At 72.0% G+C, this 54,951-nt stretch carries 54 protein-coding genes (2 of these 54 only partly in view); 27 read left to right on the forward strand and 27 right to left on the reverse strand.

Annotated elements, in window-relative coordinates; translation table 11 throughout:
* The 3 genes from ACIQ7Q_RS16550 to ACIQ7Q_RS16560 form a co-directional block, all read right to left on the reverse strand.
* Positions 1-1,255 carry the 5' portion of an acyclic terpene utilization AtuA family protein gene (locus ACIQ7Q_RS16550; protein ID WP_403862169.1) on the reverse strand. Its footprint begins 416 nt before the window's first position, so 1,255 of the gene's 1,671 nt are visible here — the first part of the coding sequence; its start codon is at positions 1,253-1,255; its stop codon lies off the left edge, out of view.
* A 92-nt stretch (positions 1,256-1,347) separates the two neighbouring features.
* Positions 1,348-2,166: a TIGR03084 family metal-binding protein gene (locus ACIQ7Q_RS16555; RefSeq protein WP_403861547.1), complete on the reverse strand. Its 819-nt coding sequence runs from the start codon at positions 2,164-2,166 to the stop codon at positions 1,348-1,350.
* A gap of 160 nt (positions 2,167-2,326) precedes the next feature.
* Positions 2,327-3,316, reverse strand: a complete 990-nt coding sequence (locus tag ACIQ7Q_RS16560; RefSeq protein ID WP_403861550.1) for an EamA family transporter — start codon at positions 3,314-3,316, stop codon at positions 2,327-2,329.
* 101 nt (positions 3,317-3,417) lie between these two features.
* Between ACIQ7Q_RS16560 and ACIQ7Q_RS16565 the strand changes: the two genes are divergently transcribed.
* A complete protein-coding gene (locus tag ACIQ7Q_RS16565) occupies positions 3,418-4,275 on the forward strand; it encodes a LysR family transcriptional regulator (RefSeq protein ID WP_403861552.1) in 858 nt (285 codons plus the stop codon).
* Positions 4,276-4,355: 80 nt separating this feature from the next.
* Entirely contained in the window at positions 4,356-4,784 is a 429-nt protein-coding gene (locus ACIQ7Q_RS16570; protein WP_403861555.1) for a pyridoxamine 5'-phosphate oxidase family protein, read from the forward strand.
* A 48-nt stretch (positions 4,785-4,832) separates the two neighbouring features.
* Here the strand turns inward: ACIQ7Q_RS16570 and ACIQ7Q_RS16575 are convergent, their stop codons facing one another.
* Entirely contained in the window at positions 4,833-5,126 is a 294-nt protein-coding gene (locus tag ACIQ7Q_RS16575) for a hypothetical protein (RefSeq protein ID WP_403861558.1), read from the reverse strand.
* 54 nt (positions 5,127-5,180) lie between these two features.
* Positions 5,181-8,003 carry an FAD-binding and (Fe-S)-binding domain-containing protein gene (locus tag ACIQ7Q_RS16580; protein ID WP_403861561.1) on the reverse strand — a complete coding sequence of 941 codons (2,823 nt, stop codon included), beginning with the start codon at positions 8,001-8,003 and terminating at the stop codon, positions 5,181-5,183.
* A 218-nt stretch (positions 8,004-8,221) separates the two neighbouring features.
* Between ACIQ7Q_RS16580 and ACIQ7Q_RS16585 the strand changes: the two genes are divergently transcribed.
* On the forward strand, positions 8,222-8,854 hold the full coding sequence (locus tag ACIQ7Q_RS16585; protein ID WP_403861564.1) for a GTP-binding protein: 633 nt from the start codon (positions 8,222-8,224) through the stop codon (positions 8,852-8,854).
* Positions 8,855-8,937: 83 nt separating this feature from the next.
* A complete protein-coding gene (gene serC / locus ACIQ7Q_RS16590; RefSeq protein ID WP_403861567.1) occupies positions 8,938-10,056 on the forward strand; it encodes a phosphoserine transaminase in 1,119 nt (372 codons plus the stop codon).
* 91 nt (positions 10,057-10,147) lie between these two features.
* Here serC and ACIQ7Q_RS16595 read toward each other — a convergent pair whose 3' ends face one another.
* Together ACIQ7Q_RS16595 and ACIQ7Q_RS16600 are read right to left on the reverse strand one after the other, a co-directional pair.
* The gene (locus ACIQ7Q_RS16595; protein WP_403861570.1) at positions 10,148-10,984 is read right to left on the reverse strand and encodes an ABC transporter permease; all 837 of its coding nucleotides are present in this window, start codon (positions 10,982-10,984) and stop codon (positions 10,148-10,150) included.
* The gene (locus ACIQ7Q_RS16600; protein WP_403861573.1) at positions 10,981-11,985 is read right to left on the reverse strand and encodes an ATP-binding cassette domain-containing protein; all 1,005 of its coding nucleotides are present in this window, start codon (positions 11,983-11,985) and stop codon (positions 10,981-10,983) included. The genes ACIQ7Q_RS16595 and ACIQ7Q_RS16600 overlap by 4 nt, the downstream gene beginning before the upstream one ends.
* Positions 11,986-12,032: 47 nt before the next feature.
* Here ACIQ7Q_RS16600 and ACIQ7Q_RS16605 point away from each other — a divergent pair, with 47 nt between their 5' ends.
* Complete coding sequence (locus ACIQ7Q_RS16605) at positions 12,033-12,800, forward strand: TetR/AcrR family transcriptional regulator (protein WP_403861576.1); 768 nt, start codon at positions 12,033-12,035, stop codon at positions 12,798-12,800.
* Here the strand turns inward: ACIQ7Q_RS16605 and ACIQ7Q_RS16610 are convergent.
* A complete protein-coding gene (locus ACIQ7Q_RS16610; protein ID WP_403861579.1) occupies positions 12,797-13,774 on the reverse strand; it encodes a WD40 repeat domain-containing protein in 978 nt (325 codons plus the stop codon). The genes ACIQ7Q_RS16605 and ACIQ7Q_RS16610 overlap by 4 nt on opposite strands.
* Positions 13,775-14,095: 321 nt before the next feature.
* Here ACIQ7Q_RS16610 and ACIQ7Q_RS16615 point away from each other — a divergent pair, with 321 nt between their 5' ends.
* From ACIQ7Q_RS16615 to ACIQ7Q_RS16625, 3 genes are all read left to right on the forward strand, one after another.
* Complete coding sequence (locus ACIQ7Q_RS16615) at positions 14,096-14,356, forward strand: hypothetical protein (protein ID WP_403861581.1); 261 nt, start codon at positions 14,096-14,098, stop codon at positions 14,354-14,356.
* A 34-nt stretch (positions 14,357-14,390) separates the two neighbouring features.
* Positions 14,391-15,074, forward strand: coding sequence for a GDSL-type esterase/lipase family protein (locus ACIQ7Q_RS16620; RefSeq protein WP_403861584.1), 684 nt, complete (start codon positions 14,391-14,393; stop codon positions 15,072-15,074).
* Positions 15,075-15,262: 188 nt separating this feature from the next.
* Positions 15,263-15,556, forward strand: coding sequence for a hypothetical protein (locus ACIQ7Q_RS16625; RefSeq protein WP_403861587.1), 294 nt, complete (start codon positions 15,263-15,265; stop codon positions 15,554-15,556).
* A 15-nt stretch (positions 15,557-15,571) separates the two neighbouring features.
* Here ACIQ7Q_RS16625 and ACIQ7Q_RS16630 read toward each other — a convergent pair whose 3' ends face one another.
* The gene (locus tag ACIQ7Q_RS16630) at positions 15,572-15,988 is read right to left on the reverse strand and encodes an acyl-CoA thioesterase (protein ID WP_403861590.1); all 417 of its coding nucleotides are present in this window, start codon (positions 15,986-15,988) and stop codon (positions 15,572-15,574) included.
* 173 nt (positions 15,989-16,161) lie between these two features.
* On the opposite strand from ACIQ7Q_RS16630, the gene ACIQ7Q_RS16635 reads away from it, so the two are divergent.
* On the forward strand, positions 16,162-16,596 hold the full coding sequence (locus tag ACIQ7Q_RS16635) for a CBS domain-containing protein (protein WP_403861593.1): 435 nt from the start codon (positions 16,162-16,164) through the stop codon (positions 16,594-16,596).
* Between the two features lie 92 nt (positions 16,597-16,688).
* Here the strand turns inward: ACIQ7Q_RS16635 and ACIQ7Q_RS16640 are convergent, their stop codons facing one another.
* A complete protein-coding gene (locus ACIQ7Q_RS16640; RefSeq protein WP_403861596.1) occupies positions 16,689-17,141 on the reverse strand; it encodes a hypothetical protein in 453 nt (150 codons plus the stop codon).
* 119 nt (positions 17,142-17,260) lie between these two features.
* Positions 17,261-17,770, reverse strand: coding sequence for a carboxymuconolactone decarboxylase family protein (locus ACIQ7Q_RS16645; RefSeq protein WP_403861599.1), 510 nt, complete (start codon positions 17,768-17,770; stop codon positions 17,261-17,263).
* Positions 17,771-17,784: 14 nt separating this feature from the next.
* Between ACIQ7Q_RS16645 and ACIQ7Q_RS16650 the strand changes: the two genes are divergently transcribed.
* Positions 17,785-18,321 (forward strand): MarR family winged helix-turn-helix transcriptional regulator, encoded by a 537-nt coding sequence (locus tag ACIQ7Q_RS16650; RefSeq protein ID WP_403861602.1) that lies wholly within the window; start codon positions 17,785-17,787, stop codon positions 18,319-18,321.
* Between the two features lie 152 nt (positions 18,322-18,473).
* Here ACIQ7Q_RS16650 and ACIQ7Q_RS16655 read toward each other — a convergent pair whose 3' ends face one another.
* From ACIQ7Q_RS16655 to ACIQ7Q_RS16665, 3 genes are all read right to left on the reverse strand, one after another.
* Positions 18,474-19,463 carry an aldo/keto reductase gene (locus ACIQ7Q_RS16655; protein WP_403861605.1) on the reverse strand — a complete coding sequence of 330 codons (990 nt, stop codon included), beginning with the start codon at positions 19,461-19,463 and terminating at the stop codon, positions 18,474-18,476.
* A gap of 253 nt (positions 19,464-19,716) precedes the next feature.
* Complete coding sequence (gene thpR, locus ACIQ7Q_RS16660; RefSeq protein WP_403861608.1) at positions 19,717-20,286, reverse strand: RNA 2',3'-cyclic phosphodiesterase; 570 nt, start codon at positions 20,284-20,286, stop codon at positions 19,717-19,719.
* Positions 20,287-20,597: 311 nt separating this feature from the next.
* Positions 20,598-21,065: a MarR family winged helix-turn-helix transcriptional regulator gene (locus ACIQ7Q_RS16665; RefSeq protein ID WP_403861611.1), complete on the reverse strand. Its 468-nt coding sequence runs from the start codon at positions 21,063-21,065 to the stop codon at positions 20,598-20,600.
* An 89-nt stretch (positions 21,066-21,154) separates the two neighbouring features.
* Here ACIQ7Q_RS16665 and ACIQ7Q_RS16670 point away from each other — a divergent pair, with 89 nt between their 5' ends.
* Positions 21,155-21,616 carry an ester cyclase gene (locus ACIQ7Q_RS16670; RefSeq protein ID WP_403861614.1) on the forward strand — a complete coding sequence of 154 codons (462 nt, stop codon included), beginning with the start codon at positions 21,155-21,157 and terminating at the stop codon, positions 21,614-21,616.
* A gap of 26 nt (positions 21,617-21,642) precedes the next feature.
* On the opposite strand, the gene ACIQ7Q_RS16675 is transcribed toward ACIQ7Q_RS16670, so the two are convergent.
* From ACIQ7Q_RS16675 to ACIQ7Q_RS16685, 3 genes are read right to left on the reverse strand one after another with little or no spacing between them, the layout of a single operon-like run.
* Positions 21,643-21,861 carry a hypothetical protein gene (locus tag ACIQ7Q_RS16675; RefSeq protein ID WP_403861617.1) on the reverse strand — a complete coding sequence of 73 codons (219 nt, stop codon included), beginning with the start codon at positions 21,859-21,861 and terminating at the stop codon, positions 21,643-21,645.
* A gap of 32 nt (positions 21,862-21,893) precedes the next feature.
* Entirely contained in the window at positions 21,894-23,234 is a 1,341-nt protein-coding gene (locus tag ACIQ7Q_RS16680; protein WP_403861620.1) for an MFS transporter, read from the reverse strand.
* A 46-nt stretch (positions 23,235-23,280) separates the two neighbouring features.
* Entirely contained in the window at positions 23,281-23,727 is a 447-nt protein-coding gene (locus ACIQ7Q_RS16685) for a MarR family transcriptional regulator (RefSeq protein WP_356635970.1), read from the reverse strand.
* Between the two features lie 131 nt (positions 23,728-23,858).
* Between ACIQ7Q_RS16685 and ACIQ7Q_RS16690 the strand changes: the two genes are divergently transcribed.
* Positions 23,859-24,041, forward strand: a complete 183-nt coding sequence (locus ACIQ7Q_RS16690) for a ribbon-helix-helix protein, CopG family (RefSeq protein WP_403861623.1) — start codon at positions 23,859-23,861, stop codon at positions 24,039-24,041.
* A 78-nt stretch (positions 24,042-24,119) separates the two neighbouring features.
* Here the strand turns inward: ACIQ7Q_RS16690 and ACIQ7Q_RS16695 are convergent, their stop codons facing one another.
* Positions 24,120-25,574, reverse strand: a complete 1,455-nt coding sequence (locus ACIQ7Q_RS16695) for an NCS2 family permease (RefSeq protein ID WP_403861626.1) — start codon at positions 25,572-25,574, stop codon at positions 24,120-24,122.
* A 226-nt stretch (positions 25,575-25,800) separates the two neighbouring features.
* Here ACIQ7Q_RS16695 and ACIQ7Q_RS16700 point away from each other — a divergent pair, with 226 nt between their 5' ends.
* From ACIQ7Q_RS16700 to ACIQ7Q_RS16710, 3 genes are all read left to right on the forward strand, one after another.
* Positions 25,801-26,094, forward strand: coding sequence for a DUF2530 domain-containing protein (locus ACIQ7Q_RS16700; protein WP_403861628.1), 294 nt, complete (start codon positions 25,801-25,803; stop codon positions 26,092-26,094).
* Positions 26,095-26,215: 121 nt separating this feature from the next.
* Positions 26,216-28,669, forward strand: coding sequence for an HAD-IC family P-type ATPase (locus ACIQ7Q_RS16705; protein WP_403861630.1), 2,454 nt, complete (start codon positions 26,216-26,218; stop codon positions 28,667-28,669).
* A 182-nt stretch (positions 28,670-28,851) separates the two neighbouring features.
* Positions 28,852-30,162: a phytase gene (locus ACIQ7Q_RS16710; protein ID WP_403861632.1), complete on the forward strand. Its 1,311-nt coding sequence runs from the start codon at positions 28,852-28,854 to the stop codon at positions 30,160-30,162.
* Positions 30,163-30,209: 47 nt separating this feature from the next.
* Here ACIQ7Q_RS16710 and ACIQ7Q_RS16715 read toward each other — a convergent pair whose 3' ends face one another.
* The 4 genes from ACIQ7Q_RS16715 to ACIQ7Q_RS16730 form a co-directional block, all read right to left on the reverse strand.
* A complete protein-coding gene (locus tag ACIQ7Q_RS16715) occupies positions 30,210-30,644 on the reverse strand; it encodes a VOC family protein (protein ID WP_403861634.1) in 435 nt (144 codons plus the stop codon).
* Between the two features lie 781 nt (positions 30,645-31,425).
* Positions 31,426-31,653: a hypothetical protein gene (locus tag ACIQ7Q_RS16720; protein ID WP_403861636.1), complete on the reverse strand. Its 228-nt coding sequence runs from the start codon at positions 31,651-31,653 to the stop codon at positions 31,426-31,428.
* A gap of 397 nt (positions 31,654-32,050) precedes the next feature.
* Positions 32,051-35,194, reverse strand: a complete 3,144-nt coding sequence (locus ACIQ7Q_RS16725; protein WP_403861638.1) for a sacsin N-terminal ATP-binding-like domain-containing protein — start codon at positions 35,192-35,194, stop codon at positions 32,051-32,053.
* A 399-nt stretch (positions 35,195-35,593) separates the two neighbouring features.
* Complete coding sequence (locus tag ACIQ7Q_RS16730) at positions 35,594-36,538, reverse strand: DUF3027 domain-containing protein (protein ID WP_403861641.1); 945 nt, start codon at positions 36,536-36,538, stop codon at positions 35,594-35,596.
* 388 nt (positions 36,539-36,926) lie between these two features.
* On the opposite strand from ACIQ7Q_RS16730, the gene ACIQ7Q_RS16735 reads away from it, so the two are divergent.
* The 4 genes from ACIQ7Q_RS16735 (at position 36,927) to ACIQ7Q_RS16750 (ending at position 40,406) form a co-directional block, all read left to right on the forward strand.
* Entirely contained in the window at positions 36,927-38,276 is a 1,350-nt protein-coding gene (locus tag ACIQ7Q_RS16735) for an MFS transporter (protein ID WP_403861644.1), read from the forward strand.
* A 117-nt stretch (positions 38,277-38,393) separates the two neighbouring features.
* Complete coding sequence (locus ACIQ7Q_RS16740) at positions 38,394-38,873, forward strand: DUF2771 domain-containing protein (RefSeq protein ID WP_403861647.1); 480 nt, start codon at positions 38,394-38,396, stop codon at positions 38,871-38,873.
* A 16-nt stretch (positions 38,874-38,889) separates the two neighbouring features.
* A complete protein-coding gene (locus tag ACIQ7Q_RS16745; RefSeq protein WP_403861650.1) occupies positions 38,890-39,570 on the forward strand; it encodes a futalosine hydrolase in 681 nt (226 codons plus the stop codon).
* Positions 39,567-40,406, forward strand: coding sequence for a 1,4-dihydroxy-6-naphthoate synthase (locus ACIQ7Q_RS16750; RefSeq protein WP_403861653.1), 840 nt, complete (start codon positions 39,567-39,569; stop codon positions 40,404-40,406). The genes ACIQ7Q_RS16745 and ACIQ7Q_RS16750 overlap by 4 nt, the downstream gene beginning before the upstream one ends.
* 24 nt (positions 40,407-40,430) lie before the next feature.
* On the opposite strand, the gene ACIQ7Q_RS16755 is transcribed toward ACIQ7Q_RS16750, so the two are convergent.
* The gene (locus ACIQ7Q_RS16755; protein WP_356630895.1) at positions 40,431-40,814 is read right to left on the reverse strand and encodes a cold-shock protein; all 384 of its coding nucleotides are present in this window, start codon (positions 40,812-40,814) and stop codon (positions 40,431-40,433) included.
* Positions 40,815-40,996: 182 nt separating this feature from the next.
* Here ACIQ7Q_RS16755 and ACIQ7Q_RS16760 point away from each other — a divergent pair, with 182 nt between their 5' ends.
* Positions 40,997-41,266 (forward strand): hypothetical protein, encoded by a 270-nt coding sequence (locus ACIQ7Q_RS16760; protein ID WP_403861656.1) that lies wholly within the window; start codon positions 40,997-40,999, stop codon positions 41,264-41,266.
* On the opposite strand, the gene ACIQ7Q_RS16765 is transcribed toward ACIQ7Q_RS16760, so the two are convergent.
* Positions 41,224-41,880, reverse strand: a complete 657-nt coding sequence (locus ACIQ7Q_RS16765) for an HAD family hydrolase (protein ID WP_403861658.1) — start codon at positions 41,878-41,880, stop codon at positions 41,224-41,226. The two genes, ACIQ7Q_RS16760 and ACIQ7Q_RS16765, sit on opposite strands and share 43 nt — an antisense overlap.
* A gap of 114 nt (positions 41,881-41,994) precedes the next feature.
* Between ACIQ7Q_RS16765 and ACIQ7Q_RS16770 the strand changes: the two genes are divergently transcribed.
* From ACIQ7Q_RS16770 to ACIQ7Q_RS16785, 4 genes are all read left to right on the forward strand, one after another.
* Positions 41,995-43,005 carry a FecCD family ABC transporter permease gene (locus tag ACIQ7Q_RS16770; protein ID WP_403861661.1) on the forward strand — a complete coding sequence of 337 codons (1,011 nt, stop codon included), beginning with the start codon at positions 41,995-41,997 and terminating at the stop codon, positions 43,003-43,005.
* Positions 43,006-43,078: 73 nt separating this feature from the next.
* Complete coding sequence (locus ACIQ7Q_RS16775) at positions 43,079-44,143, forward strand: FecCD family ABC transporter permease (RefSeq protein WP_403861664.1); 1,065 nt, start codon at positions 43,079-43,081, stop codon at positions 44,141-44,143.
* A complete protein-coding gene (locus ACIQ7Q_RS16780) occupies positions 44,140-44,961 on the forward strand; it encodes an ABC transporter ATP-binding protein (RefSeq protein WP_403861667.1) in 822 nt (273 codons plus the stop codon). Before ACIQ7Q_RS16775 ends, ACIQ7Q_RS16780 begins: the two co-directional genes overlap by 4 nt.
* A 16-nt stretch (positions 44,962-44,977) precedes the next feature.
* Entirely contained in the window at positions 44,978-45,955 is a 978-nt protein-coding gene (locus tag ACIQ7Q_RS16785; protein WP_403861670.1) for an ABC transporter substrate-binding protein, read from the forward strand.
* 459 nt (positions 45,956-46,414) lie between these two features.
* Here ACIQ7Q_RS16785 and ACIQ7Q_RS16790 read toward each other — a convergent pair whose 3' ends face one another.
* Positions 46,415-47,485, reverse strand: a complete 1,071-nt coding sequence (locus tag ACIQ7Q_RS16790) for a hypothetical protein (RefSeq protein ID WP_403861673.1) — start codon at positions 47,483-47,485, stop codon at positions 46,415-46,417.
* 108 nt (positions 47,486-47,593) lie between these two features.
* On the opposite strand from ACIQ7Q_RS16790, the gene ACIQ7Q_RS16795 reads away from it, so the two are divergent.
* Positions 47,594-50,152, forward strand: a complete 2,559-nt coding sequence (locus ACIQ7Q_RS16795) for a helicase C-terminal domain-containing protein (protein ID WP_403861676.1) — start codon at positions 47,594-47,596, stop codon at positions 50,150-50,152.
* Here the strand turns inward: ACIQ7Q_RS16795 and ACIQ7Q_RS16800 are convergent.
* On the reverse strand, positions 50,115-50,786 hold the full coding sequence (locus ACIQ7Q_RS16800; RefSeq protein WP_403861679.1) for a VanZ family protein: 672 nt from the start codon (positions 50,784-50,786) through the stop codon (positions 50,115-50,117). The two genes, ACIQ7Q_RS16795 and ACIQ7Q_RS16800, sit on opposite strands and share 38 nt — an antisense overlap.
* A 105-nt stretch (positions 50,787-50,891) precedes the next feature.
* Between ACIQ7Q_RS16800 and ACIQ7Q_RS16805 the strand changes: the two genes are divergently transcribed.
* Complete coding sequence (locus ACIQ7Q_RS16805) at positions 50,892-52,547, forward strand: DNA repair helicase XPB (RefSeq protein ID WP_403861682.1); 1,656 nt, start codon at positions 50,892-50,894, stop codon at positions 52,545-52,547.
* A gap of 28 nt (positions 52,548-52,575) precedes the next feature.
* Here the strand turns inward: ACIQ7Q_RS16805 and ACIQ7Q_RS16810 are convergent, their stop codons facing one another.
* A complete protein-coding gene (locus ACIQ7Q_RS16810; protein WP_356630911.1) occupies positions 52,576-52,758 on the reverse strand; it encodes a hypothetical protein in 183 nt (60 codons plus the stop codon).
* Between the two features lie 298 nt (positions 52,759-53,056).
* Here ACIQ7Q_RS16810 and ACIQ7Q_RS16815 point away from each other — a divergent pair, with 298 nt between their 5' ends.
* Positions 53,057-54,951, forward strand: the 5' portion of a protein-coding gene (locus ACIQ7Q_RS16815) for a HelD family protein (protein ID WP_403861685.1). Its footprint extends 256 nt past the window's final position; only the first 1,895 of its 2,151 coding nucleotides appear in the window; the start codon lies at positions 53,057-53,059; its stop codon lies off the right edge, out of view.

Consider the following 54,951-nt stretch of genomic DNA (forward strand, 5'->3'; position numbering starts at 1 on the left):
GTTCGCCGCCGGGCAGGACGGCCGTGTGCGGGACCTCGGCCGCGTCCGCGTATGCGGCCTCGAAGACCCCGTACGGCGCGCCCTTGCCGGGCGGGGCGGTCACATGGAAGCCGGGGTAGCTGCCGAGCGCCAGCTCGATGGCGGCGCTGCTGACGGTACGGCCGACGCGTTCGGCGTCCGGGTCGCGGACGACAAGCCGCAGATACGCGGCGGCCCGCTCCTCGGTGTCGGCGTCAGGGGTGTCCGTGCGGGACAGGTCCCAGCGCACCTCGGCGGGGCGCTGCTCGCCGAGCGCGTCCTCCAACTGCGCCTGCACCAGAGCGGCCTTGGCTTCGATCTCGAGTCCGGTCAGCACGAAGACGACCTCGTTGCGCCAGCCGCCGAGCCGATTGAGGCCGACCTTGACGGTGGGGGGCGGAGCCTCGCCGCGCACCCCGGAGATCCGCACGCGGTCGGGCCCGTCCTGTTCGAGCCGGACGGTGTCGAGGCGGGCGGTCACGTCCGGGCCCGGGTATCGGGCGCCGCCCGTCTCGTACAGCAGTTGCGCGGTGACGGTGCCGACGTCGACGACGCCGCCGGTTCCGTCGTGCTTGGTGATGACCGAGCTGCCGTCGGCGTGGATCTCGGCGACGGGGAAACCGGGGCGGCGGAGGTCGTGGCCGGTGAAGAACGCGTAGTTGCCGCCGGTGGCCTGGGTGCCGCACTCGAGCACGTGCCCGGCGACGACGGCGCCCGCGAGCTTGTCGTACTCCTCCTCGCCCCAGCCGAAGCGGGCGACGGCGGGGCCGGTGACGAGGGCGGCGTCGGTGACCCGGCCGGTGACGACGACGTGGGCGCCGGCGTGCAGGCAGGCGGCGATACCGGCGCCGCCGAGGTAGGCGTTGGCGGTCAGCGCACCCGGGTGTCGGGCGGTGAGGTCGTCGCCCTCGACGTGTGCGACGTTCACCGGGACACCGAGGCGGCCGGCCAGCGTCCGGACCGCGTCGGCGAGACCCGCGGGGTTGAGCCCGCCGGCGTTGGCGACGATGCGGACGTCCTTCTCGCGGGCGAGGCCGAGGGTCTCCTCGAGCTGCCGCAGGAATGTCTTGGCGTAGCCGAGTCGCTGGTCCCTCATCCGGTCGCGGCCGAGGATGAGCATGGTGAGCTCGGCGAGGTAATCCCCGGTGAGCACGTCCAGCGGCCCGTCGGTGAGCATCTCGCGCAGGGCGTCGAACCGGTCGCCGTAGAACCCCGAGGCGTTCCCGACCCGCAACACGCCCGACGCGGAACCGGCCCCTCCCGCAGTCGGCGCCGTGCCGGTGCCCGGAGCGCCGCCTGCGGTGGCGTCCGCGCGGCCGGACCGGCCGCTCACGGGCGGCCGCCTTCGGGCGTCCCCGCCGTGGTGGTGCCCGGCGCGCGCCCCTTGCCGGGCGGGCCCGCGAAGGCCTGCGCGATGTCCAGCCAGCGGTCGGCGTCCTCACCCTCGGCCCGCAGGGCCAGGTCGTCGCGGTGGGCCCGCTGGGTCACGAGCAGACAGAAGTCGAGGGCGGGGCCGGTCACACGCTGTTCCGCACCCTCGGGGCCGTAGGCCCACAACTCACCGTGGGGGCCGTCGAGTTCCACACGGAACGGCTCGGCCGGCGGGGTCAGTCCGTGCACCCCGAACGCGAAGTCGCGCGTCCGCACCCCGATCCGGGTGACCTGCGCGAGGCGGGCCGTCTGCGGCCGGACGACTGCGAGCGCGTCGGCGACGTCCTGGCCGTGCGCCCACGTTTCCATCAGCCGCGCGGTCGCCATCGACGCGGCGCTCATCGGCGGCCCGTACCAGGGGAAGCGGGCCCCGGCGGGCGCGGAGCGCAGAGCCTGCTGGAGGGCCTCACGGCCGGCGCGCCAGCGGGTGAGCAGTTCGGCGGGCGGCAGCGCGGCGCCGGCCGCCGCGCCGTCGTCGACGAAGGAGTCGGGCGCCGCGAGTGCCTTCTCCACCTCCGCGGTGAAGCCTGCCGCGTCCGTGACGGCGACGAGGGCGGCGGAGTCGGTCCAGGCGAGGTGGGCGATCTGATGGGCGACGGTCCAGCCCGCGGCGGGGGTCTTCGCCGCCCATTGGCCGGGGCTCAGTTCCCCCACCAGCAGGTCGAGTTCATCGCTTTCGCTGCGCAAGTCGTCGAGTACGACGGCCGGATCGGACACGGAACGCTCCCCTGTGGGCACGACGGTCTGTGGCTCGGAGCATGGCAGCAGGGCTAGAAACAAGCAAGCATGCTTGCTTTGATTTTTTCCGACCCCCGGCACTGACCGGGCCCGACCCTCGTCCGCGACCAGCCCACCGCCCGCCCCGGCGGGCTGGTCCCTACGTCCGATTCGCGGACTTCCCCGGCTTCCCCGCCGCCTGCGTCCGCACCGCACCCATGCTCGCCACGACGACCAGCACGATCGCGAGCCCCTCCGTCGGCGCCAGGGCCTGGGACAGCACGAGGAACCCGGCCATGGCCGCGATCGCCGGCTCCAGGCTCATCAGGACCGCGAACGTCGCCGCCGGCAGTCTGCGCAGCGCCAGCAGTTCCAGGGTGTACGGCAGGACCGACGACATCAGGGCCACCGCGAGACCCAGCGCGAGCGTCGACGGCACGAGCAGCCGTGAGCCCGCTTCGACGAGTCCGAACGGCAGGCTCAGCAGCGCGCCGAAGCCCATCGCCAGCGCCAGCCCGTCCGCCTGCGGGAAGCGCCGGCCGGTGCGGGCGCTGAAGACGATGTACGCCGCCCACATGCCGCCCGCGGCCAAGGCGAACGCGGCGCCCACCGGGTCGAGCCGGTCGAAGCCGCCTCCGCCGAGCAGGACCACGCCGCCCAGGGCCAGTGCCGCCCACAGCAGGTTCACCAGTCTCCGTGAGGCGATCACCGAAAGGGCGAGCGGGCCCAGCACCTCCAGCGTGACCGCCGCGCCGAGCGGGATGCGGTCCGCGGCCTGGTAGAAGAGCATGTTCATTCCACTCATGGCGGCGCCGAAGGTGATGACGGTCGCCCAGTCGGCGCGGGAGTGCCCGCGCAGCCGCGGCCGGCAGACCACGAGCAGTACGACGGCGGCGAGCACCAGCCGCAGTGTGACGACCCCGAGCGCGCCGGCCCGCGGCATCAGCAGCACGGCGACGGCCGCCCCGAACTGCACCGACAGGCCGCCCGCGACGACGAGCGCGACCAGGCCGAGTGAACGGCGTGCGCCCGACGTCTGCGTTGCCGCGCCCCCGGCCGCCTGCGTCGCCGCACCCGCCGCCTCCGGCAGCACGACCGTCGCACCGGCCTGCGCGCGGGCGCCCGTGTTCGCGGACTGCGGGTCCTTCACTCGTGCCTCCCGTAAGCCTGCACCTCGTCCAGTCCCCCCACGCTACGGACCGGGGCGCCGCGCGTGAAATGCGATTCTCGCTGCGGTTATGCTCCACACGTATGAGCATCGAGCTGCGCCATCTCCGCTGCTTCCTCGCCGTAGCGGACGAGTCGAGCGTGACCAGGGCCGCGGCCCGGCTCGGCCTCACCCAGCCCAGCGTCTCCCGCACGCTCGCCGCGCTCGAAGGACACGTGGGTGTCCGGCTGGTGGACCGCTCCACGCACCACCTTGTCCTCACGGCGGAGGGCCGGGCCTTCCGCGACAAGGCCGCCGTCGCCGTCGCCGCCTTCGACGAGGCGCTGGACGTCGGGGGCCTGCCGCACCGGCCGCTGCGGCTCGGGCACGCCTGGTCGGCGCTCGGCCCGTACACCACCCCGCTGCTGCGCCGCTGGGAACGCGAGCACCCCGACACCCCGCTCGAGCTGCTGAGGATCGACGACCGTACGGCGGGCCTCTCGCGCGGCGAGGTCGACGCCGCCGTCCTGCGCGGCCCGGTCGGCACACCGGGACTCGCGACCGAGCTGCTCTTCACGGAGCCCCGCGTCGCGGCCGTGCCGTCGGACAGCCCGCTCGCGGCACAGGTCTCGCTGACCCTGGCGGACCTGGCCGCCTGGCCGGTCGTCCTCAACACCGTCTCCGGGCTGACGACGCTCGACCTGTGGCCCGCGGACGCCCGGCCCACGGCGACGATCACGGTCGCCAACACGGACGACTGGCTCACCGCCATCGCCGCGGGCCGCGGCGTCGGCTCGTCGGTGGCCTCCACCGCCCAGATGCACGCGCACCGGGGTGTGGCCTACCGGCCGTTGTCCGACGCCCCGAGCGCGCCCGTGTTCCTGGCCTGGCGCAGCACGCGACCGCATCCGGCCGTCCGTCAACTGGTGGCCCTGGCCCGCACGGTGGCCCGCAAGCGCTGACACGCCGCCTGCGGCAGGGGGCCACGTGCGCGGTGGCGCGACGCCGGGCCGCCCGGGCGGACCCGTGATAGGCAGGGCGTATGAAGCGTGACGAACTGGTGTGGTTCCTCCGCAGGTACAGACTCGCCGTCCAGGCGTCGGTGGCGCCGGACGGATCGCCGCAGGCGGCTGTCGTCGGGTACGCCGTCAGCGACGACCTGGAGATCGTGTTCGACACCGTCGCGACGACACGCAAGAGCCTCAACCTGCGGGCGGACTCGCGCATCGCGCTCGTCGTCGGCTGGGACGACGCCATCACCGCCCAGCTCGAGGGCACCGCCGACTTCCCCGCCGGGGACGACCTCGAACGCCTGCGGGAGTGCTACTTCCGCGTGTATCCGGACGGGCGTGACCGGCAGAGCTGGCCTGGAATCACCTATGTACGGGTGCGGCCGTCATGGGTGCGGTACAGCGACTTCACCCAGGACCCGCCGCATGTCGTCGAGGTCCGGGCAGCGCAGCTCGACTGAGCCGCCGCGCCGCTCGGCCGGCCCGCGTCGGACAGGGGCCCTGAGCTCTCACAGCGCCTGCCGGCGGCCCGCCAGGAGTTTCCAGCCGAGGCGGACGCCCCGGACCGCCAGGATCAGCAGCAGGACCGCCGTCACGCAGCCCGCCGCGCTGAGCGCACCGAGCGAGCCGCCCCGCAGCAGCGAGACGGCGAAGGAACCGATGCCCCTGGACGTGGCCTCGTCCCCCGGGTCCACCGCGATCGCGGCCACCAGCAGCTGCCCCACCAGGGCCGATACGAGCAGGACGGCAGCGGCCCGCGCCAGCAGACCCACGATGTCGGCCCGTCCGACGCTCCACCGCATGACGACCGCCCTTTCATTGCGTGGCCGGCGGCCCATCCTGCCCGATCCCTCACTTCACCTTGCGACCAGGCCCTCCGCCAGCACCTCCGCCAGGTGCCTGGCCCGACGGCCGGCGAGCTGGTCGAGCTGGGTGCGGCAGGAGAAGCCGTCCGCCAGCAGCTCGGCGCCCGTGGCGGCGGACCGTACGGCGGGCAGCAGTTGGTCCTCCGCGCACGCCACCGACACCTCGTAGTGGCCCCGCTCGAAACCGAAGTTGCCCGCGAGGCCGCAGCACCCGCCGCTCAACTCACCGTTCAGGCCCGCCTTCTCCCGCAGTCGACGTTCGGCCGCGTCGCCGAGGACCGCGTGCTGGTGGCAGTGGGTCTGGCCCGCCACCGGGCGGCCGATGTGCGGCGGTGTCCAGTCGGGGGCGCACTCCTCCAGCGCCTGGGCGAAGGTCCGTACCGTCGCCGCGAGCCGGGCCGAGCGCGGGTCGTCACCCAGCAGCTCGGGCAGGTCGGTCTTCAGGGCCGCCGCGCAGCTCGGTTCCAGTACGACGACCGGCACATCCAGCTCCAGCAGCGGCTCCATGACGTCGAGCGTGTGCCGCATGACCTTCCGCGCCCGGTCGAGCTGGCCCGTCGACACATAGGTGATCCCGCAGCACACCCGCCCGGGCGGCAGCACGATCCCGATGTCCGCCGCCTCCATGACGCGTACCGCCGCCCTGCCGACGGACGGCGAGAGGTGATCGGTGAAGGTGTCCGGCCACAGCACGGCCGTACGGCCTTCCCGCAGCACCTCCGCACGCTCGCCCATGGGCCCGCGCAGCCAGCCGCGGAACGTCTGCGGCGCCAGGCGCGGCAGGTCCCGCTCCGGCGCGATGCCGCCGATCCGCTTGGCGAGAGCCGCCAGCGGCCGTACCCGGCCCAGCGCGTTGACCGCGGGCGCGAGCGGCGCGGCGAAACGCAGCCACTGCGGCAGACGGCCCATGGCGTAGTGGGCGGCCGGCCGGCGACGGCCCGCGTAGTGGTGGTGCAGGAACTCGGCCTTGTAGGTGGCCATGTCGACACCGACCGGGCAGTCGCTTCGGCAGCCCTTGCAGGAAAGGCACAGGTCGAGCGCGTCCCGCACCTCGGTGGAGCGCCAGCCGCCGGTGACGACCTCGCCCGCGAGCATCTCGTGCAGCAGCCGCGCCCTGCCGCGCGTGGAGTGCTGCTCCTCGCCGGTCGCCCGGTACGAGGGGCACATCACGCCGCCGCCCGCTGCGGCCTGCGTCGTGCGGCACTTGGCGACGCCCACACAGCGGCGCACCGCGCCGGCGAAGTCGCCGCCGTCGTGCGGGTAGCCGAAGACGACGTCGACGGGCCGGTCGGGCAGCACGGCGAAGCGCAGACCCGCGTCCAGCGGGTGGGGACGCACCAGCATGCCCGGGTTCATGCCGCCCGCCGGATCCCACACGTCCTTGAACCGGCCGAAGAGTGCGACCAGTTCGTCGCCGTACATCTTCGGCAGCAGCTCGGCGCGCGCCTGGCCGTCGCCGTGTTCGCCGGACAGCGAGCCGCCGTGCGCGACGACGAGGTCGGCGATCTGCTCGGAGAACGCGCGGAAGCGCCGGACGCCGTCGTCGGTCAGCAGGTCGAAGTCGATGCGGACGTGGATGCATCCGTCACCGAAGTGGCCGTAGGGGGTGCCGCGCAGCCCGTGTTCGGCGAGCAGGGCGCGGAACTCGCGCAGATAGGCGCCGAGGCGGGCGGGCGGCACGGCACAGTCCTCCCAGCCGGGCCAGGCCTCGCCACCGTCGGGCATCCGGGTCGCGGTGCCGGACGCGTCCTCCCGCACCCGCCACAGGACGCGCATGGCGGCCGGGTCGTCGACGACCGTGCCGTCGAGCGCGTCGGCCGCCCGTACGATCCGCTCCGCGCGGCCCTTCGCTTCCGCGGGCGTGGCGCCACCCGTCTCCACGAACAGCCACGCCCCGCCGCGCGGCAGGCCGTGGCCCGTGGGCACGAGGTCCTCGGCCATGCCTTCGACGGTCAGCGGGCCGTGGGGCAGCAGGCCGGCGGCGGCCTCGGCGGCAGCGCTCTCGTCGGGGTAGCCGAGGACGGCCAGTGCCCGGGCGGCCGGGGCGTCCACGAGGCGCACGGTCGCTTCGGTGAGCACGGCGAGGGTGCCTTCGCTGCCGCAGAACGCGCGGGCGAGGTCGACGCCGTTCTCGGGCAGCAGGGCGTCGAGGGCGTAGCCGGAGATGCGGCGGGGCAGGCCGGCGGGAAAGCCGGTGCGCAGGAGGGCGAGGCTGCCGTCGACGAGTTCGGCCAGGCCGGGCGGGGTACTGCCGGGCTGCCGTCCCCGGGCGAGGTGGTGACGTGTACCGGAATACGTGACGACCGACAGGTCGCGGACGTTGTCGGCCGTCGTCCCCCAGGCCACCGAGTGCGCGCCGCACGAGTTGTTGCCGATCATTCCGCCGAGCGTGCAGCGGCTGTGCGTCGACGGGTCGGGCCCGAAGACCAGGCCGTGCGGCCGTACGGCGTGCTGCAGCCGGTCCAGGACGACGCCCGGCTGCACCAGCGCGGTCCCGGCCTCCGGGTCGACGTGGAGGATCGTGTTCATGTGGCGGGTGAAGTCAAGGACGACGCCGGTGCCGGTGGCCTGTCCGGCGATGGAGGTGCCGCCACCGCGCGGCACGACGGGTACGCCGTGCCGTCGGCAGACCTCGAGGGCGGCGGCGACGTCGTCGGCGTCGCGGGGCGCGACGACACCCACCGGGACCCGCCGGTAGTTGGAGGCGTCCATGGTCGTCAGGGCCCTGGCGGCTGCGGAGAAGTCGACTTCGCCGCCGACTGCCGCATTGAGCGCGCGGGCCAGTTCGCTCGTATCCCTGGTGTGTTCAACCATGTGATCCAGAATGACCCCTGGAGCCGCTGCCGCACCCGCAGGAAACCTGCCAGTTGCACACGTTGTGCGCACCCGAACATGAGGAGTGCCACAGGACTGGCCCAAGTGATCGTCAACTCTCCTATAGTGACGACCACTTCGCCAGGAAGCAGCGGCTCCAGTTGCGCCCCCCGCCATCCCGGAAGGCACCACTCGATGACCGGCACCTCCGAGAAACGATGACCGGCACGACCACCCGGGCGATCCCCGGAGACGTCGGCGCGGCCACCGACGCCCATCGCGACGCCGGTCCCGGCGCGCTTCCCGACGACCGTCCCGGCGCGCTGAAGATCGCGGTCGTCGGCGGTTTCGGCGCCGGCCGGTCGACGATGGTGCGTTCCGTCAGCGAGATCCGTTCGCTGCACACGGAGGAGGCGATGACCGGGGCCGAAGGCTCGGGACGGGTCCCCGCCAAGACGGCGACGACCGTCGCCCTCGACTTCGGCCGCATCACGATCGACGAGGAGCGGGTGCTGTATCTGTTCGGCACACCCGGACAGGAACGTTTCCGCTTTCTCTGGGACCGCCTCCTCGCGGGCACCTCCGGTGCGGTCGTCCTCGTCGACACCCGCGCCGTGGCCGACGCCCGGTTCGCGATCGAGCGCCTCGGTGAGCAGGGCACGCCGTTCATCGTCGCCGTCAACGACTTCGGCGGCCCGTTCCGTTCCGAGGAGGAGATCCGCAAGGACCTCGCCCTCGCGTCCTTGGTGCCGATGGTCGAGTTCGATGCCCGGGACCATTCGTCAAGCAAGTTCGTCCTGATCGCCCTGGTGGAGCATCTGCACTCGCTGGGCCTGGCAGACGGCACCTGACCTCCAGGTCAGCGGCAGTGGAGCCGTCTCAGCCGCCGGACCGCGGGCCCGCCCGGCGGCCGGCCCGGTATACGCTCCCGGACGTGGCTGATATCCAGATTCCCGCTGACATCAAGCCCGCCGACGGCCGTTTCGGCGCGGGCCCCTCCAAGGTGCGTACGGAGGCGCTGGACGCCCTGGCCGCCACCGGCACCTCTCTCCTCGGTACGTCCCACCGCCAGGCCCCGGTCAAGAACCTGGTCGGCGCGGTGCGCGACGGCGTGCGCGAGCTGTTCTCGCTCCCCGACGGCTACGAGGTGATCCTTGGCAACGGCGGATCCACCGCCTTCTGGGACATCGCGACGCACGGACTGATCGACAACAAGTCCCAGCACCTGTCGTTCGGCGAGTTCTCCTCCAAGTTCGCCAAGGCCGCCAAGCTGGCGCCGTGGCTGGCAGAGCCCACCGTGATCTCCTCCGACCCCGGCACCCACCCGGACCCCGAGGCGGAGGAAGGCGTCGACGTGTACGCCTTCACCCACAACGAGACCTCCACCGGTGTCGCCGCCCCGATCCAGCGGGTCGCCGGCGCGGACGAGGGTGCGCTGGTCCTGGTGGACGCCACCTCCGGCGCGGGCGGCCTGCCCGTCGACATCGCGCAGAGCGACGTCTACTACTTCGCCCCGCAGAAGTCCTTCGCCTCCGACGGCGGCCTGTGGATCGGCGTCTTCTCCCCGGCCGCGCTCGAGCGCGCCGCCCGCGTCCACGGTTCGGGCCGGCACGTCCCCGAGTTCTTCTCGCTGCCGACGGCGATCGACAACTCGCTGAAGAACCAGACGTACAACACCCCGGCGCTGTCCACGCTCTTCCTGCTGAACGAGCAGTTGAAGTGGATCAACGGCCAGGGCGGCCTGGACTGGTCGGTCCGCCGCACCGCCACCTCCTCGCGCACGCTGTACGGCTGGGCGGAGGCGTCCAAGTACGCGACGCCGTTCGTCGTCGACCCGGCGAAGCGTTCGCAGGTCATCGGCACGATCGACTTCGCCGACGAGATCGACGCGTCCGCGGTCGCCAAGGCGCTGCGCGCGAACGGCATCGTCGACACGGAGCCGTACCGCAAGCTGGGTCGCAACCAGCTGCGGGTGGCGATGTTCCCGGCGATCGACCCGGCGGACGTCGAGGCGCTGACGGCCTGCGTCGACTACGTGATCGAGAAGCTGTAACAGCGGCTTGTTCGAAGGCAGCGGGGCACCGACCGGCCGGTCGGTGCCCCGCTGCCGTTCGCGGGCGGGCAGGCCCGGCGCCCGACGGCCGTCAGCGGCTGAGTCGTTGGAAGCGCCGCACGGCCAGCGGCAGGAACACCGCGGTGACGACCACCGGCCACACCACCGCCATCAGCAGCGCGTGCTCCTGGATCCAGCTGCCGTCGCTCGCCACCGGGTTGCCGAACAGTTCACGGGCGGCCGATGCCGTGGACGAGATCGGGTTCCAGGCGGCGAGCGTGCCGAGCCAGTCCGGCATCGTCGACGGCGGCACGAAGACGCTGGAGATCATGGTGAGCGGGAACGCCACCGCGTACAGGCTGCCGGCCGCTTCCGGTGTGGGGACCAGCAGGCCGAGCAGGATGCCCACCCAGATCAGGCAGAACCGCAGGAGCAGCAGCAGTCCGAACGCCCCGAGCGTCGCCGCGGCACCCGCGTCGGTGCGCCAGCCCATCGCGAAGGCCGTCGCCGCCAGGATCGTCAGCTCGGCGCCGGCCACGATCAGGTCGTTGACCCCCCGCCCGGTCACGACCGCCGACGGTGCCATCGGCATGGAGCGGAAGCGGTCGATCACGCCCTTGGAGGCGTCGGTGACGACCGCGACGGCCGTGTTCATGAAGCCGAAGGCCATGGTCATCGCGAACATGCCCGGCATCAGGAAGTCGCGGACGCTGCCGCCGTCCGGTGACTTCATCGCACCGCCGAAGACATACCCGTACAGCAGCACGGAGATGATCGGGAAGCCGAGCTGCCAGGCGATGAGGACGGGCTGGCGCCGGTAGTACGTCAGTCCGCGCCGGACCACGTTCCAGCAGTCGGAGACCGCCCAGTAGGCGCGGCCGTGCCGGTCGTCCAGGGTCGTCGGGTCCGCCATGTCGAGCGTGCTCATGCCGCTTTCTCCTCGTCACTCGCGCCGTGTCCGGTCAGCCGCAGGAACACGTCGTCCAGGCTGGGCCTGCGCAGCCCGATGTCCTCCACCGGAATGCGTTCGTCCTGCAAGGTCCGCGCCACCTCGGTGAGGGCGGCGACCCGGTCGGTCACCGCCGCGTGGACCCGCCGTTCGAGCGCGTCCGTCGTCGGGTCCGTGTCGGCGACGCGGGCCACGGTCTTGGCGATCGCCCGGAGATCGGCCGCGTCCCGGGCCACGACCTCGATCCGGTCGCCGCCGACGCGGTTCTTCAGACCGTCGGGGGTGTCGTCCGCGATGGCGCGGCCCTGGTCGATGACGGTGATACGGGAGGCGAGCTTGTCGGCCTCGTCCAGGTACTGCGTGGTGAGCAGCACGGTCGTGCCGCCGGCGACGAGCCTGCGCACCGCCTCCCACACCTCGCCGCGCGAGCGCGGGTCGAGGCCGGTCGTCGGCTCGTCCAGGAAGAGCACGTCGGGCGCGAGGATCATCGACGCGGCGAGGTCGAGACGGCGGCGCATTCCGCCGCTGTACTTGCCGACGCCCTTGTCGCCGGCGTCCACCAGGTCGAACTGCTCGAGCAGTTCGGTGGCCCGGCGGACCGCGCGCCTGCCGCCGAGGTGGAAGAGGCGACCGAACATCTCCAGGTTCTGCCGGCCCGTCAGCACCTCGTCGACCGCTGCGTACTGACCGGTGAGCCCGATCCGGCGGCGGACCTGCCGCGGGTCGCGCGCCACGTCGACGCCCGCCACGCGCGCCCGTCCGCCGTCGAACCGCAGCAGGGTGGCGAGTACGCGCACGGCGGTGGTCTTGCCCGCGCCGTTCGGCCCGAGCAGGCCGTGCACGGTGCCCTTCCTTACGGCGAGGTCGAAGCCGTCGAGGGCGCGCTTGTCCCCGTATCGCTTCTCCAGACCTTCGGCCGCTACGGCGTATTCGTCCACGGTGCCTCCACAACGGATTAACTGAGTACGGCGTACCCACATGAGAGTACACCGTACTCAGTTTCTGTCCAGGCGATTACGCTGACCTCATGACGACGACAGAGACGACCGGCAGCGGCGACGTCTCGCGCAGCCTCGAACTCCTCTGGGGCACCGGCGAGCGCCCCTCGCGCGGCCCCAAGCCGGGCCTGACCCTCGACCGGATCGTCACCGTCGCCGTCGAGATCGCGGACGCGGAGGGCCTGGCCGCCGTCTCGATGCGCCGCCTCTCCACCGAGCTGGGCACGGGCACGATGTCCCTCTACCGGTACGTCCCCGGCAAGGGCGAGCTGCTCGACCTGATGCTCGACCGCGTCCAGGGCGAGCCGCTGGACAACGACGAGCACGCACCCGAGAGCGACGACTGGCGCGACGCCGTGCGCGCCATGGCCCGCACCTACCTCGCGCTGCACCGCGCGCATCCCTGGCTGCTGAAGGTCAACCAGTCCCGCACCGTCCTCGGCCCCAGCGCGGTGCGGGGCCTGGAGATGTCACTGGCCGCGCTGCAGGGCATGGGGCTGCGCGACCCCGAGCTGATCTCAGTGATCATCACCGTGCAGAGCTGGGTGTCGGGCATCGCCCGCATCGAGCAGGAGGCCCTGGAGGCGGTGAAGCAGACCGGGCAGAGCGAGGAGGAGTTCTGGAAGAGCCAGGAGCCCTTCCTGGAACGGGCGATGGCGACCGGGCAGTACCCGCGGCTGATGGCCCTCTCCGAGGACGCGTTCTCGGGCGCCTTCGACCACTTCGAGTTCGGCCTCTCCCGCCTGGTCGACGGCTTCGCGACCCTGGTGGACGAACGGGCCGGTCAGGACCGCTAGTTGCGGCGCAGCAGTCGCCTCAGCCACAGCACCAGCGCGCCGCCGCCGACGAGCGCGACCAGCCCGTACGTGGTCACGTCGGTCTTCCCGCCGCCCCCGGGGGCCGCGTCACCGCCCGGGCCTTTCGGCTTCGCGCCCCCGCCGGAGTCCGGGTCGGCGCCGCCGGTCTCGACCTCGACCCGCTGGACGTCGCTCTGCTCGCCCTCCGTGCCGAACATCAACGCCGTGCCGTCGGTCGTGTACGTCACCGACTCCGACTGGGCCTGGATCGGCGCGCGCACCCGGTGGTCGGCGCCGAGGCGACCGTCCTTCCACTCGTAGCCGCGGGCGCTGAAGTACGAGCGGAGGACCAGTTCCTTGCCGTCGGGCGAGAAGGCGCCGTCGGTCACCCACGGCACCTCGCCGATCCGCCGGAAGACGTTGGTCGAACGGGAGTCGAGGGCGGCCGGGCCTTCATAGAGGCCGCCGCCCTCCTCGTTCTTGGAGGCGATGTAGACGCGCCCGGTCTTCGGATGCACCATCAGCGCCTCGGCGTTGCGGGCGCCGTCGGCGTATTTCACGTCGAACTGCGTGGCGTTCACGGTCTGGTCGCGCAGCTGCTTCGGCTCGGGGAAGCGGTAGATCCAGACGTGGTCCCAGCTTCCGTCGAGGTTGTCGCCGATGTCACCGACGTAGATGTTGCCGTCGGGACCGACGGAGATCGCCTCCATGTCCCTCGGCTCCCCGACCCCCCGCAGGGTGATCGTCGCCACCGTCTCGCCCGTCGTCGCGTCGACGCCGAAGATCCGCGGCTGGTCCTGGTCGTTGTGCGTCCAGTAGATCCCCGGGTGTGCCCGGCTCGCGGCGAGCCCGCTCGACTCGGTGATCCGCGGGTCCTCGACGGTGAACCCGGAGCCGTCGTCGGCGGTGGCGGGCACGGCGGCTGCGACGACAAGAGCGGCGGCGAGGCCGGTGACGTACGGAAGCGAACGCATGCCCCAAGCCTGCCACCTCCGCCTGCCGCCCCTGCTCGGCAGCCCCGGCCGCCTGGGCCGCCACCGACGAGGCCGGCTGCTCCAAGGGCCTGCTGCACGCGCACTTCGCGGGCGGGCTCGACGAATTCGTCGCGGAGCTGGTCCTGGACCGGTTCGCCCGCACCGCGGCACTGGCCGGCGAACTCCCCGCCCGGGCAGGCCGGGACAGCGTCGCCGACAACCTCACCGAGGTCGCCGCCGCCCTGCTCACCGCCCCCGGGCCCCACCGTCTCCTGCCTGGCCCTCACCCGCCCCGGCGCGGCGCTCCGGTTCCGCGAGGCGATGGCGGCCGGAGCGTCCGGCTTCGCCACAGTGTTCGCCACAGTGGAGGAATCCGTCGCCGCACATCTGACCGCCGAACAGCACCTCGGCCGGGTGGCCGACGACGCGGACACGGGGGCGCTCGCCCTCGCACGCGTCGGCACGGTCCACCACCTGCTGATGGCAACCTGGCCGGTCGCCCCCGACCCGCGCGAGCGGATCGAGCGGCTGGTCACCGCGCTCACCGGCGTTCGTGGCCGGTCTCACATCGCAGACCGGTGACGGGTTACCGACGAGTTCGGTCATGATTGCGCCCATGCGATTTCTGTTCGTCGGCGACTCCATGACCATCGGACGCGCGGGCGACTACAGCTGGCGCTACCGGATGTGGCAGCACCTCGAGGCATCCCCCGCCCCGTACGAGATCGTCGGTCCGCGCCACGAGCTGTACGACACGGAGGCGAACGCCCCGGCGTCCCACGCCTACGCCGACCCCGCGTTCCCCGCCGCCGCCCGCCGTCACCTGGCCGGCTGGGGCGAGGGCTGGCTGCACATGGCTCCCGTGATCCGCGAGACGGTGGCCCGCGAGCGCGCGGACGTCCTCCTCGTGTCGCTGGGCCTGATAGACCTCGGCTTCTACACGGACAGCGACCAGACGGCGGCGAACGCCCGCGCGTTCATCTCCGAGGCACGCCTCGCCAACCCGCACGTCCGCATGGTCCTGCTCCCGGTCATCCCGAACATCCGCGCCGAGTCCGACGCCCCCTTCGCCGCCGAGTGCGACCGCTTCAACACGCTGCTCGCCAAGGCCGTCGCGGACCTGGACACGTCCGGGTCCCCGATCCTGCTGGCCTCCCACCCGGCGTCGTACGACATCCACACCGACACCTACGACGGCACCCACCCCGGCCCGACCGGCGAGATCAAACTGGCGGGCGCGTTCGCGGACGCCATGCACCAGGCGTGGGGGTTCGGCGGGGCGTACGGCATCGCCGCGTGACGGGGCTCCGCTCTGCTTCGCCGGTCCGGGCAAGCGCCTGACCGGCCCGGGAATGCGAATGCGGCCAGGACCCCGAGCTGCGATCCTGGCCCGATGTCCACGTTCGAAGAGCTCGTCGCCGAGGGCGAGGCCGTCCCGACCGAGGGCTGGGACTGTCGACGGACACCGCCCCGCTGGAGACGTGCCTCTTGGGCGAGACCAAGGCCCGCGCGGAGGAGTTGTTCCACCTGAGCGCCTCCTTCGGCCCCTTCGCCCAGGCCCGGTACCCGGATTCCGGGACCGGCCGTGGCGCGGGCGGCTCCAAGGACCACTTCTGGGCCACCGCCACGTGCTCAGGCTCCGGCGCGTACTTCACGATCCACGCCACGGAGTACGTCCACGTCGACGACCGGGTCGAGGACTTCGTACGCTCGGCTCTCACCGCGTTCGCCAAGCGCTCGGCCGAGCAACACGGCTGCACGGACCTCAAGCTCCCGCGCTGACGCCCTGACGGCCGGTCAGCCGCTGAGGAGGTCCGGGTTGTCGGCCAGCCCGGCCAGGTGTCCCCGCGGGTCGGCGATGAGCCTGCGCGTGGACAGGTCGAGCACGCCCGCCACGCCGGTGATCTCCGCCGCGAGCGTGCCGTCGTCCTTGAGGATCCGCTGCACGACCTTGAAGGTCTTGCCTTGCCCGTAGACGAACTGGCACGTCACCCGCACCTGATCCCCGCCGCGCAGCTCCCGCGCGTACTTCACCGTCACCTCGAGCGCGACCGGGCCCACGCCGTCGGCCAGCAGCTTCTCCTGGGGCAGCCCGGCGGCCCGCAGCAGCTCCCACCGCGCGTGCTCTGCGTACTGCAGATAGACGGCCTGATTGAGGTGCCCTTGCGTGTCCAGTTCGTAGCCGCGCACGGTCACGTCGACAGAGAAGGTCATGCCCTCGGCAACGGCACCGCCCGTGCCCTCATTCCCGGCTCCCGGCCTGGTCCGGCCCCGCTGTCGAAAATTCCGGCCCTGTCCGGTTCACGGACTTTTCGGATGGCCACAGCTGGGCACCCGGTGTGGCGTCGGATGCATGCCACATTCCCGATTCCCGCAAGGGAGGACTCATGGCCGGCGAGCTGCGAGCCAAGGACATCATGACCAGCGGTGCCCAGTGCGTGGGTGCGCATCAGTCGCTTCACGAAGCGGCCAAGATGATGCGGGACCTGGACGTCGGCGCCCTGCCCATCTGCGGTGACAACAACAGGCTCACGGGCCTTGTCACCGACCGAGACATCGTCGTCACCTGCTGCGCCGACGGCGTGGACCCGGCGACGGTGCAGGCGGGCACCCTGGCTGGTGACCTGCACTGGATCGACGCGGAGGCGGACGCCTCCGAAGTCCTGGAAATGATGGAGAGCAATCACATCAAGCGCCTTCCGGTGATCGACGTGGCGGGCGGGCACCGCCTGGTCGGCATGATCACGGAGGCGAATGTCGCCAAGAACCTGAGCGATCAGCAGATCGCCGAGTTCGCGACCCGCATCTACGCGGAGGCCTGACCGGCCGGCGTCGGGCGGCACGGGAAGGGACGTGCCGCCCGACGGTCACGCCCCCGAGGGATACACGGGCCGGGCCGCTGTGCGACCGGACGTCAGAAGACGAACGGCCCCGGGTCCTGCGGGGAAGTAGCCGTGCACTGTGCCGTGATGCCGAAGACGACAACGGTCAGGGACGTCGCCTCGAGGCTGTCGCCCGTCGCGACGGTGCCGTTCAGCGGGCCGGTGGAGACCGCGCCGCCCGCCGGAATCGCCGGGTTCGAGTTGCCGGTGAACGTCGCCGTGCCGGAGCCGTTCTTGGACAGGGTGAGGGTGGACTCCACGGAGTTCGCGCCGATCGGGACGGGGGCGGTGATGGCGTCCGTGGAGACCTCGATGGTCGCGGCCGTACCGTCCTGGGCCGCCTTGAGCGTGGCTGTGCCGGCGCCGTAGGAACCGCAGTCGAATGACAACGTTGCCGTCTCGGGCGTCACGGCTTGCTCCGCGGGCGCCATGGCGAGCGTTGCCGCGGCGCACGCGCCGAGAACGAGCAGAGTGGTGTGCTTCATGGGGGGATCCGCCCTTCGTGGGGTGTCACGGGCTGGTGCGGGCATTGGGGCACACGGGTCTCGAGAAGGGAAGAGAGGCCCGCCACGGCCCGCTCACAACGGCCGGATCCCGTCCCCGCTCAGAGCGCGGCCCGGGTCAGCCGGTTGGCGAACGTCGACATCGTGTACGCACCGATGCCCATGACGACCTCCAGCGCGTTCTGCGAGGTGAAGCCGTGGGCGAAGAAGGCGCGCAGCTCGTCGTCCCCGACGGCGCCTGCCGTACGGAACACCTCCACGGTGAAAGTCCTGACGGCCTCGAGCCGTTCGTCCTGAAGTGGCTGCTGCTCGCACAGGGCGGCGATCAGCTCCTCCTGTGCGCCGAGCGCGCGGAGCTTGCCGGTGTGCATGACCACGCACACATGGCACTCGTTGCGCGCGGCGACCGTCATCACGACGACCTCGCGCGCCACCGGGTCGAGCGTCGTCGCCTCGAAGGCGGCGCTCAGCTTCAGGAAGCCGTCCAGCAGGTGCGGCGAGGAGGCAAGCCTCGCCACCGCGGGCGGCAGATGACCGAGGCGCTTGACGGTGGACTCCATGGCGCGGCGCGACGCGGGCGGCGCCGTTTCGAGGGTGTGCTCGGCGAACACGGGCAGCTCCTACAATGGACAACATGGTTGACGACCCCGAAAACGTAAACCAGGTTGTCGAACGACGCAAGGCGAATAAGGAAGCTACCGACACGCCCGGCTACGAGCTGCCCCTGCTCCTCTTCGCCGGTTTCCGCGCGCTCATCGACAAACTGCACGCCGAACTGGCCCGACAGGGCCACCCCGAGGTGCGCCCCGCGTACGGCTTCGCCATGCAGGCGATCGGCCCGGCAGGAGCAACGGCCAGCGACATCGGCCGACGCCTCGGCGTCTCCAAGCAGGCCGCCGGCAAGACCGTCGACCGCCTCCTGACCCTCGGCTACGCGGAACGCGCGAACGACCCGACCGACGCCCGCCGCAAACTGATCCGCCTCACCCCCCACGGCCTCGACGCACTCGCCCGCTCGGCGGCGATCTTCGACCAACTCCGCGCGGAATGGGCGCAGGCGATCGGTGCCGAGCGCCTGCACGACCTCGAATCCGACCTGCGCACTGTCACCCCACCGGACAGCTTCCGCCTGGACGCGGCGGGCTGGCTGGGCGGCGCGTGACGCCGCTCCGGGGTCGTAACCAGACCACCGTCAGCTTCGGCACGGACCTCGACCTCAACAGGACCTCCGTCGGCCTCACCCTCACCACCAGCGACTTCCCCCACGAGTGACGCTGCGCCGGGGGCGGATGACACCCCCGGGACAGCAGCGGCTCACCAGGCGAAGGCCTCCGGGGAGGGTCCCGGGCCCGGGAAGATCTCGTCGAGGGAGGCGAGGAGCTCCTCGTTCAGTTCCAACTCGACAGCCCGCAGAGCCGATTGCAGCTGTTCCGCCGTGCGCGGGCCGACGATCGGGCCCGTCACACCGGGACGGGTGAGCAGCCAGGCCAGTGCCGCCTCCCCCGGCTCCAGGCCGTGCTTGTCGAGCAGGTCCTCGTATGCCTGGACCTTCTCCCGTACGGACGAGTTGGCGAGCGCGTCCGCGCTGCGACCGTCCCGGCGGCGCTTGCCCTCGGCCTCCTTCTTCAGCACGCCGCCGAGCAGGCCGCCGTGCAGCGGGGACCACGGGATGACACCGAGGCCGTACTCCTGCGCGGCGGGGATGACCTCCATCTCGGCGCGGCGCTCGGCCAGGTTGTACAGGCACTGCTCGCTGACCAGGCCGTAGGAGCCGAGGCGGCGGGCGGTCTCATTGGTCTGGGCGATCTTCCAGCCGGGGAAGTTGGAGGAGCCCGCGTAAAGGATCTTGCCTTGCTGGATCAGGACGTCGATCGCCTGCCAGATCTCCTCGACCGGTGTGTCCCGGTCGATGTGGTGGAACTGGTACAGGTCGATGTAGTCGGTCTGCAGCCGCTTGAGCGAAGCGTCCACCGCGCGGCGGATGTTCAGGGCGGAGAGCTTGTCGTGGTTGGGCCAGACCTCGCCGTCGGTGCCCATGTTCGCGTACACCTTGGTGGCGAGCACGACCTTGTCGCGGCGCCCGCCGCCCTGGGCGAACCAGGTGCCGATGATCTCCTCCGTACGGCCCTTCTCCTCGCCCCAGCCGTAGACGTTGGCCGTGTCGAAGAAGTTGATGCCCGCGCCGAGCGCGGAGTCCATGATGCCGTGACTTGCGGCCTCATCGGTCTGGGGCCCGAAGTTCATTGTGCCGAGGACGAGTCGGCTGACCTTGAGTCCGGTGCGTCCGAGCTGCGTGTACTTCATGACGACCAAGCCAACGCCTTCGAGCACGCTCGAAGCAAGCGCATCACGTCGAAGTCGGCGACCTGGTCCCCGCCGTGCCCACGGCATGCAGCAGGCCCGTCGGCGGGGTCCGGTCTCGGTGTGGTCCGGTCCTCGGTGGGTGCAGCCGGGAGACGGGTCAGCCGAGGGCCGCGGCCACAATGACGATCACGAACATCAGCACCAGCACGGCGGCCATGATCTGGTTGCGGGTCTTGGGGTTCACCCAACGAGGTTAACCCGCGGCCTCCAGCGGCCAGGAGTCGACCACCTCGTAGCGGGGCCGCTCGCCCGGCACCCCGCTGACCGGCAGATTGCTGCGTACGAGGGCCAGCTCGTCCACCTCCCAGGGCGTGCCCTCGAAGGTGTCCAGCGCCTCGACGTACGGCCGCAGATCGCCGGAATCGCGGATGCGGGCCACGGTGAGGTGCGCCTGGTAGCGGCGGTGCTCCTCCATGCTCACGCCGGCCCGCCGGGCGGCCGCGTCCGCGCGCTCGGCGAGCAGCCGCATCTGCTCGATCCCACCGGCCGCGCCGATCCACAGCGCCCGGTTCCCGAACCGCCCGCCGCGGTGCAGTCGGAGCGGAAACTCCGGCGTCCGGTGCGCGGCGCGCGAGAGCCGCGCCCGCAGATCGGGCAGGAGCTCGTCGTCGACCTCCCCCATGAAGGCGAGCGTGAAATGCCAACCGGGCCGCCCGGTCCAGCGCAGCGCCTTGGCGTCGGGAAAAGCGCGGAGGGGGGTGAGGGCGCGGTCGAGCTCGTCGACGGCCAGTGGGGGCGGGATGACGGCGGCGAACAGTCTCATGTGGTCAGTGTGCCCGCGGGCCGTGCCGGCGGGCGGGCGTTTTCTCCAGGGGCTCCGCCCCCGCCCCCCGGCGCCGTTTTCCCCGGGGGCTTCGCCCCGCACCCCGGGCGCCTCAAAGGCCTGCGAGGCCGGGAGTGCCCCGCCCACGGCCGCCGGGGCCGACGTTGCCGGGGAACGTCGGCCCCGGCGGCCCTGGGGTCATCTTCAGAAACGATCCCCTTTTTTGAGGATCCGCCACGGCCAGGTGCCCGGTTTCCCGGCGCGATCCGCCCTGTGTGTGGACGCGCATGGGCAGCCGGGCTCCTGTCGGATCAGTTGGTACGCAGGCGTGCTGTCTGCTCGGTACCGACGTCGGTGGTGCGCCGCAGGTAGCGCTCGATGACGGTGAGCTCGTCGTCGGTGAAGTCGTCCAGGGCCTGGTCGAAAGCCTGCCCCGGGGCGTCCCAGGCGGCTTCGATCTCGGGGTTGCGGCCATGGGCGAGCGTGACGAGCATCTTGCGCCGGTCGTGAGGATCGGGATGGCGTTCGGCGAGGCCGGCCTTGTGCAGGCGGTCGACCAGGCGGGTGGCTGATCCGGAGGTCAGTCCGGTCAGCTTCGCGATCTCGCCGGTGGTACGGGGCCCGGATTCCAGAGAGAGAAGGCTGACGCATTGCAGGTCGGTGGGGTGCAGACCGAGGTGCTCGGCCATGGCCTGGTTGAACAGGGTGTAGGCGGCGTGGTGGCGCCGGGCCGTCGCGGTGACCGCCGCGACCAGCTCCTTACGGGTTCGGTTTGACATGGCATCGCCCTCGGTGTCCTACTCATATCTGCGCCACGCAGATAATGTGTGGTGCAGATCCTTTCTAGCACGACCCCTGGGAGAACCCCATGACCACCCACACCCCCGAGCAGCTGCACGCCCTCTACGACCGCTGGAGCGAGCTGTGGCGCGGCGATTTCAGCAACGCCGGGGAGATCCTCGACCCCGGCTTCGTCGTCCACCAGGCCCGCCCGGACGGCAGCGACTCCGGGGCCGTCACCGGCCCCGAGCGCCTGCTGCCCGAGATCGAGCAGACCATGACGGCATTCGGCGACATCACCATCAACGTCGACCTTGGCCCGATAGTCGACGGCGACCTGATCGCCGCCCGCTGGACCATGCGCGCCACCTACACCGGCGGCATCCCCCGGGCCACCGCCCCGATCGGCACGAAGATCTCCTTCAGCGGCAACGACATCCTGCGCGTCGAGAACGGCCGGTTCGTCGAGTACTGGACCTGCACCGACATCCTCGACGGCCTGTCCCAACTCGGCGCCGTCTCCGGCCCCAACGGCCCCGCCCAGCACTGAACAGGCAGGACCGGGCCCCGGCGGAGTCAGCCCTCCTCGTCATGGTCGGCGTCGACGGCGTCGGGGTCCCGGAAAGGACGCAGGCCCCGGCCGGGGCCACGGGCCTTGATGTTGCACAGACAGCGGCCCAGGAAGTTGACGTGCCGGTCTTTGAGCGGGGAGAGCCGGGCGACGTCCTCGTCCTTGATGTCGTGGCCCTCGGCGATGTCGTGCGGCCCGGGTCCGCAAGGGCCCCGGGTCCGCAAGGGCCCCGTACGACACCGGACCCGAAGGGGCCTTACGCCGCCGTGGCCAGTTCGTCGCGGGGGACGAACCGCACCCGCGGATGCCCGCCGTGCCAGCCGAAGCACAGCCGCAGGCCCCCGACTCGCGCCAGCATCACGCCGACGCCGATCGCCGCGATCGCGGCCACCGCGCCGCCCGCCGCGAAGCCGACGCGGGCCCCGTAGGTGTCCGTGATCCAGCCGACGAGCGGGGCGCCGACGGGAGTGCCGCCGGTGAAGACCATCATGAACAGGCTCATCACCCGGCCCCGCATCAGCGGGTCCGTGGCCATCTGCACGCTCGAGTTCGCCGTGACGTTGACCGTCAGGCCGAACATGCCGATCGGAACCATCAGTACCGCGAAGATCCAGAACGCGGGCGCGAACGCGGTCACGATCTCGAGCACGCCGAAGAGCACCGCCGCGCCGACCAGCAGCCGCAGCCGCGAGGTGCCGCGCCGGGCGGCGAGCAGGGCGCCGGCCAGGGAGCCGGCAGCCATCAGCGTGTTGAGCAGGCCGTATGTACCGGCATCGCCGTGGAAGACGTCGTCGACGAACGCGGAGAGCCAGATCGGGAAGTTGAAGCCGAACGTGCCGATGAAGCCGACCAGGACGATCGGCCAGATCAGCTCCGGCCGGCCCGCGACATACCGCAGGCCTTCGCGCAGCTGGCCCTTGCCGCGCGGGGCGCGCTCGACCTTGTGGAGCTCGGATGTCCGCATCATCAGCAGGCCCGCGATGGGCGCGATGAACGAGAGGCCGTTGAGCAGGAAGGCGTATCCGCTGCCGACGGCGGTGATCAGGACACCGGCCACGGCCGGGCCGACGAGTCGCGCCGACTGGAAGTTCGCCGAGTTCAGCGAAACGGCGTTGCGCAGCTGGTCGGGGCCGACCATCTCGGCGACGAACGACTGCCGCGCCGGGTTGTCGACGACGGTGACGAGGCCGAGCAGGAACGCCGTCAGGTAGACGTGCCAGACCTGGACGTGTCCGCTGAGCGTGAGCCCGGCGAGCGCCAGGCCGGTGAGGCCCATCGCGGACTGGGTGGCGAGCAGCAGCCGGCGTTTGGGCAGCCGGTCCGCGAGCACGCCGCCGTACAGGCCGAAGAGAAGCATGGGCAGGAACTGCAGCGCGATGGTGATGCCGACGGCGGATGCCGATCCGGTCAGGGTGAGCACCAGCCAGTCCTGGGCGATGCGCTGCATCCAGGTGCCGGTGTTGGAGACGACCTGTCCGGTCGCGAAGAGCCGGTAGTTGCGGATCTTCAGCGAGCTGAACATCGTCTGCTTGGGGGTGGGCAGGGTGTCGGTGGCGGTCGGTGCGGGGGCGGAGTCTGCTCCGGATCCCGTACTCAAAAGGGTTCGCCTCCTCGGCGTCGGCGGTCGGTGGGCAATCGGCGGTTCACCGCAGGTGCGCGAGCTTCTCCAGCACGGGGGCCGCTGCGCGGAGCGTGGCCCACTCCTCATCGTCCAGACCCTCGGCAAGCGATGCCAGCCAGGCGTTCCGCTTGCGGCGGGACTCCTCGAGCATGGTTTCCGCGCGCTCGGTCTGGCTGACCACCTTCTGCCGGCGGTCGTCGGGGTGGGGCTCGAGCCGGACCAGCCCCTTGGCTTCCAGCAGCGCGACGATCCGGGTCATGGACGGCGGCTGGACATGCTCCTTGCGGGCCAGCTCACCGGGGGTGGCCGAGCCGCAGAGGGCGAGGGTGCCGAGCACCGACATCTCTGTCGGGCTCAGCGATTCGTCGACGCGCTGGTGCTTCAGACGGCGGCCCAGCCGCATGACGGCCGAGCGGAGCGAGTTCACGGCGGCGACGTCCGCGTCAGTACCGTGGGACAAGTCAGGCATGTTGTTAGCATAACTCATTACCCTGACTAAAGACCAGTCGATTACGGGTCTGATAGGTGCTTCACCCATATGAGTGAGACGCATCAGGAAAGTGACGCTCGGGCGACCGGGATGAGGCGACCCTGAGCGGCATGGGATCGACAGTGCTCAGCCTGCGGATAGACGGCGATCTGCCCGACCGGCTCCGGGAGCGCGCCGCAAAACGGCAAATGAGCGTCCAGGACTATGTGGTCCGGACGCTCATTCGCGACGACCTCGACGAGCGCTTCAAGGCGGCCGTCGACGAGACGGAGAAGTTCTACGGCGTTACGTGACCGCTCCTGTGCGGATCGGCTCGCTTCCTGCGCGGATCGACTCGTCCGATCCGATCGCATGCGATCGCGCGAGACCGGTCAGGTGAGGCCGAGAGCCGGCATCGCGTAGGAGAAGACGAACACCGCCGAGACCGCGTACATCGCCGCGGGCACCTCGCGCCCACGCCCCGCCGCCAGGCGCAGCGCGCTGAAGGCGATGAAGCCGATGCCGATGCCGTGGGTGATCGAGTACGTGAACGGCATCATCACCATCGCCAGGAACGCGGGGGCGGCGACAGTGAAGTCGCTCCAGTCGATATCCTTGATCGAACCGGCCAGGATCAGGAAGCCGACCGCCACCAGGGCGGGTGTCGCCGCCTGGGACGGGACCATCGTGGCGAGCGGCGTGAGGAACAGCGCCACCGAGAACAGCGCACCGGTGACGACCGACGACAGCCCCGTACGGGCGCCCTCGCCGACACCGGCAGTGGACTCGACGAAGCAGGTGTTGGCGGAGCAGGACGTGGCGCCGCCCGCGGCGACGGCGATGCCGTCGACGATCAGCACCTTGTTGATGCCCGGGTAGTTCCCGTCCTTGTCCATCAGCTTGGCCTCGTCGCCCACGGCGAGGATCGTGCCCATCGCGTCGAAGAAGCAGGACAGCAGCACGGTGAAGACGAACAGGACGCCGGTCAGCAGGCCGACCTTCTCGAAGCCACCGAACAGGCTGACCTGACCGAGCAGACCGAAGTCTGGGGTGGAGAGCGGGTTGCCGGGCCACTCGGGCGTGGTCAGGCCCCAGGACTCGACGTCCGCCACGGCGTGGATGACCATCGCGCCGACCGTCATCACGACGATCGAGATGAGGATCGCGCCCGGCACCTTGCGGATGATCAGCGCGAGGGTGAGCAGCGTTCCGAGCGCGAAGACGAGGACCGGCCAGCCGAGCAGATGGCCGCCGGTGCCCAGCTGCAGCGGGACGGTGGTGTGGGCGGCGTCGGGGATACGCGTGACGAAGCCCGAGTCCACCAGCCCGATGAGCATGATGAACAGGCCGATGCCGATCGCGATGGCCTTGCGGATGCCGAGCGGAACGGCGTTCATCACGCGCTCACGCAGGCCCGTGGCCACCAGCAGCATCACCACGACACCGGCGAGCACGACCATGCCCATGGCGTCCGCCCAGGCCATCCTGGGCGCGAGCTGGAGGGCGACGACCGTGTTGACGCCGAGTCCGGCCGCGAGGGCGATCGGGACGTTGCCGATGACACCCATCAGGAGGGTGGAGAAGGCGGCGGTCAGCACGGTGGCGGTGACCAGCTGACCGCCGTCGAGCTGGTGCCCGTACATGTCCTTGGCGCTGCCGAGGATGATCGGGTTCAGCACGAGGATGTACGCCATCGCGAAGAAGGTGGCGAAGCCGCCACGGACCTCGCGGGCGACGGTGGAACCGCGCTCCGAGATCTTGAAGAAGCGGTCCAGACCGCCGACGGGCTGCTGGGGGGTGGGCGGCAGGCCGGGGGAATCGACCGTGGCGGTGGCCGTGGTGGACATGCGGAACCTCAGTCGTACGCGAAGGGGCGACACAGGAAAGGGCAAGAAAAACCCGGCCTGATTTGGATGTTCCAACGAGGAAAACCAGCCAGCCGGAATCAGTTTCAGTATGAACATATGAACGAAAGATCGCCAATCTCCGCGCGTAGACCCATGGCGCCTACGGCCCGTCCGACCGTCCGTCCCTCCCCGCCCGCGGCCATCGGCACCCGCCTACACTGTCGCCATGGCGAAGTGGACCCCCCGGCACGAGGCACCCGAACCCCTTGAGGGCCCGATCGTCTCGACGATCGTCGGCGGCACGATCCTCTGGTTCGTGATGTTCCTCGTCCAGGTCCCCTTCTACGGCTGGTTCGCCGACCGCGATCTGACCTGGTGGGTGTGGACCTGCCTGGCCGGCGCCGGCCTCGGGCTCATCGGCATCTGGTACGTGCGCGGCCGGGACACGGCGATCAAGCGCGCGGCGGATGCCGAAGCGGCCCAGGGCGCCGAGACCCAGGAGCCGGGCCCGCAGGCCTGACCCGACCCGCGCCCAGCTTCTGGGCCGCCGTAGTCCCCAGGGACGATTTCCGTCCGACCGTGGTGCCGTCTTCCGCCTCGCCCAGGGGTGAGCGGACCGCTCCGGCCGTAACGTCGAGAACATGACGCAGCGGGCGGACAGGGGCCCCGGCGCCCACGAGCCGGAAGGGCCCGTCATCGACGCGGGCGCAGAACTCGACCCCGTACACCCCCGGCGGCTGCCGGGGCCCCCGGCCGGAGGGCCGCCCTCGGGCGGACTGACGGCCGCTCAGGTCGCGGAGCGGGTCGCCCGCGGGGAGGTCAACGACGTACCCGTACGCAGTTCCCGCTCCGCCGTCGACATCGTCCGCGCCAACGTGCTCACCCGATTCAACGCGATCATCGGCGTGCTGTGGGTGATCATGTTCTTCGTCGCGCCGATCCAGGACAGCCTCTTCGGCTTCGTGATCATCGCCAACACCGGCATCGGCATCGTCCAGGAGCTGCGCGCCAAGAAGACCCTCGACGGGCTCGCGGTCATCGGCGAGGCGAAGCCGAGGGTGCGGCGGGACGGCGTCGCCGCCTCGATCTCCACCTCCGAGATCGTCCTCGGCGACCTTGTCGAACTCGGCCCCGGCGACAAGGTCGTCGTCGACGGCGAGATCGCGGAGGCGGACAACCTCGAGGTCGACGAGTCCCTGCTGACCGGTGAGGCCGACCCCGTGCTCAAGCAGGCGGGCGACCAGGTGATGTCCGGCAGCTTCGTCGTCGCGGGCGGCGGCGCGTTCACGGCCACCAAGGTGGGTCGTGAGGCATACGCGGTGCAGCTCGCCGAGGAGGCGTCCCGCTTCACGCTCGTGCACTCCGAGCTGCGCTCCGGTATCTCCACGATTCTCAAATACGTGACGTGGATGATGGTCCCGACCGCGATCGGGCTGATCATCAGCCAGCTGGTCGTGAAGGACAACAACTTCAAGGACTCGGTGGCGAGGACCGTCGGCGGGATCGTGCCGATGATCCCCGAGGGGCTCGTCCTGCTCACCTCCGTCGCCTTCGCGATCGGGGTCATCCGGCTCGGCCGCAAACAGTGCCTCGTGCAGGAACTCCCCGCCATCGAGGGCCTGGCCCGCGTCGACGTCGTCTGCCTCGACAAGACCGGAACACTCACCGAGGGCGGCATGGACGTGACCGAGCTGCGCCCGCTGGACGGGGCGGACGAGGCGCACGTACGCCAGGTGCTGGGCGCGCTCGGCGGGGCCGACCCGCGCCCGAACGCCTCCCTGCAGGCCATCATCGCGGCCTACCCCGACGGCGGGAACCACCGCTGCACCGACACCCTTCCCTTCTCCTCGGCCCGCAAATACAGCGGCGCCACCCTCGCGAACGGCGACGGCGGACACTCGACATGGCTGCTGGGCGCACCCGACGTGCTTCTGCCCGCCGGGCACTCGTCCCTCACCGAGGTCGACCAGCTCAACCGGCAGGGCCTGCGGGTGCTGCTGCTGGCCCGGGCCACGGGACCGCTGGACGCCCCGGCGGAGCGGATGCCGGCCGCCCTGGTCGTCCTCGAACAGCGCCTGCGGCCCGACGCGTCCGAGACGCTGCGGTACTTCGCCGACCAGGACGTGGCGGCCAAGGTCATCTCCGGCGACAACGCGGTCGCCGTGGGGGCGGTCGCGGCCAAGCTCGGCCTGCCCGGCGCCGACGGCACGCTCGACGCGCGCAGGCTGCCCGCGGAACGGGAGGCAATGGGCGCGGAGCTGGACGCCAACACCGTCTTCGGCCGCGTCAGCCCCCAGCAGAAACGCGACATGGTCGGCGCGCTCCAGTCCCGCGGACACACCGTCGCCATGACCGGTGACGGCGTCAACGACGTCCTGGCGCTCAAGGACGCGGACATCGGTGTGGCGATGGGCGCCGGTTCGGAGGCCACGAAGGCCGTCGCGCAGATCGTCCTGCTCAACAACAGCTTCGCGACGCTGCCCTCGGTGGTCGCGGAGGGCCGCCGGGTCATCGGCAACATCACGCGCGTGGCCACCCTGTTCCTGACCAAGACGGTGTACTCGGTCCTCCTCGCGATCCTGGTGGTCTGCAGCCAGGTCGAGTACCCCTTCCTCCCCCGCCACCTGACGCTGCTGTCCACCCTCACCATCGGCGTCCCGGCCTTCTTCCTGGCCCTGGCCCCCAACACGGAACGCGCCGAACCCCACTTCGTACGCAGGGTGATGCGGTACGCCGTCCCCGCCGGCCTGATCGCGGCGGTGGGCACGTTCGCCGCCTACCTGTTGGCCCGCACCTACTACAGGGGACCGGGCGCCCTCGACGCGGAGACCAGCGTGGCGACGCTGACGCTGTTCCTGATCGCGATGTGGGTCCTCGTGATCATCGCCCGCCCGTACACCTGGTGGCGGGTCGGCCTGGTGGCGACCATGGGGCTGGGCTTCCTGCTGGTGATGGTGGTCCCGTGGCTGCAGGACTTCTTCGCGCTGAAACTGGTGGGCTCGGTGCTGCCGTGGGCGGCCGTCGCGATCGCGGCGACGGGGGCGGTGCTGCTGGAGCTGGCGTGGCGAGTGGTGGCGCGCCGGATACCGGCGTAGCGGCTCTGCGCCGTCCGCCGCCCCCTCCAGTCGTGGGGGGGGCGGCGCTGCGCGATGCCGAATTCCCCTTGTTCCCCTGCCGAATTCACCGCGGCGACACCCGGCCATCACGCCTGGCCCACCGGCTGCCGCCAGGGTCCTCTACGAGCGAAGCGTCATGTACTCGACATAGAGGAGCTCATATGACCACGCGCCGCCCCCTCCGCCCCGCCGCCCTCGTCCTGGGCACCGCGCTCGCGGCCATCGCCGCGGCAGCGCCCGTCCAGGCCCACCACCCCGGCGACCGGGCGTCCCTGCCCACCATCCGGCCGAAGGCCGAGACGGCCACGCTGTACGACGACGAGGCCGGCGGCAACGCCAACGCCGACGACCCCGCGATCTGGCGCAACGAGGCTGCGCCCGGCCGCAGCCTCGTCATCGCCACGGCCAAGGAGGGCGGCCTGCGCGTCTACGATCTCGACGCCCGCCAGGTCCAGTCGATCCCGGCCCCGGCGCCCGCCGTACCGGACGACGCCCCCGGCCGCTTCAACAACGTCGATCTGGTCGAGGGCACCCGGCTCGTCCCCGGTCGGGCAGACCTCGCCGTCGTCAGCGACCGCGGCAACGACCGGCTCCGCTTCTACCGCATCGACCGCGACCGGCCCGGCGGCCCGCTCACCGATGTCACCGACCCCGCCGCCGCGCCCGTGTTCTCAAAGGACCAGGACGAGATCAACGAGCAGCACACGGCGTACGGTCTGGCCACCTGGACCGACCGCTCGACAGGCCGCTCGTACGCCCTCGCCAGCCGCCGGAGCCGTACCGGCATCGCCCTGCTGGAGCTCACGCCCGGCCCGCGGGGCACGGTCGGCTACCGCGAGATCCGTACCGTCGACCTGCCCTCCGCCTTCCGCCTCCCGAACGGCACTTCCTGGACGCCGTGCGGCGAGCCCGGCGAACTCCCCCAGGTCGAGGGCATGGTCGTCGACGCGGCCAACGGTGTGCTGTACGCCGGCCAGGAGGACGTCGGCATCTGGCGCCTGCCCGCCGACCTGCGCGGAAAGCCCGTCCTGGTCGACAGGGTCCGCGAATACGGCGTCCCCGGCACGTACGACGAGCAGACCGAGGAGTGCACGCCGGGCGCCGACCCCGGCTACGGCGGCACGCGACTGTCCGCCGACGTCGAAGGGCTGACGATCCTCGACGAGTCCGACGGCGACGGCTATCTGCTGGCCTCCGGCCAGGGCGACAACGCCTTCGCCCTGTACGACCGCGAGATCGGCGACGACAACGAGTACGAGGGTGGCTTCCGTGTCACCGCCGCCTCGCCCGTACTGGACGGCTCCGAGGAGTGCGACGGCGCGGCCGTGCTCAACGCCCCGCTCGGCAGCAAGTATCCGCACGGCCTGCTTGTCGTCCAGGACGGCCACGCCGCCACTCCGGCGGACGGCGACCGTGAGGCCACCGGCTTCAAGTTCGTCGACCTCGCCAACGTCCTGGACACCGTCGACTGACGGGCCGTCCCTCCGCGCAGGGGCGTCGCCCTGCGCGGAGGGCTCGCCTACGGACGGGCGTAGGGCCGGGTCATGATCTCCATGTTGTGCCCGTTCGGGTCGTCGAAGTACGCGCCCCGGCCACCGAAGAGGCGGTTGATCCGGCCCGGTTCGGTGTGGCTCGGGTCGGCGTAGTAGGTGACCCCGACCGCATCGAGCCGGGCGATCATGGTGTCGAACTGCTCGTCGGGCACGAGGAACGCGTAGTGCTGCGACTGGATCGGCTCGTCGGCCATCTCGTAGTAGTCGAGCGTCACGCCGTTCCCGATGTCGACCGGCAGGAACGGGCCGAACGGTGCGCCGACTTCGAGGCCGAGGATCGCGGCTATGAACTCGGCGGACAGCTGCCGGTCCTCGGCGTACACGACGGTGTGGTTGAGCTGGACGGTGGTGACGGACTGCTGCTGCGGCATGGTGGGGTGACTCTCCAAGTCGTGGTTCATCAAAGGACGAAGCGGAAGAGGAGAGAGAACGGCGGAGCCCTGGCCCGCCTCGCGCTCACGCCGAGGCCGGGCGCCTCACTCGTGCGTGGCCCATGGCCGACCCGGCAGTCACCCGACCCACCGTAGCCGCCCGCCGGGCGCCGCGCACCTGAAGCTCCGCACCCGCACGTTCTTCTACGACCCGGTCGGGCAATCGACGGCCGGGCCCGGCCTGGTCGGCAGGCCCCGGCCCACCCGCGAGTTCGCTCGTGAACGTGTACGACTTGGGACGGGAGTCCGAGGAGGGGGGCCGATTACCTGGGGGCGCCCAACGACGAACTCTTGCCCTGCGCCCACGGCCTGCGACAGCACTGCGCGTTGGGCATCCTGAGCAACAGCTTCGTCGGCACCCGGCAACGGGAGACGGCCGCCTACGGCTTCGCCGAACTCGTCGAGCAGACCGTCCACTCCATGAGATCGGCTTGGCGCAGCCCGACGTGCGGGCGTTCGAAGCGACGTGCGCCCGCCTGGACGCGGCACCACCGTCGCCCGTATCGAAAGGCATCTTCGCGTGGCGTGAAAGACCGTTCCGTGGAACCGGTACGCATGTTCACACCGTTCCGGTCACGAATCCCTTACCCGCTCTCCACACAAAAGGCGCGACGTTCGAAATCCGAGAGTCGGAACATGCACAAGGGCCTCGGGACTGGAGTCCCGAGGCCGATCTCGCCTGTCAAGTCCACTCATCAGCGGACGGGGCGGGAATTGCTCGTGGCCGAGAAGGCTTTGCGGCAGGTCTTTCTCAGATGCCGGTGGTCTGCACCGCGACGAGGCCGTTGACCGCGCCGGTGACAGCGGCGACCGGCACGACGGAGGCGACGGACTGGGCAGCACCGACAACATCGCCGACGTTGACGGCAGCACCGTAGCCGTTGACACCGGCGTGGGCGCTGGCAATGCCGCCGGAGATTCCGTCCAGGTCGCTGTCGGAAATCTCGGCGGTCTCGACAGAGGTGAAGTCGTTACGCACTTTCTCTCCCTTTTCACATCGGAAAAATCCGGGACCGTCGACCCGAACGCACATCAAGGAAAACAGGCCGGCGCAAACGTTCACCAAGCGCCGGTATGGGGGGGGCACGACCCCCGCACCCCTGGATGAGATCACGCCAACGGGCCAACCGGCAACGTACGTTCCGTTTTTGATCGTGAATACTTCTTCACGGAAGCGTCAATTGACATGCACTTCCTGCCGTCATGTTCGAGCGACGAGTCCTGTCACGTGACGAGGGGGCGCAGGGCGGCCGCCGGCTCGTCGGCGGTGACGCCTCCGTGCCAGGGCAGGGTCTCGGCGCCCGCCACGTACTGCACGCCGGGTTGGTCCGCCTCACGCCGGCGGGCCGCGACGAGGACGAGGACGAGCGTGCCGCCTACGCGTCGAACCAGCGGTCCCGCGCCAGTTCCTCCGTGCGGGACGGGTCCTCCAGCAGCGCCGCGACCTCGAAGCGGCGCGGCCACTGGCCGGCCGACCAGGCGAGGCCGGCTGCCACGCCCTCCAGAGTGGCGGCGTGGAGCGTGCCGTCCGGGGTGCGGCGCCAGTCGAGTTCGACGCCGCCCGCGATCAGTTCCTCGTGCTCGACGTACGAGGAAGGCGTCGACGGGCCAAGCAGGATGCGGACGGACTCCGGCACCTCGTGCTCCTCGCCGTCCGTCGTGACATCCGCCTCGACCGCCTCGCTCAGGCGGCGTACCTGGAAGAGGTCCGCCAAGTCCTCCGCACGCGTGGGCGTCACCGGAAGCAGGGGCAGACCCGCGGAGAGGGAAAGCAGGTCAGGAGTGTCGGCGACGACCGCCTCGGCCGCGTCGACCACCACCACCTCGCCGTCCACGACCGCCCGCAACTCGTCGGGGAGCGTAACCTGTTCCGGGTCCAGGTCGGCGAGCGCCGTGTAGAGGGCGTGGAGTTGCCGGGCCGACACCTGGCGGTCCGGGTCCGCGAGACGCGACAGCAGCTCCGCCGCTCCCCCCGGTTCGTCGAGGAGCGCGGCGACGGACGTGCGGACCCCGAGGGCATGCAGCACCTGCGCGTCCGCGAAGCCGGTTGTGTCCGCCGACTCGTACAGGCCCTCCAGCAGCGGGTCGGCGCCCGACGCGCGCAGACCCGCCGGACGGCGGCCGTCGAGCACGGGGTGGTCACGCAGCCACCACGCCGTGTACGGGCGCACCGTCTCCGTCGTGCCGTCCGGCAGCAGGATCCGTACCGACTGGGTGAGCGCGTCCCGCAGCGGCGGCTGCGCCAGCAGCGCCAGGGCCTGCGGCCAGCAGTCGTCGTCCACCAGGTCCAGATCCCGCACGGCGACGATCTCCGTGGCGACCGGCGGCACCGGCGTGTCCGGCAGCCGGTCGAGGACGTCCTCGGCCCACACGTCGACCGCGTCGAGCAGGCCGGCGTCGTCGGGCTCGGCGTAATCGCCTGCGCGCGGCTCGAGTTCGTCCGGGTCGAGGACGACGTCGGTGGCGCGGACCAGGGCGAAGTTGGCGAGGACGCCGCACGCCGCGAGCGGCTGCTCGCCCCACCGCTCGGCCAGTTCCGCGTCGCACAGGGCGAGTTCGTCCTCACGGATGATGGAGGCGAACGGGCTGCCCGGCAGCACGAGTTCACCGGCGGGGGCGAGCTCCCCGTCCTCGTCGGGCAGCGCCAGCGCACCGAGCCACGGCTCGTCGCCCGGCTCCAACTCCGCTGCCTTGACCAGGGCGAGGACCGTCTCCGCCAGTTCCTCCGCGTCCAGCGAGTCCGTGTCCTCGTCCCAGATCTCGCCGGCGTCGAGCGACGCCGCGACGGCCGCCCGCACCTGCGGCGTCGTGAGCACGGCCCGGGGCGTCGCAGGCAGCGCGCCCAGCTTCTCCAGCAGCGGATGGGCGGCGTCCGGGTGCACGACCTTGAGGCCGAGACGGGCCAGGTCGGCCGGGGTGTCGGCGAGCGGCAGCAGTGTCTGGCGCGGGCCGATGGTGGTGCGGGAATCCGCGAGGGGCACCGGCAGACCGGACAGACGGTCGGGGTCGAGGCCGGCGAGGCTCTCGTACAGCCGCTGCCACCACGCCGGTTCGCGTTCCAGACCGGCCAGCCGGTCGATCGCCTCCGTCAGTGGCACCCGCGCCACGCCCAGCGTGCGCAGCTCCACACGGCGCTCGAGACCGGCCGGCAGCAGCGTCGGCATCACCTCGGCCAGCACCCGCACGGTGTCGGTGCCCGCGCCCTCCAGGACCTCGGCCTCGATGGGCCGCAGCCCCCCGCTGGTCACCCGGTCCGGCAGGCCGGTGTCCTCGTCCGCGACATCCCGCGGCACCGCGGCCTCCAGGAACGCGGTGCGCGGCAGGCGCTTCAGGATCGCCGCCCGCAACCGGCCGTCCAGCTCGCCCTTGCCGAGCGGCCCCGGCACGAGGTCGATGGTCCCGGTTGTGACCGGCTGCCAGGCACCGAGCAGTTCGGCGTACGCGTCGGCAGCGCGTTCCACCAGGAAGTCGGTCAGCGGCCCCTTGGCCGGGTGACGGCGGGTGGTGTCGAGCGGCAGGGACGCGATGAGCAACGCCGGTACGCCGAGGGGCTCGTCGGTCGGGGTCGGCGCATGCACGACGGGCTGGGTCTGCGGACGGGCCGGTGCGCCCTCGTCGTCGACGGGCACGGCCCAGGTGACGGTCCAGTGCGGTCGCAGGCGCTCCTCGACGGGCCGGTCGACGAGCAGCGCCGGCTCGATGGGGCCGCCGTGGCTGACGACGCGCCAGCGGCGCTCACCGCGCACGCTGTCCTCGACCCGCACGTACGGGTCCTGCGCGTGGCGCTTCAACACCCGTACGCCGTCCGGGGTTTCCACGACGATCTCGGCGAGGCCGGTGAGCGTCAGGAGCAGCGCGTCGTCGATACCGGCGAGCAGCCGCTCCACCAGGTCGACGGCTGCGCCGTCGCGCAGCGGCAGCACGACGACGGTGTCATAACCCTCGGGCGCGGTGCCCTCGGCCGGCAGCGGCAGCCGCAGCAGCGGTACGTGGCCGTCCCGGCGCCGCAGCTCGTCCCCGAGGCCCGGGCTCGCCTTGGCGACCTGCCCGGCCAGCTCCCTGGCCTCCGCCAACGACCAGCGCACACCGCCGTGACGGCCCATCACGGCGGGTTCGTCGCTCACGGCGAGGACGGCGGCGAAGCCGACGCCGAACCGGCCGACGGCGGCCTCGTGGCCCTCGCGCTTGGCCGAGGCGCGCAGGGTGCTCAGCGATTCGACGCCGGTCGCGTCGAGCGGGGCGCCGGTGTTCGCGGCGGCGAGCACGGCGGGTTCCTGGCCGTCGGCCGGGCGCAGCGTCAGCCGCAGCCGGCCGGGGACGCCGGCGCGGGCGGCGGCATCGGCGGCGTTCTGCGCCAGCTCGACAACGAGGCGGTCGCGGTAGCCGCCGAGCGCGAGGTCCTCCTCGGCGTTCGCGTCCTCCCGGAACCGGGCCGGGCTCGCGCCCCACGCGTCGAGCACACCGCGCCGCAGCCGTGCCGTCCCGAACGGGTCGGCCCACTCGGTCGTCCTGACGCTCACGGTGTGACTCCGCTCTCTCGCATCACCGGGGCGGATTCCGGTGTGTCCGGGGGCCTCGGCGGGGCTTGCTTGTTCTGGGGCCGAAGGTACCGCGTGGCGGCCCGAGGTGACGCGCGGCGAGGCCCCCTCCCGTGGCCGGGGGCGCCACGCGCCCGGCCCGGCCGGTGGTCGCAGCACAGCCTACGGCCGTGTCCTCGAACGCCGGACCGGCTGAGTTTCCCGGCCTCGACGGACCAGCCAGGAATCCACCCACGGCGCACGGAGCCCAGGACCGCCCCCCCGCCGCCCGCCGGAGGTCGCAGCACAGCCGGCGGCCATGTCCTCGAACGCCGGACGGGCTGGGTTTCCCGGCCTGGGCTGGGTTTCCCGCCGGCACAGGGAGCCTGCGGCTGAGCTCCGTTACGAGTGGCCCAAGTCCTCCGACGTGCCGTCCGGCTCCGTCGGGACCGAGCCGCCGTCGCGGGCGGGGCGGAGGGGGAACTCGTCCGCCGCCATCGAGTCGAAGACCGGCTCCGCCGGCTTCGGCGGCTTCGGCATGACCGCCGCCTCCGAGTGCCCGCCGCAGCCGTACGTCAAAGACACCACACGGCCGTCCGCGGGCGAGAACTCGTTCGCGCACACTCCGAAAGCCTGCCGCAGCGAGCCCGCGATCGGGACCAGGAAGCCGCACGTGACGCACGCCGCCGGAGCCGCCTGCGCCATCGGCGTCTTCGCGCCGAAGGACTCCTCCCAGCGGTCGGCCGCGGTGTGCAGGCCGTAGCGGGACAGCACACGCGCCCTGCGCATGCCCAGTTCCTCGGCGAGCGCCGCGAGCTGGCCGCGGCCGTTGTTCGTCGTCGCCTCGATGGCCGGCCTGCGGTCGGTGAGTTCCGCGTCCTCCGCCTCGACCCGCTCGACCAGGTCGTGCGACGGCGGGTGCTCGGCGAGGACCGAGTTCGGCGGCGGCTCGTCCTCGCCGGTGTAGCCGGGCTCCAGGCGCAGGTCGTCCGCCTCGGTGGGCAGCAGGTCGCCGGGGCCCATGTCGCCGGGCCGGAGCCGTTCGCTCCACGGCACCCACTCGGGGGCGAGCAACGCGTCGGGGCCGGGCAGCAGGACGGTTTCGTCAAGGGTGACGACCTTGGCGCGGGAGGCGCGCGTAACGGTCACGGCCCAGCGCCAGCCCCGGTAGCCGGGCTCCTGGCACTCGAAGAAGTGCGTGACGACCCGGTCCCCTTCGGAGACGACCGAGACATGGTCTCCGACCACCCCGGGCGCAGCGGCCTCCTCGGCCGCCTTCCTGGCAAGGTCTACCGCCTCGGCGCACAGACGGTCGGGGATACGGCTTCGCGTCGTCGCAGCACTCACAGGTCTCGCTTCTCTCCTACGCCGTCTCACGGATGCGCTCGGCCGATTCCGAGGTACTGGGCGGCGCACGGAGCGGACCAGGGGGCCGCATCGACGTGAACACGCCCGGACCGTCCTGATCCCGGGCACACCTAACGTCATCCATTCTGCGGGATGCCGAAGAGGCGCGCGGCCGAGAACAACCGCCGGTGGCGCGCTACGCACGCTACCCCTTCCTACGCCTGCCGCCCACCTGCCCGTCCCAACACGGGATGAACCGACAAGGATGCGGTCCTGTTCGCCGGAGCGGGACGCGGGAGCAGGACGCAGCAGCGGCAAGGGCGAAACACGCCGGACGCCGGGGCGCTGTCACGGTTCGGGGGTGTGGGGCTTGGGGCACTATGACGGGGTGGCAGCCGCAAGGTCGTCCGAGTCAGCCGGGCCGCTTCGCAGGGCGGGCCGGACGGTGGGCCGTGCCCTGCATCTCCCTTTCACCGGCACTGCCCGCGGCATCCGCAAGGCGACGCACGCTCACGGAGCGGGCGAGTCGGGCCTCGGCAAGCTGATCGAGCTGCACGCCGTCAACGGCGCCGGCGACGTCATGATCACGGTGGCGCTGGCGTCCACGGTGTTCTTCTCCGTACCGACCGACGAGGCGCGTGGCCGGGTCGCTCTCTACCTCGTCGTGACGATGGCGCCCTTCGCGCTGCTGGCCCCCGTGATCGGCCCGCTCCTCGACCGCGTCCCGCACGGCCGTCGCGCGGCCATGGCGAGCGCGATGCTGGCCCGCGCGCTGCTGGCTCTGACGATGTCGGGCGCCGTCGCGACGGGCGGCCTGGAGCTGTATCCGGCGGCGCTCGGCGTGCTGGTGTCCTCCAAGGCGTACGGGGTGGTGCGCAGTGCGGTCGTGCCACGGCTGCTGCCACCGAAGTTCTCGCTGGTGAAGGCGAACTCTCGGGTCACTCTGGCGGGCCTCCTCGCGACGGGGATCGCGGCGCCGGTCGGGGTGGGGCTGCAGCAGATCGGGCCGCAGTGGCCGCTGTACGGGGCGTTCGCGCTGTTCGTCCTCGGCACGTACTGGGCGTTCACGATGCCGCACAAGGTCGACTCGGCGAAGGGCGAGTCGAAGGTGCACATGCTCACCCACGGCGAGACGAAGCCGAGCCTGCGCACGGTGGGCCCGTCGGTACTGCACGGACTGCAGGCGAACGCCGCGCACCGCGCGCTGTCCGGGTTCCTGATCTTCTTCCTCGCGTTCCTGCTGCGCGAGCATCCGCTCGCCGGCCAGTCGGCCGCGGTCTCGCTGGGGATGGTGGGCGTCGCGGCGGGCGTGGGCAACGCGCTGGGCACGGCCATCGGGGCGTGGCTGAAGTCCCGCGCCCCCGAGGCGATCATCGCGACGATGCTGTCCCTGATCCTGGCGGCGGCCATCGCGGCGGCGGTCTTCTTCAGCGCGGGCATGGTGGCCGTGCTCGGCGCGATGGCGGGGCTGTCCCAGGCGCTGTCGAAGCTGTCCCTGGACGCGGTGATCCAGCGGGACGTCCCGGAACAGGTCCGCACGTCGGCGTTCGCCCGCGCGGAGACGCTGCTCCAGATGGCCTGGGTGCTGGGGGGCGCGATCGGGATCGTGCTGCCGCTGAACGGTGTACTGGGCATGTCGGTGGCGGCGGGCATCGTCACCGCGGGTGCGGCGGCGGCCGGGCGCGGGCTGGTGGGGGCGGGACGGCGGAGCGGCAGGCCGCGGGCGAGGGTGGCGTAGTCGAGGCGTGCGGGCCGCTCCCATCCGCGAGTCCGCGACCCTCGTGGCGTAACCCGGTCGCGCCGCGCCGCGTACCCCCGCGCGGCAGGAGGAAGCGGGCCCGATAGCCTTCGAGTCATGACCGTTGCGTTCTTCTCGGGCAAGCGCCGCCGGGCCGCTGCCGCTCTCGGTGCCGTCTCCGCCGGGCTCCTCGTCCTTTCCGCCTGCGACAAGCCGACGCCGCTCGTCACGGTGACGATCGGGTCGGACTCCGTCCACGCGGAGGCCGCCTGCTACAACGACGGCGAGGCGATCAAGGAGTCCGAGATCCAGGGCTGCCTGACCAAGAAGCCGACGGAGTCCATCAAGGTCGCCATGGACGACCAGGTCCGCATGGGCGTCGACCCGGAGATCGCGGAGAACGGCTGGACCCTGCTCTTCGGCGCGCAGCCGGTCGAGCAGGAGCCCTACAAGAAGACGTACCGGACCATCCCGGGCAACGCGTTCTTCTCCTCGCCGACCGGTGAGCCGACGACCAAGACGGCCGTCAGCATCATGGAGACCAAGGGCAAGAAGGTCGTCGGCATCTGGAACCTCTCGTTCGAGAAGGCCTCCTGACCCGGAGGTCGATACCGTGCGCGTACTTGTCGTGACCGCGGTGGCGGCCGAGGCCGCCGCCGTCGTCGCGAACGCGGAGGGTGCCCCGGTCTCCCTCCCCGGCGGCTACGCGCTGACCCGCACCCCCGCCTACGACGTGCTCGTCGGCGGTGTCGGGCCCGCCGGTGCCGCCGCGGCCGCCGCGACGGCGCTCGCCGTGGCGGACCGCCCCTACGGCCTGGTCGTGTCCGCCGGCATCGGCGGCGGTTTTCCGCCGCACGCGCCTGTCGGCTCGCTCGTCGTGTCGGACTCGGTGGTCGCCGCCGATCTCGGCGCAGAGACCCCCGACGGCTTCCTGCCCGTCGACGAACTCGGCTTCGGCCGCACCGTGCACCCCTCGCCGCCCGATCTGTCCGCGCTCATCGCCGAGACGCTGGGCGCGACCCGCGCACCCGTACTGACCGTCGCCACGGTCACCGGCACCGCCGCCCGCGCCGCCGAGCTGTCGGCCAGGCACCCGCGCGCCGCCGCGGAGGCGATGGAGGGCTTCGGCGTCGCGGAGGCCGCCGCCGCGTACGGCGTGCCCGTCGTGGAGATCCGTGCGATCTCCAACGCCGTCGGCCCCCGGGACCGCCTCGCGTGGCGCATCGGCGACGCCTTGGCCGCGCTGCGGCAGGCGTTCCACCAGCTCGCCCCCGTCCTCGAGGAGCACTCGTGACCCTGCGTATCGCGTACTCGCCCTGCCCGAACGACACGTTCGTCTTCGACGCCTGGGCGCACGGCCGGGTCCCCGGCGCGCCCGCGTTGGACGTGACGTTCGCGGACATCGACATCACCAACGGGATGGCGGAGCGCGGCGAACTCGACGTGCTCAAGGTGTCGTACGCGGTGCTGCCGTGGGTTCTCGAGGAGTACGCGCTGCTGCCGTGCGGCGGCGCGCTGGGCCGGGGCTGCGGCCCGCTCGTCCTCACCCGGGAGGCGGGTACGGACCTGAAGGGGAAGACCGTCGCCGTGCCGAGCGAGCGCTCGACCGCGTATCTGCTGTTCCGGCTGTGGGCCGCGGACGTCGTCCCCGGGGGTGTCGGCGAGGTCGTCGTGATGCCGTTCCACGAGATCATGCCGGCCGTCCGCGACGGCAAGGTCGACGCCGGACTCGTCATCCACGAGGCCCGTTTCACCTACCAGGACTACGGGCTGCACTCCCTCGCCGACATGGGCGAGCACTGGGAGTCCACGACGGGCCTGCCGATCCCGCTGGGCGCGATCATCGCCAAGCGGTCGCTGGGCGCGCCGACGCTGCGCCTGCTCGCGGAGTCGGCGCGCACGTCCGTACGCATGGCGTGGGACGACCCGGAGGCATCGCGTCCGTATGTGCTCGAGCACGCCCAGGAGATGGACCCGGCCGTCGCCGACCAGCACATCGGGCTGTACGTCAACGAGTTCACGGCCGACCTCAGGGACGACGGCTACGCGGCTGTGCGGGGGCTGCTGACACGCGCGGCGGCCGAGGGGCTCGTACCGCCCCTCGGCCCGGGTGCGCTCTCGTTCGTATGAGCGACCCCGCTCCACCCATCGGGCTCAGACGTCCAGCTGGTCCGCCACAGCCCGCAGCAGACCCGCGATCTTCGCGCCGTGCACCTTGTCGGGGTAGCGGCCGCGCTCCAGCATCGGAGTGATGTTCTCCAGCAGCGTCGTGAGGTCCTGCACGATGGACGCCAGCTCGTCCGGCTTGCGCCGCTGGGCCGCCGCCACGGAGGGGGTGGGGTCCAGCAGCGTCACCGACAGCGCCTGGTCGCCGCGCTGGCCGGCCACGACACCGAACTCGACGCGCTGGCCCGGCTTCAGGGCCTCGACTCCGGACGGGAGCACGGAGGAGTGCACGAAGACGTCGCCGCCGTCGTCGCGGGAGAGAAAGCCGAAGCCCTTCTCGCTGTTGAACCACTTGACCTTGCCGGTAGGCACGTCTGTCCTCGTCCTCGTACTCGTTGGGCGCTGGGGCACCGCAAGTTGGGGCGCCGAAAAAACGGCTGTGGATAGCACTACAGCGGGTCGCCTGACCCGCCACCCCCAAGGCTAATGGTCCAGAGGCTGGTGACAAGACGTCCCCGATCGGTTCCTGTGCGCAAGGGAACTACCCTGGCCGAATGACTGCTACTCCTGCCTCGGCCGCTCCCGCCCCGGGTGACGGGCTGGTGCGCGCCGGCGCCATCGTCTTCATCGTGGGAGCCGTCGCCACTCTGGTCACGGTGGCCCCGCTGTTCCTGGGCACCGAGCCGTTCCCGACCGTCGCGTACGCGGTGAGCATGCTGATGGGCGTCGGGTTCCTGGTCGCCGCGGCGGGCGTGCTGCGTTCGATCGCCGCGCAGCGGCGTCAGGCCAGATCCGCACGGTCCGCCGCGGGCTCCGCGCGGTAGGAGCGCAGCCAGGCCGGGAACGCGGTGAGGTCCTCGAGGACCACGTCCGCGCCCGCCTCGCTCAGTTCGCCCGCGTCGCACGGCCCCGTCGGCACCGCCACCGACAGCGCGCCGGCGAGGCGCGCGCCCCGTACGTCGCCGGTGTGGTCGCCGACGTACACCGTCGCGCCGTGCTCGAGCAGCGCCTCCGCCTTGGCCTCCGCCCACAACCAGCCGATCACCTCGTCGGGGGCGATGCCGAGGTGCGCGAGGTGGAGCTTGGCGTTGGGCTCGTGCTTGGCGGTGACGACGATCGCGCGCCCGCCGCGCTCCTGGACCGCCGATATCGCCTCGCGGGCGCCCGGCATCGCGAGGGTCGGCTCGATGGCGTATCCGGGGTAGATCTCGCGGTACCGGTCGGCCATCCGCTGGACCTGCTCGTGCGGGAACCAGAGCGCCAACTCCTGCTCCAGCGGCGGCCCGAGACGGGTGACGGCCAGGTCCGCGTCGATCCGCACACCCGTCTCCGCGGAGAGCGCCCGGTAGGCGGCGTGGATCCCGGGGCGCGAGTCGATGAGCGTCATGTCCAGATCGAATCCGACGGTGAGCGGGCGGGGCGCGGAAGAGGAAGCCATGGGCGTCATTGTGCCCACGCGTCGGCGCGAATTTGGGCCCGCCTAGACTTAGCGAAGCCTTACCAACCTTGCTTTCGCCGGCTTCCTTGAGCCTTCCGCCTTCGATTGGTGCCCATGTCAGCCAGACGCGCGCTCGCGGCCCGCCGCATCGGGTGGACGGCCGCCGCCGTAGCCGCCCTGCTGCTCGCGGTGCTGCTCAGCCTCGCGGTCGGAGCACGCGCCGTCGCGCCGACCGCCGTCCTCGACGCCGTACTGAACGGGGGACACAGCCCCGACGCCGAAGTCGTACGCGAGCTGCGCGTGCCGCGCACCCTCATCGGTCTGATGGTCGGCGCCGCGCTCGCCCTCGCCGGCACGGTCCTGCAGGGCATCACCCGCAACCCGATCGCCGACCCGGGCATCCTCGGCATCAGCCAGGGCGCCTCGGTCGGCGTGGTGCTGGCCATCGCCTTCGCCGGAGTGCACACGCTCTCGGGGTACGTGTGGTTCGCCTTCGCCGGTGCGGCCGTCGCGTCGGTCGCCGTGTACGCGATCGCGGCCCGTGGCCGCGGCGGGGCGACCCCCGTCAAACTGGCGCTCGGCGGCGCGGCGATCAACGCGCTGCTGGTGTCGGTCACGATGGGCATCCTGACGACGAAGGCGGCGGCACTGGACGAGTTCCGCTTCTGGCAGGTCGGCTCCGTAGCCGGGCGCGACGCCGAAGTGGTCGGCCAGATCTGGCCGTTCCTGCTGGTGGGCACGGTCCTGGTGGTGTCGGTGGCACGCGGTCTCGACGCGCTGGCTCTCGGCGAGGACGTGGCGAAGGGGCTCGGCCAGAACGTCGCGACGGTACGGATCGTGGGCGGTGTCGGCGCGACGGTCCTGACCGGCGTCGGCGTCGCGGCGGCGGGCCCGATCGCGTTCATCGGCCTCGCGGTCCCGCACATCGCCCGCGCGATCGTCGGCAGCGACCACCGATGGGTGCTGCCGATGGCGGCGGTCGTCGGCCCGGTGATGCTGTTGGTGTCGGACGTGATCGGCCGGATCGTCTTCCCGCCGAGCGAGGTCCCCGCGGGGGTGATGACGGCGCTGATCGGTGTGCCGTTCCTGGTGGCGCTGGTGCGGCGGAAGGCGGTGCCGGCGTGACGTCTGTTCCTGGCCGGGAGCGGATCGGGCGACCCGTACACATCGGGCGGCCCGTACACAAGGAGGGCGCCGCGTGAGCGCTGACACCGTCGCGACCGTCCACCCCGCCGGCTACGCCGTCGCACGCACCGGGCGCGCCAGCTTCCTGCTGCACCGCCGCGCCGCGGCCGTCGCCGCCGCGTTCGCCCTCGCGCTCGCCGCGTCCTGCGTCGCCTACCTCTGCGTCGGCGAGAGCTTCGTCGCTCCCGGCGAAGTGCTCAAGGTGCTCTTCGGGCAGTCGTCGCCGAACGAACTCGTCGTGGGGACGCTGCGGCTGCCCCGCATGGTCCTCGGGCTCCTCGTCGGCGCCGCCTTCGGCGTCGCCGGTGCGCTGATCCAGAGCGTCGCGCGCAATCCACTCGCCAGCCCCGACATCATCGGCATCAGCCAGGGCGCGAGCGCTCTCACCGTCGGCGCGCTCACCTTCGGGGTCACCTCCTACACGGTGCTGCCGTATCTGTCCGTCACCGGTGGTGTCCTCGCCGCCGCGCTCGTTTACGTCTTCGCCTGGCGCGGCGGCCTGCACGCCACCCGCTTCGTCCTCATCGGCATCGGCTTCGCGATCGCGCTCCGCTCGGTCACGACGCTGTTCATGACCAAGGGCGACTATCTCGTCGCCCAGCAGGCGCAGATCTGGATGACGGGTTCGCTGAACGGCCGCGGCTGGGAGGAGACCGCGCCGCTCGGCTGGACGTTGCTCGCCCTGCTGCCCGCGATCCTGTGGGCTGCCCGCGCCCAGCGCACCGTCTCCATGGACGACGACACGGCGACCGCGCTGGGCGTGCGGCTCGGCCGGGTACGGCTCGGGCTGGTGCTGCTCGGGGTCGTCCTGGCGTCGGTCGCGACCGGCGCGGCCGGACCCGTCGACTTCGTGGCGCTGCTGGCGCCGCAGATCGCGCGCCGGGCGACCCGTACCGCCCAGATCCCGCTGCTGTGCTCCGCACTGCTCGGCGCGGTGATCGTCGTCCTCGCCGACCTGGCGGCGCGGCGGCTGTTCTCGCCCACCGAACTGCCGGTGGGCGTACTGACGGCCGCCATCGGGGCCCCGTATCTGATCTGGCTCATCATCCGTAGCCGTACCGCTGGAGGAAAGTCGTGAGCAGGCTGACGGCCCGCGAGCTGACGCTCGCCTACGAGGACCGCACGGTCGTGCACGAGCTCGACCTGGCCGTCCCCGACGGACAGGTGACGGTCATCGTCGGCCCCAACGCCTGCGGCAAGTCGACCACCCTGCGGGCCCTCGGCCGGCTGCTGAAGCCCAAGGGCGGGGCGGTCCTGCTCGACGGCGCCGAGCTGTCGAAGATCCCGACGAAGAAGATCGCGCAGTCGATCGGCCTGCTGCCGCAGTCACCGGTCGCGCCGGAGGCCATCACCGTCGCCGACCTCGTGGCCCGCGGTCGCCAGCCGCACCAGCACTGGTGGCAGCAGTGGTCGAAGGAGGACGAGCGCGCGGTGACGGACGCGATGGCGCGCACGGACGTCACCGGCCTCGCCGACCGGCCCGTCGACGAGCTGTCCGGCGGTCAGCGCCAGCGCGTGTGGATCGCGATGGCGCTCGCGCAGGAGACGGATCTGCTGCTGCTGGACGAGCCGACGACGTTCCTCGACATCGCGCACCAGGTCGAGGTGCTCGACCTCGTACGGCAGTTGAACCACGAACGCGGCCGCACGGTCGTCGCCGTGCTCCACGACCTCAACCAGGCCGCCCGCTATGCCGACCATCTCGTCGCGATGAAGTCCGGCCGCATCGTGGCGGAGGGGCGTCCGGCGGACGTCGTCACCGCCGAGCTGGTCCGCGAGGTGTTCGGCATGGAGTCCGTCGTGGTCCCCGACCCGGTGACCGGGTCGCCGCTGGTCGTCCCGGGAGCGCCGTACTCCCCCGCAAAAGCCCCCACGCCGTCCCCGCAGTCCGTCTGAAAGGTTGCCCCCTGCCATGACCACCGCCCTCCGCCGCCGCGGCCTTCTTACCGGTTCCCTCGCGCTCACCGCCGCGCTCGTGCTCTCCGCGTGCGGCTCTTCGGAGCCGTCCGACAAGGGCGAGTCCGCCGCCGGCGGCAGCGACATGCGCACGGTCAAGACGGCCATGGGGGACATCCAGGTCAAGAAGGCCCCGAAGCGCGTCGTCGTGCTCGACACGGCCGAGCTGGACTCCGCCATCACACTCGGCGTCAAGCCCGTCGGCGCCACCCACGCGGGCACCGAGTCCGGCTTCCTGCCCTACCTGCCCAAGGACAAGGTCGACGGCATCAAGGACGTCGGCGAGATGATGACGCCCAACATGGAGGCCATCGCCGCCCTCCAGCCCGACCTGATCCTCACCAGCAAGATCCGGCACGGCGACAAGTACGCCGAGCTGAAGAAGATCGCGCCGACCGTGATGACGGAGACCACCGGCTACCCCTGGAAGGAGAACTTCCAGCTCCACGCCGACGCGCTCGGCAAGAAGGCCGAGGCGCAGAAGGCGGTCGCCGACTACGACGCACACACCAAGAAGGTCACGGAGGCGCTGGGCGGCAAGGACAAGGCCGCGGGGACCGAGGTCAACGTCGTCCGCTTCGTCGAGGGCGCGGACATCCGCATCTACGGCAAGCAGAACTACATCTCGACGCTCCTCGCCGACGTCGGCATGGGCCGCCCCGCCATCACGGACAAGGCCAAGGACGGCTTCTCGTACGACGTGAGCCCCGAGAAGGTCGACCTCGCGGACGCGGACGTCGTCTTCCACTCCACGTACGGCGACCCGACGAAGGCGAAGCAGAAGCAGACCCTGGACAGCGCGCTGTGGAGGGGCATGAAGGTGGTCGAGAACAACAAGGTCTTCGCCGTCGAGGACGAGTTGTGGATCCAGGGCATCGGCTACACGGCGGCGTCGAAGATCCTGGACGAGCTGCAGGCAAACCTGACGAAGTAGCCATCTGGCCGCGCGGCGCGTCAATCGCCGGCGCGGCCGGCTTTGCCGGGACCGTGTGGGCCCCCTCCCACGGCCGCCAGGCCGTAGGGGCCGGCCGTGGAGGGCCGGCCCCTACGGCCCGGCCCTAGGGGCCCGGACTTCGACGGGTTACGGATGCCGCCCATCCCAGCTTCGGACCGGCGGAGGCCACTCCCTTTGCGGCCCGGGAGGCACCCCCCATCCGGCGCGCTGCGCGAAACGGGGCCCCTTTTCAGCCCGTCCGGCGATTGAGGACACCGCAGCGGGGCGGGCGCGCGCCCGCGGCCTCGGACCCGGTGGGGCCGGCTGCGCCGACCCGTGGGGGCACCTCCCGCCGCCGCCAGGCCGCAGGCGGAGATTGCGTCACCGCGCGAAGCTCGGTAGGCGGCCGGGGCCACCCCGCCAACACGGCGGGGTGGGGGAAGAAGCCCGCCGCAGACGTCAGCGCACCCGTCGCCCCCGCCACACCAGGAACAGCGCAGACGCCACCGCCGCCCCCCTCAGCACCCACGGCCACATCCCCGTCAGCACGTCCCGCATGCCGCCCTCCGGCACGGGCTCGCCCCAGTGGCCGTTGATGCGGCCCCACAGCCACAGCAGCGCGCCCGCGGCGACGGTGCCGGGCAGGCCGAGCACGGCCAGTTTGACCTCGGCGCGGGAGAGCCGGCGTGAGCCGTATGCGAAGAGCCAGCCGAGGCCCAGGGCGATCAGCGAACCGAGGACCGCGCCCGCGACGAGCAGCGCGGCGGCGAGCAGCAGCAGCGGGCTGCCGGAGCCGGCCCGCCCGGCCGGCTCCGGCTGCGCGGGCTGCGCCGGTTCCGCGACGACGGTCCCGTCGCGCCGCAGAAGCCGCCGCAGCAGACGCCGACGGCCGCCCGGCGCGACCTCCGCCTCACCTCCGGCCGGCTCCGCCTCTGTCTCGCTCTCTGCCGCGTCGTCCGGTGCCGGCGGCGGCTTGAGTATCTCGGGGATCTCGACGCCCCCCACGAACCCGGCCACGCTGTCGCTCGAGCCGAAGGGGCCCGGGTCGATGCGCCACCAGTCCGGCTCGGAGCCCGAGGGACCCAGCTCGTCCATGCCGGCGAGGTGCGGGGGTGAGACGGCCGGACTCGGCGCGGGGGCCGGGGTGTCGGCGCGGCGCGGCCGGGGCACGCGGCGCCACCCCCGCTGGCGCGGCATCGAGCCCCTCCCCGAGGCCTCGGACGCCGCGCCCGGCGCAGCACGCGAACTCCCCGTGTCCTGCGGCTCGGACACCGCGGCCGGGGAAGCCGTCGGGGGAGTCGTCGAGGAAGCCGCCGACGCCACCACCTCGTCCGGCGTGCCGAGCCGTCCGAGGATGCGGCGGACGCCCGCCGGGCTGTCCCCGCCGAACTTCGCCCGCTGCTTGTCGATCTCGCTCCGCAGTGTCGTCACGAGCCGCATGCGCGCACCCGACGGGAGCTGAGCCTGCTGAGCCAGGTCGCCGACGCGGCTCAGATAGTCGTAGACGAGCTGGTCGCTCTCGATCCCCACCGGCGGTTCCCCTGACGTTCCCAGCGAAGGGCCTGCGAAGGCCGGCCGCCCGCCTTCCCGGGCCGCCCTGTCCCCGACGGTAGCGCTCCAGGGGCTAACGTGGGGCGGATGGGGACCATGCCCGAAGGAAGCGGCAGCAGCGCCACCGGCGGCGGCCCGCGCACCCTCGCCGAGGCGCTGCGCGCCCGCGACGACGAGGAGCTGGCCGCGCTGCTGCGCGCCCGCCCCGATCTACTGAGCCCGGTGCCGAACGACGTGACCCAGCTGGCGACCCGGGCCGGCACCCGGGCGTCGGTCGTGCGGGCCCTCGAACGGCTGGACCGGTTCGCGCTGCAGACCGCCGAGGCGCTGGCCGTCGCACCGGACCCTGCCCCGTACGGCACGCTGCTCGCGCTGCTGACCGGTGACGACGGCGAGCCGGCCGTGGAGGCCGCCCTGCCGGAGGCCTTGGCGTCGCTGCGCCGGCAGGCCCTGGTGTGGGGCGGCGAGGACCGGTTGCGGCTGGTGCGCACCGCGCGGGAGCTGCTCGCGCCGTCGCCCACCCGTCCCTCACCGACGGGGCTCGGCCCGACCGTCTCCGAGGCGACCGCCGGGATGTCGCCCGGCCGGCTGCAGGAGATCCTGGCGGCCGCGGGCCTGCCGACCACGCACGACCCGGTGTCCGCTGTCGCGGCGCTGATCTCGCTGTTCACGGACCGGACGCGGATGGCGGCGCTGCTGGACACGGCGCCGCCGGAGGCGCTGGGGATTCTCGACCGGCTGGTGTGGGGGCCTCCGTACGGCGAGGTGACGTCCAATCCGGCGCCGCCCGTGCGCTGGCTGCGCGACCGCGGTCTGCTGCTTCCCGCGTCGACACGCACGGTGGTGCTGCCGCGGGAGGCGGCGCTGCATCTGCGGGCGGGGCGGGCGCACCGGGTGCCGGAGCCGGTGCCGCCGGCCGTCGTGCCGGCCTCCGCGTACGGTCCACAGGCTGTGGACAGTGCGGCGGCGGGCCAGGCCTACACGGCGCTGACCACGGTCGAGGACCTGCTGAAGGACTGGCACGAGGGCGGACCCGCGGTGCTGCGCGCGGGAGGTCTCGCCGTACGGGACCTCAAGCGGACGGCCGCGGCGCTGGACACGAACGAGCAGCTGGCGGCTTTCTGGCTGGAACTGGCCTACGCGGCCGGGCTGTTGGCGTCCGACGGAGAGGCCGACGAGCGGTACGCGCCGACGCCGGCGTACGACGAGTGGCTCGAACTCCCGGTGGCGGAAAGGTGGGGTGAACTCGCCGTCGCCTGGTTGACGGCGACGCGCACCTCCGGCCTCGTCGGCAGCCAGGACAGCAAAGGCCGTACGTTGGCCGCGCTCGGGCCGGACCTGGACCGCTCCGCGGCCGTTGAGGTCCGGCACCGGATCCTGGAGCTGCTCGCGGACCTCCCTCCGGGCGCGGCCCCCGGTCCGCAGACGCTGCTGGCCCGGCTGCGCTGGGAACGACCGCTGCGCGACAACACCGCCGGCGGGGCGAAGGACCTGCGGGCACTGGCCGCGACCTGGACCCTCTCGGAGGCGGAGCTGCTGGGCGTGACGGGCCGCGGCGCCCTCTCCACGCACGCGCGGGCCCTGCTCGGCCTGGACGAGGCGACCCGCCCCGACGGACCGGACGTGATGAACGGCGGCGCGCCCCGCGCCGGCGCCGACTCGGCTCGCGCGGGCGCCGACCAGGAGGCGCTCGCCGCGCGCCGCGCCCACGCGGTCAAAGCGCTCGCGCCGCTCCTGCCGGAGCCGCTCGACCACGTCCTCCTCCAGGCCGACCTCACCGCCGTCGCCCCCGGCCCTCTGGAACGGCCGCTCGCCGAGACGCTCGCCGTTCTCGCCGACGTGGAGTCCAAGGGCGGCGCCACGGTCTACCGCTTCACGCCCGCCTCGGTGCGGCGCGCCCTGGACGCCGGGAAGGCCGCGTCGGACCTGCACGCATTCCTGGCCGCACACTCCCGAACGCCCGTCCCCCAGCCGCTCAGTTACCTCATCGACGACGTCGCCCGCCGTCACGGCCATCTGCGCATCGGCGCCGCCTCCGCCTATGTGCGCTGCGACGACGACACGCTCCTCGGCGAGATCCTCGCCGACAAACGCTCACAGGGCCTCGGCCTGCGCCGCCTCGCCCCGACCGTGCTGGCGTCCCAGGCCGACCCGGGGACGCTCCTGGAAGGGCTGCGCACCATGGGATACGCGCCGGCCGCGGAGAGCGCGGAGGGCGATGTGCTGATCACCCGCGCCCATGCCCGCCGCACGCCGCCGCGCGCGGCGCCCGCCCCCGTACCGGACGGGCCGCCCGTGCCCGACGGCACGCTGCTCGGCGCGGCGGTCAAGGCGATCAGAGCGGGCGACCTCGCCGCCACCGTCGTACGCAAGCCGGCCGAGGTGGCGGGCCGGCCCCAGGGCGGTGAACTGCCGCGCACCACCTCGGCGGAGACCCTCGCGACCGTGCAGGCCGCCGCACTCACCGGTTCCGCGGTCTGGATCGGCTATGTGAACGCGGAGGGTTCCGCGAGCCAGCGCGTCATCGCACCCGTCCGCGTCGAGGGCGGCTTCGTCACGGCGTACGACCACACCGCGGACGAGGTGCGCACGTACCCGCTGCACCGCATCACGGGCGTGGCCGAACTGGCCGACGACGCCACCTGAACAGGCCGCCCGGCCCCCAGCCCGCCGATGCGACGGCAGGCTTCGTGGACTTCGTACGCTTCGGGGACTTCATGCGCTTCGTGGACTTCGTACGCCTCGCGGACTGCTTGGTGTCCGCGGGGTCCGCGGCCTCCGAGTCCACGGGCTCCCGCGGCTCGCCGCGCCGCCTGCGTCCCGCCCGGCCCAGCCGGCGGCCCACCAGTACGTAGCCGATCAACGCACCCGTGGTGTTGAGGATCACGTCGTCCACGTCGAAGGCGCGGCCCGTGACGATCGCGCCCTGCGCCAGTTCCACCAGGGCCATCACCAGCACGGTGACCACCATCACCCGCAGCAGCCGCAGCGAACGCGGCACCAGCACCGGCAGCAGCACGCCGAAGGGGACACCGAGCAGCAGATTGCCGCCCACCTGCTTGCACGCCGCGAGGAACGTGTAGTCCTGCGCGTACTGGCGCAGCGACGCCCCGGGCCGCAGGTTGGCGGTCGCCACACCCTCGGACGCGGCCGACGGCGACAGCGTGAGCCGTGCGAGCACGGCCGAGAAGAGGACCATCGCCACGAACGCGCAGACGATCAGGAAAGCTCTCAGGACAGTTCTGCCCCACTCACGGCGGGGTTCGGCTTCCTTAGTCATGGACACGCGGATACCCGCAGGCGCCCCGGACACTCCGGCGATGCGCGACACTGGTTGTTTGGCCATGTCCGAAACGGACGAACCGACCCGAAGAAAGGGTGTGGCGTGAACGGGCCCCTCATCGTCCAGAGCGACAAGACGCTCCTCCTCGAAGTGGACCACGAGCAGGCGGACGCCTGCCGTCGCGCCATCGCGCCCTTCGCCGAGCTGGAGCGTGCGCCGGAGCACATCCACACCTACCGGGTGACCCCGCTCGGCCTGTGGAACGCCCGGGCGGCCGGGCACGATGCCGAGCAGGTCGTCGACGCGCTGGTCGAGTACTCCCGCTATCCCGTTCCGCACGCGCTCCTCGTCGACGTCGCGGAGACGATGGCCCGCTACGGCCGGCTGACCCTGTCCAAGCACCCCACTCACGGGCTCGTCCTCACCACCACCGACCGGCCGGTCCTCGAGGAGATCCTGCGCTCCAAGAAGGTCCAGCCGCTCGTCGGCGCCCGGATCGACCCGGACTCCGTCGTCGTGCACCCCTCCGAGCGCGGGCAGATCAAGCAGACGCTGCTGAAGCTCGGCTGGCCGGCCGAGGACCTCGCCGGTTACGTGGACGGCGAGGCCCACGCCATCGAGCTGGCCGAGGACGGCTGGGCGCTGCGGCCGTACCAGAAGCAGGCCGTCGAGGGCTTCTGGCACGGCGGCTCGGGAGTCGTCGTGCTCCCCTGCGGCGCCGGAAAGACGCTGGTGGGCGCCGGTGCGATGGCGCAGGCGAAGGCCACCACCCTGATCCTGGTCACCAACACCGTCTCGGCCCGCCAGTGGAAGCACGAGCTGGTGAAGCGCACCTCGCTGACCGAGGACGAGATCGGCGAGTACAGCGGCACGAAGAAGGAGATCCGCCCGGTCACCATCGCCACTTACCAGGTGCTGACGACCAAGCGGAAGGGGATCTACCCCCACTTGGAGCTCTTCGACTCCCGTGACTGGGGTCTGATCGTCTACGACGAGGTGCATCTGCTGCCCGCGCCCGTCTTCAAGTTCACCGCCGATCTGCAGGCCCGCCGCCGGCTCGGCCTCACGGCCACGCTCGTGCGCGAGGACGGCCGCGAGTCGGACGTGTTCTCGCTCATCGGGCCGAAGCGGTTCGACGCGCCCTGGAAGGAGATCGAGGCGCAGGGCTACATCGCCCCGGCGGACTGCGTGGAGGTACGGGTCAATCTGACCGACTCCGAGCGGCTGGCCTACGCGACGGCGGAGCAGGAGGAGAAGTACCGCTTCTGCGCCACCACCGCGACCAAGCGCAGGGTGACCGAGCAGCTGGTGCACAAGCACGCCGGCCAGCAGACCCTCGTCATCGGCCAGTACATCGACCAGCTGGACGAACTCGGCGAGCACCTGGACGCGCCGGTGATCAAGGGCGAGACGCCCAACACACAGCGCGAGAAGCTCTTCGACGCCTTCCGCAACGGCGAGATCAGCGTGCTCGTGGTGTCCAAGGTCGCGAACTTCTCCATCGACCTGCCGGAGGCGACGATCGCGATCCAGGTGTCCGGCACCTTCGGTTCACGCCAGGAGGAGGCACAGCGCCTCGGCCGGGTCCTGCGGCCGAAGGCGGACGGGCACAAGGCCCACTTCTACTCGGTGGTGGCGAGGGACACCATCGACCAGGACTTCGCGGCCCACCGCCAGCGGTTCCTGGCCGAGCAGGGCTACGCGTACCGGATCGTCGACTCGGACGAGCTGCTCGCGGGCGAGGACCCGGTGAGCTGAGCCTCGAGGGTGCGCGCCGCCGCCGCTCTCAGCGGCGGCGGACGCCTGCCTCTTCGGCGTACTCGCCGAGGACGGCGACGCTGAAGACGGCGCTCGCGAAGACCTTGACCGCGCGCAGGGCGTTGCCGACGCGGTGGTGCGGGACGTCACCGGCGCCGCTCGCCGTGGCTCCGTGGGAGTGAGTTCCTGGTATGAGGGTCGCTGGGGTCATGTCTCCATGGTGGGGCGATTCACCCGGTCGGAGCATCGGGCTGTGGGCTGAACCCCGCGGCCCCGCGCGTACTACTCCAGGCAGAGTGCGTCCCCTACGGGGATGACCCCGCGGGCAGGGGGCGGATGCCCCCTCGGGAAAAAGCGTTCGCCCCCGATGCCGGACCCCACTAGTATCGCGGGCTTGCCCCGGGCCCAGGCCGCGGGGCCCTCCCCGCCTCCCTCGAGGAGCGCCACCGCCCGGACGGAAACCGGCCGGTCCGCCATGTCGTGATCACGCAGCTCAGCCGGAGGCCACCGTGCCCGCGCACGCCCCTGTACCTGACGTATCCGCCGGATCCGCCCTCACCACCGGATCAGCCGTAACCACCGGATCCGGCGCGTCCGCGCCCGCCCGACCGGGCGGCGGCGACCCACTCGGCCGTGAGCGGGCGCACCTCGCCGCGTCCCGGTCCGCGCTGCGCGCGATGCGGGAGGACGTGCAGTCCCTCGACATCAAGGACGTCACCGCGAACTGGGTCAACGCCGCGGTCCTCCAGGCGCAGATCGAGCAGCGCATCGAGGCACTCGCCGACCTCGCCCACACCCCGCTCTTCTTCGGCCGGCTCGACTACCTGCCCACCACTCAGGAGGGCCGGCGCCCCGCGCCGGAGGCGCACGAGAGAACGCTGTACATCGGCCGCCGGCACGTCCACGACGCCCAGGGGGACCCGATGGTGATCGACTGGCGCGCGCCGGTCTCCCAGCCCTTCTACCGGGCCTCCCGCAAGGACCCGCAGGACGTCGGCCTGCGCCGGCGCTTCGGCTACACCGGCGGGGACCTCACGGCGTACGAGGACGAGCACCTCACGGACCCGTCGGAGGCCGAGCAGACCTCGAAGCTGCTCCAGGCGGAGATCGAGCGGCCGCGCGTGGGACCGATGCGCGACATCGTCGCGACGATCCAGCCGGAGCAGGACGAGATCGTCCGCAGCGGCCTGTCCGGCACGGTGTGCGTGCAGGGCGGACCCGGCACAGGCAAGACCGCCGTCGGCCTGCACCGGGTCGCGTACCTCCTCTACGCCCACCGGGAGCGGCTGGCCCGTACGGGCACCCTGGTCATCGGGCCGAACCGTTCCTTCCTCCACTACATCGAGCAGGTCCTCCCCGCGCTCGGCGAGTTGGAGGTCAAGCAGTCCACGGTCGACGATCTCGTCGCGCAGGTGGACGTGCGTGGCGAGGACTGTGCCGCAGCGGCCGTCGTCAAGGGCGACGCGAGGATGGCGGAGGTGCTGCGGCGAGCGGTCCGCGCCCATGTCACGATGCCGACCGAGCCGGTGGTCGTCGTGCGCGGATCGCGGCGCTGGCGGGTTCCCGCGTACGAACTCGAGGAGATCGTCCGCGAGTTGCTCGACCGCGACATCCGTTACGGCGCCGGCCGTGAGGCCCTGCCGCAGCGGATCGCGCACACCGTGCTCGTCCGCATGGAACAGGCCGGCGAGGCCCCCGACGACCGCGTCCAGGACTCGGTGGCCCGCAACACCGCCGTCAAAGCCGCGGTCAAGGCGATCTGGCCGCCGGTCGACCCGGCGAAGCTCGTCCTGCGCCTGCTGTCCGACGCGGAGTTCCTCGCGGCGCACGCCGACGGCATCCTCACCTCCGAGGAACAGAGCACGATCCTGTTCGGCAAGCCGCCCCGCAGCGCGAAGTCCGCCAAGTGGTCCCTGGCCGATGCCGTGTTGATCGACGAGGCCGCGGATCTCGTGCAGCGCACGCAGTCCCTGGGCCATGTCGTCCTCGACGAGGCGCAGGACCTGTCCCCGATGCAGTACCGCGCCGTGGGCCGCCGCTGCTCCACGGGCTCGGCAACGGTCCTCGGCGACCTGGCCCAGGGCACGACCCCGTGGGCGACCGGATCGTGGGCCGAAGCCCTGTCCCACCTCGGCAAGCCCGACGCGGCCGTGGAGGAACTCACGGCGGGCTTCCGCGTCCCCCGCGAGGTGATCGCCTACGCGTCCCGTCTTCTGCCGCACATGTCCCCGGGCCTTGCGGCGGTCTCCTCGGTCCGCGAGACCCCCGGGTCCCTCTCCGTCCGAGCGGTCCGCGAGGTCGCGGACCTCGACGCGGACGTCGTCGCGGCGTGCACGCAGGCCCTGGAGAAGGAGGGCTCGATCGGCCTGATCGCGGCGGACTCCCGCGTCCCGGCCCTCGCGGC

It is taken from the genome of Streptomyces sp. NPDC096176 (assembly GCF_044763255.1).
In the GTDB taxonomy this organism is placed as follows: Bacteria; Actinomycetota; Actinomycetes; order Streptomycetales; family Streptomycetaceae; genus Streptomyces.

What these genes read in the sequence shown, in the direction of transcription:
- ACIQ7Q_RS16715 (WP_403861634.1), bottom strand. Translation starts at nt 30,644, where the DNA reads ATGAACCACGACTTGGAGAGTCACCCCACCATGCCGCAGCAGCAGTCC.
- ACIQ7Q_RS16600 (WP_403861573.1), bottom strand. Translation starts at nt 11,985, where the DNA reads ATGTGGGTACGCCGTACTCAGTTAATCCGTTGTGGAGGCACCGTGGAC.
- ACIQ7Q_RS16710 (WP_403861632.1), top strand. Translation starts at nt 28,852, where the DNA reads ATGACCACGCGCCGCCCCCTCCGCCCCGCCGCCCTCGTCCTGGGCACC.
- ACIQ7Q_RS16620 (WP_403861584.1), top strand. Translation starts at nt 14,391, where the DNA reads ATGCGATTTCTGTTCGTCGGCGACTCCATGACCATCGGACGCGCGGGC.
- ACIQ7Q_RS16800 (WP_403861679.1), bottom strand. Translation starts at nt 50,786, where the DNA reads ATGACTAAGGAAGCCGAACCCCGCCGTGAGTGGGGCAGAACTGTCCTG.
- ACIQ7Q_RS16705 (WP_403861630.1), top strand. Translation starts at nt 26,216, where the DNA reads ATGACGCAGCGGGCGGACAGGGGCCCCGGCGCCCACGAGCCGGAAGGG.
- ACIQ7Q_RS16605 (WP_403861576.1), top strand. Translation starts at nt 12,033, where the DNA reads ATGACGACGACAGAGACGACCGGCAGCGGCGACGTCTCGCGCAGCCTC.
- ACIQ7Q_RS16770 (WP_403861661.1), top strand. Translation starts at nt 41,995, where the DNA reads ATGTCAGCCAGACGCGCGCTCGCGGCCCGCCGCATCGGGTGGACGGCC.
- ACIQ7Q_RS16575 (WP_403861558.1), bottom strand. Translation starts at nt 5,126, where the DNA reads ATGCGGTGGAGCGTCGGACGGGCCGACATCGTGGGTCTGCTGGCGCGG.
- ACIQ7Q_RS16595 (WP_403861570.1), bottom strand. Translation starts at nt 10,984, where the DNA reads ATGAGCACGCTCGACATGGCGGACCCGACGACCCTGGACGACCGGCAC.
- ACIQ7Q_RS16665 (WP_403861611.1), bottom strand. Translation starts at nt 21,065, where the DNA reads ATGTCAAACCGAACCCGTAAGGAGCTGGTCGCGGCGGTCACCGCGACG.
- ACIQ7Q_RS16565 (WP_403861552.1), top strand. Translation starts at nt 3,418, where the DNA reads ATGAGCATCGAGCTGCGCCATCTCCGCTGCTTCCTCGCCGTAGCGGAC.
- ACIQ7Q_RS16785 (WP_403861670.1), top strand. Translation starts at nt 44,978, where the DNA reads ATGACCACCGCCCTCCGCCGCCGCGGCCTTCTTACCGGTTCCCTCGCG.
- ACIQ7Q_RS16610 (WP_403861579.1), bottom strand. Translation starts at nt 13,774, where the DNA reads ATGCGTTCGCTTCCGTACGTCACCGGCCTCGCCGCCGCTCTTGTCGTC.
- ACIQ7Q_RS16795 (WP_403861676.1), top strand. Translation starts at nt 47,594, where the DNA reads ATGGGGACCATGCCCGAAGGAAGCGGCAGCAGCGCCACCGGCGGCGGC.
- ACIQ7Q_RS16570 (WP_403861555.1), top strand. Translation starts at nt 4,356, where the DNA reads ATGAAGCGTGACGAACTGGTGTGGTTCCTCCGCAGGTACAGACTCGCC.
- ACIQ7Q_RS16700 (WP_403861628.1), top strand. Translation starts at nt 25,801, where the DNA reads ATGGCGAAGTGGACCCCCCGGCACGAGGCACCCGAACCCCTTGAGGGC.
- ACIQ7Q_RS16635 (WP_403861593.1), top strand. Translation starts at nt 16,162, where the DNA reads ATGGCCGGCGAGCTGCGAGCCAAGGACATCATGACCAGCGGTGCCCAG.
- ACIQ7Q_RS16765 (WP_403861658.1), bottom strand. Translation starts at nt 41,880, where the DNA reads ATGGCTTCCTCTTCCGCGCCCCGCCCGCTCACCGTCGGATTCGATCTG.
- ACIQ7Q_RS16630 (WP_403861590.1), bottom strand. Translation starts at nt 15,988, where the DNA reads ATGACCTTCTCTGTCGACGTGACCGTGCGCGGCTACGAACTGGACACG.
- ACIQ7Q_RS16655 (WP_403861605.1), bottom strand. Translation starts at nt 19,463, where the DNA reads ATGAAGTACACGCAGCTCGGACGCACCGGACTCAAGGTCAGCCGACTC.
- thpR (WP_403861608.1), bottom strand. Translation starts at nt 20,286, where the DNA reads ATGAGACTGTTCGCCGCCGTCATCCCGCCCCCACTGGCCGTCGACGAG.
- ACIQ7Q_RS16615 (WP_403861581.1), top strand. Translation starts at nt 14,096, where the DNA reads ATGGCGGCCGGAGCGTCCGGCTTCGCCACAGTGTTCGCCACAGTGGAG.
- ACIQ7Q_RS16810 (WP_356630911.1), bottom strand. Translation starts at nt 52,758, where the DNA reads ATGACCCCAGCGACCCTCATACCAGGAACTCACTCCCACGGAGCCACG.
- ACIQ7Q_RS16640 (WP_403861596.1), bottom strand. Translation starts at nt 17,141, where the DNA reads ATGAAGCACACCACTCTGCTCGTTCTCGGCGCGTGCGCCGCGGCAACG.
- ACIQ7Q_RS16690 (WP_403861623.1), top strand. Translation starts at nt 23,859, where the DNA reads ATGGGATCGACAGTGCTCAGCCTGCGGATAGACGGCGATCTGCCCGAC.
- ACIQ7Q_RS16685 (WP_356635970.1), bottom strand. Translation starts at nt 23,727, where the DNA reads ATGCCTGACTTGTCCCACGGTACTGACGCGGACGTCGCCGCCGTGAAC.
- ACIQ7Q_RS16760 (WP_403861656.1), top strand. Translation starts at nt 40,997, where the DNA reads ATGACTGCTACTCCTGCCTCGGCCGCTCCCGCCCCGGGTGACGGGCTG.
- ACIQ7Q_RS16580 (WP_403861561.1), bottom strand. Translation starts at nt 8,003, where the DNA reads ATGGTTGAACACACCAGGGATACGAGCGAACTGGCCCGCGCGCTCAAT.
- ACIQ7Q_RS16585 (WP_403861564.1), top strand. Translation starts at nt 8,222, where the DNA reads ATGACCGGCACGACCACCCGGGCGATCCCCGGAGACGTCGGCGCGGCC.
- ACIQ7Q_RS16670 (WP_403861614.1), top strand. Translation starts at nt 21,155, where the DNA reads ATGACCACCCACACCCCCGAGCAGCTGCACGCCCTCTACGACCGCTGG.
- ACIQ7Q_RS16740 (WP_403861647.1), top strand. Translation starts at nt 38,394, where the DNA reads ATGACCGTTGCGTTCTTCTCGGGCAAGCGCCGCCGGGCCGCTGCCGCT.
- ACIQ7Q_RS16650 (WP_403861602.1), top strand. Translation starts at nt 17,785, where the DNA reads ATGGACAACATGGTTGACGACCCCGAAAACGTAAACCAGGTTGTCGAA.
- ACIQ7Q_RS16695 (WP_403861626.1), bottom strand. Translation starts at nt 25,574, where the DNA reads ATGTCCACCACGGCCACCGCCACGGTCGATTCCCCCGGCCTGCCGCCC.